At 35.7% G+C, this 57,671-nt stretch carries 53 protein-coding genes and 1 pseudogene (2 of these 54 cut by a window edge); 15 read left to right on the plus strand and 39 right to left on the minus strand.

From position 1 onward, the window contains the following. The 8 genes from rbsB to ACFVQC_RS23840 all read right to left on the minus strand — a co-directional run. On the minus strand, window positions 1-880 hold the 5' portion of the coding sequence (gene rbsB / locus ACFVQC_RS23805) for a ribose ABC transporter substrate-binding protein RbsB (protein WP_377890065.1). Its footprint begins 44 nt before the window's first position; the window shows 880 of its 924 coding nt (coding positions 1-880); it begins with the start codon at window positions 878-880; the stop codon falls past the left edge of the window. Between the two features lie 14 nt (window positions 881-894). Then, entirely contained in the window at window positions 895-1,830 is a 936-nt protein-coding gene (locus tag ACFVQC_RS23810; protein WP_377890067.1) for an ABC transporter permease subunit, read from the minus strand. Between the two features lie 3 nt (window positions 1,831-1,833). Next, on the minus strand, window positions 1,834-3,318 hold the full coding sequence (rbsA, locus tag ACFVQC_RS23815; RefSeq protein WP_377890070.1) for a ribose ABC transporter ATP-binding protein RbsA: 1,485 nt from the start codon (window positions 3,316-3,318) through the stop codon (window positions 1,834-1,836). 18 nt (window positions 3,319-3,336) lie between these two features. Beyond that, on the minus strand, window positions 3,337-3,732 hold the full coding sequence (gene rbsD, locus ACFVQC_RS23820) for a D-ribose pyranase (RefSeq protein ID WP_002204437.1): 396 nt from the start codon (window positions 3,730-3,732) through the stop codon (window positions 3,337-3,339). Further along, the gene (gene rbsK, locus ACFVQC_RS23825) at window positions 3,729-4,625 is read right to left on the minus strand and encodes a ribokinase (protein WP_377890073.1); all 897 of its coding nucleotides are present in this window, start codon (window positions 4,623-4,625) and stop codon (window positions 3,729-3,731) included. Before rbsK ends, rbsD begins: the two co-directional genes overlap by 4 nt. A gap of 13 nt (window positions 4,626-4,638) precedes the next feature. Further along, on the minus strand, window positions 4,639-5,610 hold the full coding sequence (gene rbsR / locus ACFVQC_RS23830) for a ribose operon transcriptional repressor RbsR (RefSeq protein WP_113937912.1): 972 nt from the start codon (window positions 5,608-5,610) through the stop codon (window positions 4,639-4,641). Window positions 5,611-5,748: 138 nt separating this feature from the next. Beyond that, complete coding sequence (locus ACFVQC_RS23835) at window positions 5,749-7,362, minus strand: MDR family MFS transporter (protein ID WP_002114116.1); 1,614 nt, start codon at window positions 7,360-7,362, stop codon at window positions 5,749-5,751. Between the two features lie 19 nt (window positions 7,363-7,381). Further along, window positions 7,382-7,840, minus strand: coding sequence for a MarR family winged helix-turn-helix transcriptional regulator (locus tag ACFVQC_RS23840; protein WP_264540095.1), 459 nt, complete (start codon window positions 7,838-7,840; stop codon window positions 7,382-7,384). Between the two features lie 271 nt (window positions 7,841-8,111). Here ACFVQC_RS23840 and glpT point away from each other — a divergent pair, with 271 nt between their 5' ends. After that, window positions 8,112-9,461 carry a glycerol-3-phosphate transporter gene (glpT, locus tag ACFVQC_RS23845; protein ID WP_377890076.1) on the plus strand — a complete coding sequence of 450 codons (1,350 nt, stop codon included), beginning with the start codon at window positions 8,112-8,114 and terminating at the stop codon, window positions 9,459-9,461. A 130-nt stretch (window positions 9,462-9,591) separates the two neighbouring features. Here glpT and ACFVQC_RS23850 read toward each other — a convergent pair whose 3' ends face one another. From ACFVQC_RS23850 to ACFVQC_RS23865, 4 genes are all read right to left on the minus strand, one after another. Continuing rightward, the gene (locus tag ACFVQC_RS23850) at window positions 9,592-9,708 is read right to left on the minus strand and encodes a DUF4027 family protein (RefSeq protein ID WP_002125236.1); all 117 of its coding nucleotides are present in this window, start codon (window positions 9,706-9,708) and stop codon (window positions 9,592-9,594) included. A 320-nt stretch (window positions 9,709-10,028) separates the two neighbouring features. Then, window positions 10,029-10,451 (minus strand): universal stress protein, encoded by a 423-nt coding sequence (locus ACFVQC_RS23855; RefSeq protein WP_002010593.1) that lies wholly within the window; start codon window positions 10,449-10,451, stop codon window positions 10,029-10,031. A 260-nt stretch (window positions 10,452-10,711) separates the two neighbouring features. Then, on the minus strand, window positions 10,712-12,163 hold the full coding sequence (locus tag ACFVQC_RS23860; RefSeq protein WP_377890080.1) for a SulP family inorganic anion transporter: 1,452 nt from the start codon (window positions 12,161-12,163) through the stop codon (window positions 10,712-10,714). A 155-nt stretch (window positions 12,164-12,318) separates the two neighbouring features. After that, complete coding sequence (locus tag ACFVQC_RS23865) at window positions 12,319-13,566, minus strand: cell wall-binding repeat-containing protein (protein WP_377890082.1); 1,248 nt, start codon at window positions 13,564-13,566, stop codon at window positions 12,319-12,321. A gap of 174 nt (window positions 13,567-13,740) precedes the next feature. On the opposite strand from ACFVQC_RS23865, the gene ACFVQC_RS23870 reads away from it, so the two are divergent. Beyond that, window positions 13,741-14,418, plus strand: a complete 678-nt coding sequence (locus tag ACFVQC_RS23870; RefSeq protein WP_377899431.1) for a response regulator transcription factor — start codon at window positions 13,741-13,743, stop codon at window positions 14,416-14,418. Window positions 14,419-14,429: 11 nt separating this feature from the next. Then, window positions 14,430-15,821 carry a sensor histidine kinase gene (locus ACFVQC_RS23875; protein ID WP_377890086.1) on the plus strand — a complete coding sequence of 464 codons (1,392 nt, stop codon included), beginning with the start codon at window positions 14,430-14,432 and terminating at the stop codon, window positions 15,819-15,821. Between the two features lie 13 nt (window positions 15,822-15,834). Here the strand turns inward: ACFVQC_RS23875 and ACFVQC_RS23880 are convergent, their stop codons facing one another. Further along, on the minus strand, window positions 15,835-16,356 hold the full coding sequence (locus ACFVQC_RS23880) for a dihydrofolate reductase family protein (RefSeq protein WP_377890088.1): 522 nt from the start codon (window positions 16,354-16,356) through the stop codon (window positions 15,835-15,837). Between the two features lie 65 nt (window positions 16,357-16,421). Here ACFVQC_RS23880 and ACFVQC_RS23885 point away from each other — a divergent pair, with 65 nt between their 5' ends. Next, entirely contained in the window at window positions 16,422-17,405 is a 984-nt protein-coding gene (locus ACFVQC_RS23885) for a helix-turn-helix transcriptional regulator (protein ID WP_377890090.1), read from the plus strand. Between the two features lie 52 nt (window positions 17,406-17,457). Here the strand turns inward: ACFVQC_RS23885 and ACFVQC_RS23890 are convergent, their stop codons facing one another. The 12 genes from ACFVQC_RS23890 to ACFVQC_RS23945 all read right to left on the minus strand — a co-directional run bounded on the left by ACFVQC_RS23890 (window position 17,458) and on the right by ACFVQC_RS23945 (window position 28,462). Continuing rightward, window positions 17,458-18,882, minus strand: coding sequence for a DUF4367 domain-containing protein (locus tag ACFVQC_RS23890; RefSeq protein WP_377899432.1), 1,425 nt, complete (start codon window positions 18,880-18,882; stop codon window positions 17,458-17,460). Continuing rightward, a complete protein-coding gene (locus ACFVQC_RS23895; RefSeq protein WP_377899433.1) occupies window positions 18,848-19,405 on the minus strand; it encodes an RNA polymerase sigma factor in 558 nt (185 codons plus the stop codon). The genes ACFVQC_RS23890 and ACFVQC_RS23895 overlap by 35 nt, the downstream gene beginning before the upstream one ends. A gap of 179 nt (window positions 19,406-19,584) precedes the next feature. After that, entirely contained in the window at window positions 19,585-20,019 is a 435-nt protein-coding gene (locus ACFVQC_RS23900) for an HIT family protein (RefSeq protein WP_377890096.1), read from the minus strand. A gap of 62 nt (window positions 20,020-20,081) precedes the next feature. Further along, window positions 20,082-20,459 carry an OsmC family protein gene (locus ACFVQC_RS23905; RefSeq protein WP_128282810.1) on the minus strand — a complete coding sequence of 126 codons (378 nt, stop codon included), beginning with the start codon at window positions 20,457-20,459 and terminating at the stop codon, window positions 20,082-20,084. Continuing rightward, window positions 20,434-21,861, minus strand: a complete 1,428-nt coding sequence (locus tag ACFVQC_RS23910) for an amino acid permease (protein WP_002204459.1) — start codon at window positions 21,859-21,861, stop codon at window positions 20,434-20,436. Before ACFVQC_RS23910 ends, ACFVQC_RS23905 begins: the two co-directional genes overlap by 26 nt. A 203-nt stretch (window positions 21,862-22,064) precedes the next feature. Continuing rightward, window positions 22,065-22,709, minus strand: coding sequence for an amino acid ABC transporter permease (locus ACFVQC_RS23915; protein WP_377890100.1), 645 nt, complete (start codon window positions 22,707-22,709; stop codon window positions 22,065-22,067). After that, entirely contained in the window at window positions 22,710-23,366 is a 657-nt protein-coding gene (locus tag ACFVQC_RS23920) for an amino acid ABC transporter permease (RefSeq protein WP_002204461.1), read from the minus strand. Window positions 23,367-23,453: 87 nt separating this feature from the next. Then, entirely contained in the window at window positions 23,454-24,284 is an 831-nt protein-coding gene (locus ACFVQC_RS23925) for a transporter substrate-binding domain-containing protein (RefSeq protein ID WP_377890103.1), read from the minus strand. A gap of 12 nt (window positions 24,285-24,296) precedes the next feature. Further along, a complete protein-coding gene (locus ACFVQC_RS23930) occupies window positions 24,297-25,115 on the minus strand; it encodes an amino acid ABC transporter ATP-binding protein (RefSeq protein ID WP_377890105.1) in 819 nt (272 codons plus the stop codon). Between the two features lie 45 nt (window positions 25,116-25,160). After that, window positions 25,161-26,621, minus strand: coding sequence for an alanine/glycine:cation symporter family protein (locus tag ACFVQC_RS23935; RefSeq protein WP_377890107.1), 1,461 nt, complete (start codon window positions 26,619-26,621; stop codon window positions 25,161-25,163). Window positions 26,622-26,780: 159 nt separating this feature from the next. Then, window positions 26,781-27,752, minus strand: a complete 972-nt coding sequence (locus ACFVQC_RS23940; RefSeq protein ID WP_377890109.1) for a phosphotransferase enzyme family protein — start codon at window positions 27,750-27,752, stop codon at window positions 26,781-26,783. 23 nt (window positions 27,753-27,775) lie between these two features. Next, window positions 27,776-28,462: a CPBP family intramembrane glutamic endopeptidase gene (locus ACFVQC_RS23945; protein WP_377890111.1), complete on the minus strand. Its 687-nt coding sequence runs from the start codon at window positions 28,460-28,462 to the stop codon at window positions 27,776-27,778. 149 nt (window positions 28,463-28,611) lie between these two features. Here ACFVQC_RS23945 and gerKA point away from each other — a divergent pair, with 149 nt between their 5' ends. Genes gerKA through ACFVQC_RS23960 form a run of 3 tightly spaced genes read left to right on the plus strand, consistent with a single transcriptional unit; the run spans window position 28,612 to window position 32,306 of the window. Further along, complete coding sequence (gerKA, locus tag ACFVQC_RS23950; protein WP_377899434.1) at window positions 28,612-30,114, plus strand: spore germination protein GerKA; 1,503 nt, start codon at window positions 28,612-28,614, stop codon at window positions 30,112-30,114. Continuing rightward, a complete protein-coding gene (locus tag ACFVQC_RS23955; protein ID WP_377890115.1) occupies window positions 30,095-31,201 on the plus strand; it encodes a GerAB/ArcD/ProY family transporter in 1,107 nt (368 codons plus the stop codon). The genes gerKA and ACFVQC_RS23955 overlap by 20 nt, the downstream gene beginning before the upstream one ends. Next, entirely contained in the window at window positions 31,182-32,306 is a 1,125-nt protein-coding gene (locus ACFVQC_RS23960; protein ID WP_377890117.1) for a Ger(x)C family spore germination protein, read from the plus strand. Before ACFVQC_RS23955 ends, ACFVQC_RS23960 begins: the two co-directional genes overlap by 20 nt. A 31-nt stretch (window positions 32,307-32,337) precedes the next feature. On the opposite strand, the gene treC is transcribed toward ACFVQC_RS23960, so the two are convergent. The 3 genes from treC to treR form a co-directional block, all read right to left on the minus strand. After that, complete coding sequence (gene treC, locus ACFVQC_RS23965) at window positions 32,338-33,999, minus strand: alpha,alpha-phosphotrehalase (protein WP_377890119.1); 1,662 nt, start codon at window positions 33,997-33,999, stop codon at window positions 32,338-32,340. A gap of 13 nt (window positions 34,000-34,012) precedes the next feature. Then, window positions 34,013-35,440: a PTS system trehalose-specific EIIBC component gene (gene treP / locus ACFVQC_RS23970; protein ID WP_219917117.1), complete on the minus strand. Its 1,428-nt coding sequence runs from the start codon at window positions 35,438-35,440 to the stop codon at window positions 34,013-34,015. A gap of 139 nt (window positions 35,441-35,579) precedes the next feature. Further along, window positions 35,580-36,290, minus strand: a complete 711-nt coding sequence (treR, locus tag ACFVQC_RS23975) for a trehalose operon repressor (RefSeq protein WP_377890121.1) — start codon at window positions 36,288-36,290, stop codon at window positions 35,580-35,582. A gap of 449 nt (window positions 36,291-36,739) precedes the next feature. Here treR and ACFVQC_RS23980 point away from each other — a divergent pair, with 449 nt between their 5' ends. After that, a complete protein-coding gene (locus tag ACFVQC_RS23980) occupies window positions 36,740-38,137 on the plus strand; it encodes an amino acid permease (protein ID WP_377899435.1) in 1,398 nt (465 codons plus the stop codon). Window positions 38,138-38,168: 31 nt separating this feature from the next. Here ACFVQC_RS23980 and ACFVQC_RS23985 read toward each other — a convergent pair whose 3' ends face one another. The 3 genes from ACFVQC_RS23985 to ACFVQC_RS23995 form a co-directional block, all read right to left on the minus strand. Continuing rightward, window positions 38,169-39,872, minus strand: coding sequence for a putative bifunctional diguanylate cyclase/phosphodiesterase (locus tag ACFVQC_RS23985; RefSeq protein ID WP_377890125.1), 1,704 nt, complete (start codon window positions 39,870-39,872; stop codon window positions 38,169-38,171). Window positions 39,873-40,525: 653 nt separating this feature from the next. After that, window positions 40,526-40,861 (minus strand): hypothetical protein, encoded by a 336-nt coding sequence (locus tag ACFVQC_RS23990; RefSeq protein WP_377890127.1) that lies wholly within the window; start codon window positions 40,859-40,861, stop codon window positions 40,526-40,528. Window positions 40,862-40,900: 39 nt separating this feature from the next. After that, the gene (locus ACFVQC_RS23995; protein WP_377890129.1) at window positions 40,901-41,131 is read right to left on the minus strand and encodes a hypothetical protein; all 231 of its coding nucleotides are present in this window, start codon (window positions 41,129-41,131) and stop codon (window positions 40,901-40,903) included. 183 nt (window positions 41,132-41,314) lie between these two features. Here ACFVQC_RS23995 and ACFVQC_RS24000 point away from each other — a divergent pair, with 183 nt between their 5' ends. From ACFVQC_RS24000 to ACFVQC_RS24010, 3 genes are all read left to right on the plus strand, one after another. Beyond that, window positions 41,315-42,844, plus strand: a complete 1,530-nt coding sequence (locus tag ACFVQC_RS24000) for a cardiolipin synthase (RefSeq protein WP_377890131.1) — start codon at window positions 41,315-41,317, stop codon at window positions 42,842-42,844. A gap of 127 nt (window positions 42,845-42,971) precedes the next feature. Beyond that, complete coding sequence (locus ACFVQC_RS24005; RefSeq protein WP_002159316.1) at window positions 42,972-43,865, plus strand: ATP-binding protein; 894 nt, start codon at window positions 42,972-42,974, stop codon at window positions 43,863-43,865. A 3-nt stretch (window positions 43,866-43,868) separates the two neighbouring features. Continuing rightward, window positions 43,869-45,752 (plus strand): vWA domain-containing protein, encoded by a 1,884-nt coding sequence (locus ACFVQC_RS24010; protein ID WP_377890133.1) that lies wholly within the window; start codon window positions 43,869-43,871, stop codon window positions 45,750-45,752. Between the two features lie 40 nt (window positions 45,753-45,792). Here ACFVQC_RS24010 and ACFVQC_RS24015 read toward each other — a convergent pair whose 3' ends face one another. The 3 genes from ACFVQC_RS24015 to ACFVQC_RS24025 are packed head-to-tail and all read right to left on the minus strand — an operon-like array spanning window position 45,793 to window position 48,476. Next, window positions 45,793-46,215 (minus strand): NUDIX hydrolase, encoded by a 423-nt coding sequence (locus ACFVQC_RS24015; protein WP_002010481.1) that lies wholly within the window; start codon window positions 46,213-46,215, stop codon window positions 45,793-45,795. Between the two features lie 60 nt (window positions 46,216-46,275). Then, window positions 46,276-47,241, minus strand: coding sequence for an L-threonine 3-dehydrogenase (locus ACFVQC_RS24020; RefSeq protein ID WP_377890136.1), 966 nt, complete (start codon window positions 47,239-47,241; stop codon window positions 46,276-46,278). Between the two features lie 44 nt (window positions 47,242-47,285). Continuing rightward, the gene (locus ACFVQC_RS24025; protein ID WP_377890138.1) at window positions 47,286-48,476 is read right to left on the minus strand and encodes a glycine C-acetyltransferase; all 1,191 of its coding nucleotides are present in this window, start codon (window positions 48,474-48,476) and stop codon (window positions 47,286-47,288) included. Between the two features lie 213 nt (window positions 48,477-48,689). Between ACFVQC_RS24025 and ACFVQC_RS24030 the strand changes: the two genes are divergently transcribed. Further along, a complete protein-coding gene (locus ACFVQC_RS24030) occupies window positions 48,690-49,421 on the plus strand; it encodes a class I SAM-dependent methyltransferase (RefSeq protein WP_377890140.1) in 732 nt (243 codons plus the stop codon). A 32-nt stretch (window positions 49,422-49,453) separates the two neighbouring features. Here ACFVQC_RS24030 and ACFVQC_RS24035 read toward each other — a convergent pair whose 3' ends face one another. Next, a complete protein-coding gene (locus ACFVQC_RS24035) occupies window positions 49,454-50,275 on the minus strand; it encodes an ABC transporter ATP-binding protein (RefSeq protein ID WP_377890142.1) in 822 nt (273 codons plus the stop codon). 134 nt (window positions 50,276-50,409) lie between these two features. Further along, window positions 50,410-50,597, minus strand: a pseudogene (locus tag ACFVQC_RS24040) (iron ABC transporter); the annotation flags it as partial. A gap of 825 nt (window positions 50,598-51,422) precedes the next feature. On the opposite strand from ACFVQC_RS24040, the gene ACFVQC_RS24045 reads away from it, so the two are divergent. Continuing rightward, window positions 51,423-52,808: a peptide MFS transporter gene (locus ACFVQC_RS24045; protein WP_003187347.1), complete on the plus strand. Its 1,386-nt coding sequence runs from the start codon at window positions 51,423-51,425 to the stop codon at window positions 52,806-52,808. A gap of 41 nt (window positions 52,809-52,849) precedes the next feature. Here the strand turns inward: ACFVQC_RS24045 and ACFVQC_RS24050 are convergent, their stop codons facing one another. Continuing rightward, the gene (locus tag ACFVQC_RS24050; RefSeq protein WP_377899436.1) at window positions 52,850-53,029 is read right to left on the minus strand and encodes an acid-soluble spore protein H; all 180 of its coding nucleotides are present in this window, start codon (window positions 53,027-53,029) and stop codon (window positions 52,850-52,852) included. Between the two features lie 207 nt (window positions 53,030-53,236). After that, the gene (locus tag ACFVQC_RS24055; protein WP_001075217.1) at window positions 53,237-53,524 is read right to left on the minus strand and encodes an ArsR/SmtB family transcription factor; all 288 of its coding nucleotides are present in this window, start codon (window positions 53,522-53,524) and stop codon (window positions 53,237-53,239) included. A 519-nt stretch (window positions 53,525-54,043) separates the two neighbouring features. On the opposite strand from ACFVQC_RS24055, the gene ACFVQC_RS24060 reads away from it, so the two are divergent. Next, the gene (locus tag ACFVQC_RS24060) at window positions 54,044-54,451 is read left to right on the plus strand and encodes a TlpA disulfide reductase family protein (RefSeq protein WP_377899467.1); all 408 of its coding nucleotides are present in this window, start codon (window positions 54,044-54,046) and stop codon (window positions 54,449-54,451) included. A gap of 205 nt (window positions 54,452-54,656) precedes the next feature. Beyond that, window positions 54,657-56,276, plus strand: coding sequence for an L-lactate permease (locus ACFVQC_RS24065; protein WP_377899437.1), 1,620 nt, complete (start codon window positions 54,657-54,659; stop codon window positions 56,274-56,276). Window positions 56,277-56,319: 43 nt separating this feature from the next. Here ACFVQC_RS24065 and aspA read toward each other — a convergent pair whose 3' ends face one another. Next, window positions 56,320-57,671, minus strand: partial view of an aspartate ammonia-lyase gene (gene aspA, locus ACFVQC_RS24070; RefSeq protein WP_377899438.1) — the 3' portion only. The gene runs 82 nt beyond the window's last position; the window shows 1,352 of its 1,434 coding nt (coding positions 83-1,434); its start codon lies beyond the right edge, outside the window; the stop codon is at window positions 56,320-56,322.

Raw genomic sequence — 57,671 nt, forward strand, 5'->3', positions numbered from 1 at the left:
CCACTTTTTTACCTTGTGTTATTTCTTTTGCTGTTTCCATCGCCTTCTCTCCGATTAATTCCGGTTTTTGAGCGACTGTTGCTGCCATGCGCCCATCTTTAACCGCTTTTACAGCATCGTCCGTTGCATCAAACCCAACAACGACTACATCCGTTTTACCAGCAGATTTCAATGCCTCAAGTGCACCTAATGCCATTTCATCGTTATGAGCAAACACTGCTTTTATATCGCTATTCGCTTGCAAAATATTTTCCATAACGGATAATCCTTTTGCACGATCGAAATCAGCTGCTTGTTTTGCTACTACTTTTAAAGACTTATCAGCTACGTTATGGAATCCTTTCCCACGCTCACGAGCAGCAGACGATCCAGGGATTCCTTCTAACTCAGCGACATTTGTTCCTTCACCAACTAATTCCCGAATGTAATCACTAGCCATTTGACCACCTTCTACATTGTTGGAAGCTATGTGAGAAACCACTTTACCTGAATTTGCAACTCGGTCTACTGTAATAACAGGAACATTGGCTGCATTGGCTGCACTTACCGCTGAAGCAACAGCATCTGAGTCGGTTGGATTAATAACAACTACATCGACACCTTTTTGAATTAAATCTTCAACATCGTTTGTTTGCTTCGCTGCATCATTTTGTGCATCAACAGCAATTAATTCAATGCCACTATCTTTTGCTTTCTTTTCTGCACCTTTTTTCAACGTGACGAAAAATGGATTATTTAAAGTTGAAACAGAAAATCCAACTTTAATAGTTTTATTTCGACCTTTATCGCCAGAATCCTTTGCCCAATCTGGTGGTTCCATTGAACAACCAGCAGTAACTACCATGATGCATGCAACGAGTATCAGTAACCCTTTTTTCATGAATTGCCCCTCCATTACGCTTCTTTTCGACGATCAATTAGTACAGCTAGTAAGATTACAAGTCCTTTTACAACTTGTTGGAAGAAAGAAGATACACCTAATAAATTTAAACCGTTATTTAGTACACCAATAATAAGCACACCGATGAATGTACCAACAATCCATCCTCTTCCACCTGAAAGACTCGTTCCTCCTAACACAACTGCAGCAATTGCATCTAATTCGTAAGAAGTACCAGCAGTCGGCTGTGCAGAATCTAATCTTGATGTTAAGACAATACCTGCAAGCGCTGCTAAAGTTCCGGAAAGACCGTAAATCATTACTTTAATTCTCGTAACATTAATACCTGATAAAGCTGCCGCTTCTTCATTTCCACCAATCGCAAACGTACGGCGACCAAACGTTGTTTTCTTTAAAATAAAGTACAGTACTGCAAAAGCGATCATCATTGTAACGGCTGGCACAGGAATACCAAGGAAATAACCACGGCCAAACATTTGGAACATTAAATGATCACCAAGACCAGTGATCGGACGTCCGTCCATATAAACAAGCGTCAACCCGCGAAAAATAGTCATTGTTGCTAAAGTTGCAATAAAAGGAGCTACTTTTCCCTTCGCAATAATGATACCGTTTACAATTCCCATTACAAGACCTGCTAATAATCCAACTGCCATTGCAAGGAACGGATCCATGCCACTTGCCATTATTCCGGCAACAAGTGCACTTGATAATGCTAAAATAGAACCTACCGATAAGTCAATACCCCCTGTTAAAATAACGAAGGTCATTCCAAATGCAATGAGTGCATTAATCGATACTTGGCGCAGTATATTAAATAAATTTGGAATTTCAATAAATGCTGGATTTAGAGCTGTAATCACTACGATAATTAATACTAACCCGATTAAAGAACCGAGTTGTTGTAATACATTCCCCTTCTTAGCCATATCTTACTCTCCCCCTGTTGCTAGTGCCATAATAGACTCTTGTGATGCCTGATCTTTCTCTAAAATACCACCGATTTTCCCTTCATGAATGACGAGAATACGATCACTCATTCCTAAAACTTCTGGAAGCTCCGACGATACCATAATAACGGCATCTCCTTGCTCGGTAAGCTTATTCATTATAGAGTAAATTTCTTTTTTAGCCCCAACATCTACACCTCTCGTTGGTTCATCTAAAATGAGTAACTGCGGATGAATACCTAGCCATTTTGCAATTACAATCTTTTGCTGATTTCCACCAGAAAGAGATTTTACCGCTTGCTCTCCGCTTGCTGCTTTCACATTAAGAAGCTTCATCATATCCTCTGTAAATTGACGTTCTAAACCTTTATTAACAACGCTTCCCTTTGAAAGACTTTCTAAATTTGGTAAAGCTAAATTTTCACGAATCGAAAAATCTAACACAAGCCCTTCAGATTTTCTATCCTCTGTAATAAAGGCAATTCGTTGTCTAATCGCATCAATTGGACTATCAATTTTCACTTCTTGTCCATTCATAAAAATTTGTCCTGAATCAAGCGGTTCATATCCAAATATCGCTTTCATAATATCCGTGCGACCAGCTCCCATCAAGCCGGCAACACCAAGGATTTCGCCTTTTCTAACTTGAAACGAAACATTTTCAAATTTCCCCTTTTTCGTTCCGTTACGCATTTCAAAAATCACTTCGCCAATTTGAATATTTCGTTCTGGATAACGTTCACCAATACTGCGGCCCACCATCATGCTAACTACTTCATCAAATGAAGTTTCTGGAATTAATTTTTTCCCTACGTATTCTCCATCACGCAAAATCGTAATGGCATCACATATTGAAAAAATCTCTTCCATCCGGTGTGAAATATAAACGAACGAAACGCCCTCTTTACGCAATTTATTAATAACAATAAACAGTGTTTCAATTTCGCGATCTGTTAATGCTGCTGTAGGTTCATCCATAATAATAACGCTCGCATTTGTCATTAATGCTTTAGCAATTTCAATAATTTGCTGTTGTCCAACTGATAATTCACCTGCTAGCATAGCACCTCTCACATGTAGACCAAGATCTGCCAATTGTTGCTGGGCAATCGCATTCATTTGACGCGTACGTAAAATGCCCGTTTTCCCATACATTAACTCTTTTCCAAGAAACATATTTTCAGCTACCGTTAAATTCGGTAATATGTTCAACTCTTGATGGATAAATGCAATACCGTACTCTTCCGCTTCTTTCGCATTTTTAAAAGTTCGTTCTTGTCCATCAATTGTGACTGTTCCACTGTCTTTTTTATATACACCTGTTAGAATCTTCATGAGCGTCGATTTCCCCGCTCCATTTTCCCCCATCAATGCATGGACTTCTCCTGTTTCAATCATAAACTGTGCGTTTTTTAGAACAGGATTACCACTGAACGCTTTTGAAATGTTCTTCATTTCAATATGCATTCTCATCACATCCCTTTATTAAAAAATCACGCCGGCATGTAAAATAACATTCGCATAAGGCGTTGCTTCTCCTGTACGAATAATCGCCTTCGCTCTCTTTGTATACTCTTTAAATTCCTTATGAGACACATATTCAAATGCTGGCTCTATTAAACGCATCTCAACTTCTTTATTTACCACCGCATTATTCATAATGACTTCTTCTGCTAACGTCACTTTCTCAATTGCCATATCATCAGCAACTACTTGTAATACGTCTAAAAAGCTAGGCTTTCCAATTTCAACTGCTAAATCAATTCGTTTTACTCCATCAGGAATAGGTAACCCGCAATCAGCAATTACAATCGTATCTGTATGTCCAAGTGAAGCAAGGACTGCCGCAATTTCACTATTTAATACACCGTGCTTTTTCATCCAACAATCACCTGCACTTCACGTACTCTATCTCTCGTTGGCATACCGCCCTGTGCCCCAAGTTTCGTTACAGAAAGACCACCAGCAATATTTGCGAAACGAATAGCCTTTTGAAGTGTTTCTCCTTCAGAAAGCGCAACTGCTAACGCGCCATTAAATGTATCACCAGCTCCAGTCGTATCTACTACATCTACGGCAATACTTGAAACTTGAACAACTTCCGTTCCGTTATGGAAACGAACACCATTAGAACCTTCTGTCATCAGTAGTTTGTTTGGATATTTAGCCAGTAAATCTTCAATTGGTGATGTGAAATCATTTAATACAATGCGACATTCATGCTCATTCGGCGTAATATAAGTCGCTTTTTCTAAAATATCTTCTGATAAGATTTGTGCTGGAGCTGGATTCAACATAACTGGAATTTTGTGCTCCTCACAAATAGCCAGAACGTATTTTACTGTTTCAAGTGGAATCTCTAGTTGAAGAACAACCATATCTGCTTTTACAAGAAGGTCTTTTGAACGATCTACAATCGACTCATTTACAAAAGCATTTGCTCCTTGTACGACAACAATGCTGTTATCTTCTTCTGCTAAAACGATATGAGCGATTCCTGTCGTTCTATCTGTAACCGGTACCACATAGTCGATAAAAACGCGTTCGTTCTCTAAATTTTTTCTAACTACTGTTCCGTAATCATCATTTCCTACTGCACCAACCATCGCTACATTTGCTCCTAATCTAGCTGCAGCTACTGCTTGGTTGGCCCCTTTCCCTCCTGGGATCGTATGAAATGCTTCACCAATTACCGTTTCGCCTGCTTTCGGCCGTATTTTTGAAACAGCCACTAAGTCCATTGAAATACTACCTACTACTGCAATATTTGGCATCTGTCTCATCTCCTTACTTCGTCGTATTTCGTTCTATAATTTCAATCGGTAAACGATAGTGTTTCTCTTCTAATGGATTTCCTTCCATCTGCTCTAAAAGCAACTCTGTTGCAATTTTCCCCATTTCATAAATTGGCTGTGCAACAGTTGTAATAGATGGATACATCATTTCTGTTAAAGAAATTCCATCGAATCCGATAATTTGTAAATCGTCTGGAATAGAAATTCCTTTTTGAAGTGCAGCCTTTACAACACCGATTGCAATTAAATCATTCCCAGCAACAATTCCATCAATATGCGGATATTCTTCTAATAATTCCACCGCGACCTGTTCACTATTAGCTGGATCGAATGTACTCTCTGCAATCATATAAGAAAGATTATTTTGCGTAATAACGTCTACAAAACCTTCAAAACGTTCATTAGCTGTGCTCACATCACGCGGTCCACGAATATGTGCAATATGTTTACACCCTTTGTCTATTAATAACTTTGTCGCCGCCTGGCTCCCTGCATAGTTATCTGCATATACAGTAGGAATGCGCTCATTAAACATACGGTCAATCGCAACAACTGGAATAGATAAATTCATGTAATTAACACTATTTTGTGGATTCGTTGCCACAATAAACCCGTCCACATTATTTTGTCTAAGCACATCAATGTATTGTTTCTCTTTTTCTAAATTTTCATCAGAGTTACAAAGGACAACTGTGTAACCTTGCTTATGTGCTACATCTTCTACGGCACGTGCAACTTCTGGAAAGAATGGATTCACGATATTTGGAACAACTAAGCCAATTAAACGAGATTTTTTATTGTATAAAGATCGTGCTACTGTACTAGGCTTATAATCTAGCATTTCAATTGCTCGCTCTACTTTTTTTAATGTATCCTCATGAACATATCCATTTTTATTTAACACTCTGGAAACGGTCGCAACAGATACCCCTGCTAATTTTGCAACGTCTTTAATCGTACTCATTCTCTTTTCTCCTCATTTCATGTAACCGTTTACAGAAAATAATATAACGCATTTATAAAAATACGTCAATCATTTCTCACTAAAAAGCTTTTAAGGTTATACTCAAAAAAAGCACCGCCATAAGGCGATGCTTTTTCATTATGAATATGATACAGTTTGTTCTTTCTCTTCTACAGCAGGCTCTTCTGCAGCTTTTTTACGATCAGATAGTTTAATCTTCTGTAAGAAAATCGTAAAGATTGCACCTACTACGATAAATACTAATCCTGTTAAAAATACAGTATGAAGCGAATCCACCAAAGAACTTTTCAAAACCGGTACGATACTGTTAGAAAATGCTTCTGGCATTTGTTTTAATGCCTCTGGACTAAAGAGCATAGAATATAAACTCTGTGGATCTGTATGAATCATATCTTTCAATTTTGTTACCATTTGTCCCGCTTCTTTTGGGAATGTATCTAATACAGGTACTAATTTATTTGTTAACGTTGTACCTGAAGTGTTATTCATAATTGATCCTAAAATTGTAATCCCAAACGTTCCACCGATTTGACGGAAGAATTGACTTGATGATGTTACAACACCAAGATCTTTTTTCGGGAAGCTTTCTTGTAATGCTAATGTTAATATCGGCATAACAAGACCCATTCCTAAACCGATAATCATCATATAAGAAGTAGCGGTAAGCTTAGTTGTGTGCATATCCATCGTTGTTAATAACCAGAAACCACTAGCCATAATAAGCATCCCTGTAATAATTTGTGGTTTCACACCAACTTTTAATACAAGTTGACCACCGATAATACTCATAACGATCATTGTGATCATCATCGGTGTCATAATCGTTCCTGATTCAGCAGCACTTACGCCTACAATTCCTTGCATAAAGAACGGTACGAACATAATTGCTCCAAACATTCCGATACTCATAAAGAAACCGATCGCATTCAGTAGTGTAAATGTGCGGTTTTTAAAGAAGTGCATCGGTAAAATTGGTTCTTCAGCCTTCGTTTCAACAATAACAAAGCTAACAATACCAATGGCAGCTAGTGCAAATAACCCGATAATTTGCCAAGAACCCCATGCATAATCTTTCCCGCCAAACGTTAACGCAAGTAATAAACTTACAACACCGAGAATCATCGTGAAGATTCCAGCGATATCAATTTTAATTGGTCCTGTTTGTTTATGTGCTTTTAATCCCATTGCAATAAAGATTGTCGCTAAAATACCAACTGGTAAGTTAATATAGAATACCCATCTCCAGTCCACTGCGTCTACAATCCAACCACCAACTTGTGGTCCAATTACAGAGGCAAGACCATATAGAGCTCCAAAAATACCTTGCCATTTAGCACGTTCTTTTCCCGTGAACATATCTCCGATAATAATCATAGCCATTGGCATCATAATACCGCCACCAAGACCTTGAATACCACGGAAAATAATTAATTCTGTCATACCGTTTGCCATACCACATAACGCTGAACCAGCCATAAAGATAATTAATCCTGCTATATATACGTTACGACGCCCAAGTAAATCCGCTAATTTACCTGCAATCGGTACAACCGTTGTTGATGTTAACATGTAAGCTGTTGTTAACCATGTCATTAAACTTAATCCGCCTAGCTCACCGACGATACGCGGCATTGCTGTACCAACGATTGTTCCGTCCAATGCAGCAAATAGCATTGCGATTACTAAACCGATTAACAACAACTTTCTATTCTGATTTTCTTGTTGCTCCATGTAATCTCCTCAATTCCTCTTAGTTTTTCTCTTTTTTCTCTTGTGTCCCGCAAATAATTGTTTCTAGCTTTTCAAAGAGGCGTAACAAATCTTCCCTCTCTTGTAATTCTAAGTGTGAGAAGTATTTTGCAATATGCTCATTACGAGCCGCCATCGCTTCTTCTACTGCAGCTTTCCCCTTTTTCGTTAGCTCAATGATAACAACGCGGCGATCATTATCGTCGTGATAGCGCTCTACTAACCCATGATCAATTAAACGATCAATCATTACTGTAATCGCGCTCGGTTTCACGTACATTTTCTCCGCCAATTGTGTCGCTCTTGAAGCTCCGTAATGATCTAAAATCTTTAAAATATAAAACTGCGGTGGTGTAAGTCCTGATGCTTGCATTTGTTCTAATAGCTCTGTTTGCATTTTCTTTCCTATAGCGAATGTAAGAGCTTGAATCTTATCAATATGAGTCATATCATTTGGCATGTTATCCACCTCTTATTTAAGCAATAAAATATTTAACGTATTTAAATATTAATCCCACAAACAAAATACGTCAACAACTTTCTTTATAAAAACGTTTACATTTTTGTCGCAAAGTTGTATAATTTTCGTCGAAGTTAATATTGACAGTCACGGAGAATCGGAGTATACGGCTATGAATCATAAAAAAGGGAACTTTTTTATATTTCATAGCCTTTTTGTGTTCTCTCTGTCTTAAAACGCTTCGAATTAATTAGGGGAGGATTTTCATTTTATGTTTTTCACACAATTATTTAAACCTGCGCCCCACGCAGAACGCTTACCTACTGATCGCACTGATAGCGAATACCGTAAATTGCGTTTACAAGTATTCTTAGGTATCTTCATCGGTTATGCGGGTTACTACTTTGTTCGAAAAAACTTTTCACTCGCAATGCCATACTTAATCGAACAAGGCTTTAGTAAAGGGGAACTTGGAGTTATCCTTTCAGCAGTATCTATCGCTTACGGATTAAGTAAATTTCTTATGGGTATCGTATCCGATCGTTGTAATCCTCGCTACTTTTTAGCAGCTGGGCTATTTTTATCCGGTATCATTAATATTATTTTCGGCTCATTTTCTTTCATTACAACGAGCATTATACTTATGTTTGTACTTCAGTTTTTAAATGGATGGGTACAAGGTATGGGATGGCCTCCTTGTGGCCGTACGATGGTTCACTGGTTCTCCGTTAGTGAACGTGGTACAAAAATGTCTATTTGGAACGTCGCTCATAATGTCGGCGGCGCGCTTATGCCTTCTCTCGTTACATTAGGCTTATATTTCTTTGCAAATGACTGGAAAAGTATATTTTACTTCCCAGGTATTCTTTCAATTTTAGTGGGTATTTATGTATTAATTACGATGAGAGATACACCTCAATCTTGCGGATTACCTTCTATTGAAGAACACACTGGGGAATATCCATCAGATGAAAAAGTAGCGGACCGTGAACGCGAGCTTTCGGTAAAGGAAATTTTATTTACATACATATTAAACAATAAGTTTTTATGGTACATCGCTATCGCTAACGTTTTTGTTTATTTCGTTCGTTACGGCGTTGTAGACTGGGCTCCTACTTATTTAGTAGAAGAAAAAAGCTTTACTCATAGTAGCTCACGTACAGCTTATGCTCTATACGAATGGGCTGGTATTCCAGGTACACTTCTTTGCGGATGGATGAGTGATAAACTATTTAAAGGGCGCCGCGCACCTGCTGGTATTTTATTTATGGTCGGTGTATTCATTGCCGTTCTTGTTTACTGGCTAAATCCTCCTGGTAATCCAATGGTTGATAGTATCGCACTTGTCTCAATTGGATTTTTAATTTACGGACCTGTTATGTTAATTGGTCTACACGCTCTTGACTTAGCACCAAAGAAAGCTGCTGGAACTGCAGCAGGCCTAACTGGCTTCTTCGGTTACTTAGGTGGAGCAACTTTCGCTAGTGCCGCTATGGGCTTTATCGTAGATGCATTCGGATGGGACGGCGGATTCATTTTGCTCCTTGCTTCTTGTGTGCTTGCAATGTTCTTCCTTGCTCTTACTTTAAATACAGGATCTGCTAAATCAAAAGAAGTTTAAACAAAATATAATGTGTAGAAAAATAAACATAAAAATAGCTCTCAGCATTTACTTACATGCTAAGAGCTATTTTTTATTTATCGTTCTTCTCTTGCTATTTATATTAATCATTTCCCTTCTATTCATACGATTAAAACATTTGCTGAAACATCTTTATTAAAACAGCTAACATAACAGATCCAGCAAATCCACCTAAACAAATTAAACTTACCCCTTGGCTATAAGACAAATTTTGAAATGATTTCATACCTTCCATCCTCCCTATATCCCCTTTGATATTTTTATTGTATCAATGGGAAAAATTTCATAACATCGATTTCGCTGACAACTAACTTACAAATTTGTAAGTTAACATTTTTTAAAACTTATATATATTCTGTCCACATTCTCCCTCTTAATACATCAAAAAAGACCTCGAATTATATCAAGGTCTTGCTTACATCACAGAATATCTCACTCAATTTATTTTATCCCGCTATTCGCCGGGCAGTAAGACCCCCACCTCAAAATTCAGTGAAAGCAAAGAAGTTAGGTCGGGGATGAACAACCCCCCCACTGATTAAAGCTTCACTTTATAATCATCACCGGGCATTTCACACGTTTTGCTATTTTATGACTTACACTACCAAGCACCATTTCTTGCAGTGTATTTAGCCCTCTACTCCCAGCAATAATAAGATCTATATCTCCTGTATTTACATATTGAACAATCGTATCTCCTGGATCGCCATGTAGAATCGTAATTTTGTAGGAAATGTTCTCTTTCTTTAATAAACCCTCAATCTCTTTTAATTTATCTTTTCGACTAGCTGATATTGTTTCTAAATCCGTTTGTCCTTGTATAATATCTGACTTTGCCGTTCTATTATCTACTACGTACACAACTTCAACATGTGTTTCTTCGTTAAATTTCGCAATATATGTTGCATGCTCGGCTGCTCGAAGTGCATGTTCAGAACCATCGCATGCTAATAAAATTTGTTTGTACATATGCTGAATCCCCTTTTCGTTATCCTACTCGTATTATAATACAAAAGCCCCCTTTTTTGTCTTTCAAAAAGGAGGCATAGTTAACTACGTAAATCCCAATTCACCTTTCAGCATATACATTACTGCTTTATAAAATAAAATTAACCCGTACTCATTTCTTCTCTCTGTTTTAACTCGGCACGAGGCAAAACAAGGGGCTGACCGTTTCTACGCATGGCTAGAGGCTCTCTTCCAACAAAAAAAGATTGCATTCCTTTTCTTTAACTAGCAATTCTCTTATTATAGGTGGCTAAATTTGAAACAATCTTCGAGCTTCGTTCATTTAACCCTGTAATCCTTACTTTCACACCGTTCTGTTCATACTTCATTATAACTTTATCAATTGCCGCTACTGCTGAATCATCCCATACGTGTGCGTTAGTAAAGCTCATCTCAATTTCTTTCACATCTTCATTGTATGAAAAAGCATTTATATACTCTGCCGTAGATGCGAAGAATAGTTGGCCGTGAATTTCGTATATTTTCTTATTTTCAATATACAAATGTTTCACGTGAATCTTTGCCATATTGAATGCAAATAAAACTGCACTAATTATCGTTCCGATAATTACACCTAATCCTAAATTATGTGTAATTAGGACAATCACAACTGTTACGATCATAACAAAAGCATTCCCTTTTGGGACTTTATGAATCGTCGCTACAGAGTTCCAATCAAACGTCCCAATCGAAACCATAATCATAACTGCAACTAAAGCTGCCATCGGAATATGAACAACGTAATCACCTAAAACAAATAGCAATACGATTAAAAAACCGCCGGCTACAAGCGTCGATAATCTCCCTCGACCACCTGATTTAATATTAATAACAGATTGTCCAATCATTGCACATCCTGCCATTCCTCCGAAAAACCCAGCAACAACATTCGCAATCCCTTGCCCACGTGCTTCCTTATGTTTATTACTTTCGGTATGTGTCATATCGTCTAAAACCGATGCCGTTAATAATGACTCTAGTAAGCCGATAATTGCAAGCATAACTGCGTATGGAAAAATAATACCTAATGTCTCAAGTGTAAACGGCACATCAGGAATGCTAAAGAACGGTAATTCTTTCGGTAAGCTTCCCATATCCCCTACTGTTTTTAACTGTAATCCGCTCATAAGTGCAATGCTTGTCACAATAATAATTGAAATAAGTGTAGACGGAACAGCCGTCGTAATACGTGGAAATAAATATATAATTGCAAGTCCTAATGCGACAAGTGCATACATTTGCCAAGTTACATTTTTAAAATGTGGCAGTTGTGCTGTAAAAACTAAAATTCCAAGTGCGTTTAAAAAACCACTCATAACAGATTTAGGAACAAACTTCATAAATGAGCTCAGCTTGAACACTCCAAAAATAATTTGAACAATACCTGTTACTATTGTCACAGCAAATAAATATTGCAAACCGTGATCTTTAACGAGCGTCACCATTAATAATGCCATTGCACCTGTTGCAGCTGAAATCATCCCAGGTCTTCCACCAACAAATGAAATTGTAACTGCAATACAAAAAGCGGCGTATAATCCAACGGTCGGATCCACACCCGCAATAACAGAGAAAGCTATCGCTTCAGGAATTAATGCTAAAGCAACGACAATTCCTGATAGTACGTCCCCTTTCACATTAGAAAACCATTCATTTTTTATCTTTTGAAACAAGCTACCACCCTCTACTCTTTTATCATTTGATTCTCTCCGTAAGAAAATCTAGGCCGACTGCACGAAGGCTATTATATAACGAGCAAAGGATGTTGTGCTATGTAAAAGCTTCCTAAAGAAAAGGCGCTACCTTAGCAGCGTCTTTTCTCATTTCATTAATGTCCACCGTGACCTTGACCACTTTCCTGAACAATCTCTAACCTCTCATCCAATATACCTTGCGTTTCAAATGAAATATCACTAGTACTTCCTAATAGGAAACCATGGTTATACGGTCCAAGTGTTGGGTCATCCTTAAACTTCGGTTGAATCGTAGCAAGGAAGTCATAAACTTGTTGTGAAGCTTTTCCTTCCTCAAGCAAAACAACAGGGGCATGTTTACCCATATGTGAAAACGGTGCTCCCGCAATTGCTAAGTCTGGTGTTTTACTCGAAACAAACGACAAACCGTGACCTGGTTTTGTGAACCCCCAGCCAAATTTCGTTTTTTTATCTTTAAATTTCACAAATGCAACCGAATTTTCTGTTGGATTCTCTCCACTAATACGTGTTACTTTTCCGTATTTACTTAACTCTTTTTCTACTTCTTTTGAAATGATTTTTTCTGGTCCTAATACATATATATTTGCTTTATCTTTTCTCATTTTTAATGCCTCTATTGTCGCTTCTGGCACCTTATCTTTTTCTGTATATAAAAGTGGCTCTGGCATATGAGAAATCCAATTTACAACTGGTGTTGTATATAAACGCCCTTCATCTTCAGACGAACCGATAATAACGCTATTTGGATAATTCCCTGTTATATCGGCATATTCTTTATCAACATCTTTGGCAAATTTAGCTGGATCCGTTTCTTTTATTTGCTTTACTTTATATTCTTTTAATTGCTCTAGGCTAGATGCCCCTACATCCCCCATCACCATAATTTGCGTTCCATCTTTCGTTCCGAGCGGATTTAATCGTTTTATTTCTTTTAACGTCATTTCGGGTACCTTTTCTTTTTCTATAAATAAAATCGGTCCGTTATTCGGATGATGAATAAGATCCGCACTTGCAATACCTAATTGCCACTCGTTCACTGGCACTAAAATAATAGCGCCTGGCTGATTCTCTTTATGCGTTGCTGGCCATATCGTTTGCGAAGTTAATACTGCCATTTGCAGAGGATCATTTGTATTTAATCTCGTTACATTTTTTAAACTTGTCGTTAATAAATCATTCGATGCACCTTGATTCATTTCTTTCGGCGCAGTTACCTCCTGATTCATTTTCATTTCCTTTTGCTCTGTTTTCTTCTCTTCTGTGGGTTCATGATTTTTATGATTTGTGTTCGTTTGCCCACATGCCGCAAGACCGACTGTCGCAATTATTGTTATCCCAAAAATCCGGGTCATCTTTTTCACTATATCGCCTCCGTATTAATCGTTTTCGAGCCAATATTATTACCTAAAATGGAATTTCAACTTTACAATAACAAGCAATTCTGAAGAAATTATGCAGATGCATTATAATCTGCACCATTTCTTCATGATTTTGACTTACAATTTAAGTAATAACTACAAATGCGGAGGTACTCTATGATCGATATACTACTCGTAGATGATGAACCGAGAATGCTTGAATTATTAACACTTTATCTTACTCCAATCGGATACAACTGCGTATGTGCAGTGTCCGGAGAAGAAGCTATTTCACATATAGAAAATCGAAACTTCAAATTTATTTTACTCGATATTATGATGCCGAAGATGGATGGATGGGAAACGTGCAAAAGAATTCGATCATTTAGTAACGTTCCTATCATTATGGTAACTGCTCGTGATCAAACGGTAGATATCATCCAAGGGTTAAAACTTGGAGCAGATGATTACGTGACGAAACCATTCCACGAAGAAGAGCTCTTTGCAAGAATAGAAGCTGTTTTACGCCGAACGAATCAGCGTACGCAAATCCAATATCAAGGCATTTTATGGGATGAGGCCAAGCATTTCGTTTCTGTCTATAATGAAGAAATTCTTCTCACACCAATCGAATTCTCTTTACTCGGATTATTTTTACGTCATGTGAACTACGTATTAAGCCGTGATCAGCTCATTGAACGAATTTGGGGTTTAAATACAAATACAGAAGATAGAACAGTCGATTCACATATTCGTAATTTGCGTGATAAATTACGAAAAGTAAATTTCCCTATTGATCACCATTTAAAAACTGTATATGGAGTAGGCTATAGATGGATTGATACACTATATTAAGGAGAAAAGCGATGAAGCGAATTTCTATTCAACTCGGATTTTATTTTCTAATTGTTACACTTTTAATCGAAAGTGTTCTATTTGTCTTGCTCTATTATAGCCTTGTAAACAATAGAGTAAATGAAGAAATGACTGCTTTATTAAAGCGTGGAAATAGTCACCGAGATGTCCTTGAAAAATATTTTGACAGGCAAACAATCTCCCATGTTGCTTTAATGGAATCCGAAGCTGAAACAACTGTTATTATTACAAATGCAAATAAGGAAATACTAGCTAAATCCAATGAAATAAATACTACTATAAAAAAACATATTGAAGGAATGCAAACACGAACAGATCATGATGGAGCAATTATAGAGAATCATTGGAAAACATCTAATTATATATGTACAGTTAGCCCAATTGTAGTGGCAGGAAAAACGGAAGGCTATGTATATATGTTTCTCGGGACGGAATCAATCGAAGAAATGGTTAACGGGCTCACACGGCAATTCATTATCGCTGGAGTCATTACTTTCCTATTAACAGCCATCACCATTTTTCTATTATCACGTTTGTTAACAAAACCATTGTTACACATGAAACAAGCGACTGAAAAAATGAGTAAGGGCGATTTATCCGTTTCATTAACAACTACTCGAAATGACGAAATTGGTGAACTAGCACAATCTATCCAAACTCTCGCAAATGATTTACATTATATGAAAACAGAGCGAAGTGAATTTCTAGCAAGTGTTGCTCACGAATTACGAACACCATTAACGTACGTAAGAGGTTATGCTGACATTGCATTAAAAGAAAACACACCCCCAGAGCAACGTTTACGATACTTATCCATTATAAAAGACGAGTCTGATTATATTACAAACTTAGTCCAAGATTTATTTTCACTCGCTCAAATGGAAAAGCATAACTTTTTCATTCAAGTACAGGAAGTGCATTTACACCCCTTCCTTACTCGCATAGCCGAAAAAATAAACGCGATGTATAAGGAAAGACACATTAAAGTTTCTTTCACTTGTCCTCCTTCACTGTTAGTAAACTTGGATGAACAGCGATTCGAACAAGTTGTAGTGAACATTTTAAATAACGCTTATAGACATTCCAAGGAAGATTCTCATATCAATATTTCTGTTACAGAAGAACATAAACGTATTTCCATCAACATTGAGGACGAAGGTGAAGGCATTCCGCCCGAAGACCTCCCTCACATTTTTGATCGCTTTTATCGTGTTGATAAAGCAAGAACACGAGCTACAGGTGGGACCGGTTTAGGGCTATCTATCGTAAAGGAAATTGTAGAGCTACACGGTGGGAATATTACAGTCACAAGTGAGGTTGATCATGGGTCTTGTTTTATAATTTCATTACCATCTATAAAGAAACACGACTATCATCAATAGTCGTGTTTCTTTATCATTTTACTTTATAATATAAATTTACAAATTGCCCAAAACGTTTCGTATCCGTTAAAGTTAAATTAATTTCCGGATTCTTTTCTTTAAATAGCGGAATACCAGAACCTAATATGTGAGGTGTAATCGTAACAACATATTCATCAATTAGATTATTCTTAAAGAACTCTCTCAGTAGACTCCCTCCACCGACCATCCATATTTTAGATCCTTCCTGCCCTTTCAACCTTTTGGTAAACTCCGCAACATCTTCATTTACAAACTCTACATGTCCGTTTGAACCTTTTTCTGAATTAGAAAACACGTAACATTTTTTATCTAAGTACGGGGATGTTTCTGTATGCTCTACTACATAATCGTACGTTCTCTTTCCCATAATTATCGTATCAATTGTTTCGTACATTTCTGTATAACCGTTGTCTCCCTCACCTTCTGTTGCCATTAACCACTCTAAATCATCATCTTCTTTCGCGATAAATCCATCTAAGCTCGCTGCAATAAATAAAACAATTTCACGTGACATATCTTTTCCTCCTTACAGCTTCTATTGATAAAATCGTCTTATAAGCACTATACTAACCATAAAACATGACAACTTATGTCATGTTAAAAAAGAAAAAGGTGATATCCTTGTCAAAAGCAAAACGTTTACTAGACATTCTTATATTTGCTTCTGCGAAAAGAAAATTTACAGCTCAAGAAATAGCTGATGAATTTAATATTTCCGTTCGTACGGTCCATAGATATATTTTAGATTTAAGTGATATGGGATTACCCATTTACGCTGAACAAGGTCGTAATGGGGGATATAAAGTATTAACAAGCAGCATGCTTCCCCCCATTTTATTTACCGAAGAAGAAGCGGTCTCCATCTTTTTTGCTTTCCAATCTTTAAGCTACTATCGTAACTTGCCTTTTAATACAGAAATCAATTCTGTTACTCATAAACTGTATAGCTCTCTACAAAATGATGCGAAAGCTAAAGTTGATAAAATACGTTCTTATATCGCTTTTTGGAATCCGAAGAGAACAATTGAGACAACTTTTTTAAACGAAGTATTAACAGCGGCTATTGAAAATAAAAACTTACACTTTCAATACGAGTCTAAATCGGGGATTAAAACAAAACATGTTCATCCTATCGGTGTATATGCTCACGACGGTTTATGGTATTTGCCATCCTATGACTTTAGTAGAAAAAAGGTATTACTGTATCGCGTTGATCGTATTCTTTCTATATTATCAACAGAAGAAAATAAAGATACGTTCATGAATTTAGAAGAATGGTTCGAATCTAACTCTAACGTAGTACACACTCCTATCCAATTACATGTTTTATTAACGACAGAAGGCGTGCGCCAATGTAAAAGCGTTCCTTACCTTGAAGAATTCGTGGTAGTAAACGAAGATGGGACAGGATATATAGATTCAACAATTGATAAAGGTGAAATTAATTTTATTACGCCTCTATTTTATCGGCTTGGAAAAGATGCACAAGTTTTAGAACCGAGAGAATTAATAGATGGTTTACGTATACGTGCGAAAGAAATTTTAAATATGTATGAAAATTAAAAAGCTGCTAAATATAAGCAGCTTTTTAGTCTAGTTGTTCCTATTATGTTTACTATTGACGAATATCGAACCACCAACGATATTCCGCATTCATATTTTCAGTGCCCCCATTCCCCCTGTAATGGAAAGCATCAAGAAAGATTGAATCTAGTTTATCCTCATCTACAAAATAACCTAAGTTAACTTTTACTGTTTCCCCTGGTGTGATACTGCCAATATTGTAAAAGCTTTTCCCATCTCCGTGAGGTTCTAAATAATCAACTTCGCCTGTCATAATATTTTTTTCTGCAATTCCATCTTTCCCAGCATAATTCCATACATTTCCTTTACCTTTAAGCACTTTTATGGATGGATGCATATAAATTTCTTCTGTCTCCTGTTTACCTATATTTTTCACTGTTGTTGTCAGGTAGACAAATTTAGGATGAATTAATTTTGACTCTACTAATTTATCAATTGAATCTTTACCATTTCCAACTTTATATTCATCCCGTCTATATGGTATCAATTGTCCCGCTTGATCCAAAGCTTTATTCTTGCTTAGTTTATCTAGTCCAAGTTCATTAAAGTTCTCTTGTTTAAAATCTTTGATTGAATCAAAAACTTCAACTTTTTCTATAACATATTCAATTTGGCTCTGATCCATAGATATCGTTACTGGAACCTTTTGCCCTATATGAAATAGTCGTTTGCTATCTTTTTTCAAAGGAATAACCTTAGTTTTTTTAGGTTCATCTGCTTGGCTAAAATACTTTTTATCATAATCTGCTATATGTGATGCCTTTTCTTTTGATGTGGGCTCAAGTGAAATGTTCCCTAACACATCCATCATTTGTTGTTCGTTTATATCTGATCCAATAAAACTTTCTAACATAATCCCTTCTTTCTCAAAAAAGAGAAAGACCTTCCTATCAAACATTACATTGTTGTTTCCAGTTTCTTTATGAACAATTACTGCTTTCCTGCCATTTATCTCTTTTTCTTCATAGCTTTTTGAATATAAAGTTTGAAAGTCCGCATTTTCCCCCACTCTCCAAAGAGCAAATGAAAATCCACCCATTGCGTCGTTATCTTTAAATGAATATTTCATAGCAGAGTCATCAATTGCTTCCATATTTTCTGGTAATTTACCAACTTTCAACTTATACCACTTATCAATATTTTTCGATTCCTTATTCGTTACTGAAACATTTACTTCGTAATTTTGTTTTTGAACAATCATATTATAGACTTTTACTGCACCAAAAACGGTTGTCGGCATACCAATCAATAAACAGGCCGCAGCGATTAACATACGATGTCTTTTACGCTTTGTCTGTGGTCGCTCGCCTTTCAGCTTCATTTCCTCCATAAACAATTTCTTTTTGTGCGTATATGTATGTGAAAATTCATGTTGTTCTTCGAGTGTATCAAAATCATCTACAGCAATCTTTTCAGCAAGGTCATACATTTCTTTGGAGTTCTTTGAATTCGTCATTTTGTATACCTCCTATAATATTTTGTACTCGTTTTCGAGCGCGCTCAAATTGCTTGCGGACATTAGCCTCGGTTATCCCCATTACACTTGAAATCTCTTGATACGTTAAGTTATAGAAGACTTTATACTTAAACACCTGTCTGTTAGACTCATTTAACTCTTTTAGCAATGTATCAATTTGAACCTCAGACATTAGACGTTTTTCCCACTCTTCAATATTTTCATCTGCTACGTCTGTTGATTCTCTTTGATATTCTTCTAAAAATGTTTCATGTCGTTTATTTTTCCGGTAGCTATCAATCGCTTTGTTTTTTGCAACCCTCAAAATGTATCGTTTAAGCTCTTGAGTGTTCAAACTATGGAGCTTTTCCAAATTCTTATAAAGTGTAATAAACGTCTCTTGAACTGCATCTTCAGCCTGCTGAATATTATTTAAAATAGAATAAGCTACATAATAAATTTTTTGTTCATACAACTCGTATAGCTCTTCCATCTTTTCGTAATCTTTGTTTGTAACTTTCATATAATTCCTCCTCTCATTCTATATAACGAATGAGCGATATACTTTGTGACACTGCAGAATTCTTTAATAGATAAAATCGAATAACAGAATAAAGAAAAGCCCAATTTCTCTATTTTAACTGAGAAATTGGGCTATTTAATATTAGTATTTTCCTAACTTTCCCCCTAAGAAAACTCCTCTTACACCTTTTCGCTATGTATTATTTTCTCTATTGCTTCTTTTAATAAATTCTTTGTCTCTTCAAAGTTATGATTCTGCTTTTCTCCCGGTTGTACGGTATAAAATTCAGCAAACGAACGCTCTTTAAATCTCGGTACAACATGCATGTGATAATGCGTTAACTCGTTAAAGATTCCACCATTTTGACAAATTGTAACTCCGTCTGGTTTATACAGTAATTTAATAGCCTTTGAAATAAGCTTAGAAGCATCCATAATCGCTTTTGCTACACAATCATCTAATTCATCCACTTCTACAACGTGCTGCTTTGGAACAATTAAAGTATGTCCCGCATAGAAAGGTGCATGATCTAAAAAACAAGTTACATAATCGTCTTCATATATTTTATATATAAGCTCTTCTTCATTTGCTAATTTACAACCTAAACATTTCATAATACTTCCCCCTCTGTAAAAAACATAAAAACGTGAGCGCCCTATTCTCACGTTTTTACATTTCACTTCATTAATTCAATTGTTTCTGTAACTTTTATACTATCCTTTACAGATTGAACAATTGTGCAATTTTTCACCGCAAGTTGCAGTGCCTTGTCTAATTGCTCTTCTGTAATGTTTTGCGCTTTAATTTTATAGTGCAAATGAACACTTTCAACTGGTTTTGATAGAGCTTCACTTCTACCAATTTCAGTTTCAATTGTAAACGTATCGTATGTAATACGTTTCTTTTCTAAAATCGTTCGAAAGACAATTGCACTACATCCTGCGATAGAAGAGATTAGTAATTGTAACGGTGAATATCCGTTTTCTTTTCCAATCGCTAATTGACCATACGATAAATCTGCTTCTATATCATCGTGTTTGATTGTTAGTTTCATTTGTTTTTTCCATCTCCACTTTCATCGGTTTCTTCCGTTTCTTACTCATATAATAATATATGTAGCAGAAAATGATAAATGGAATACCACAATATAACGCCATTCTTTGTTCTGGAATAAACGCTAAACTAATAACAACGATACTATTTGTAATTAAAGCTAAAATTGGAACAAGCGGGTATAGTGGTGTTCTATACTTTAAGTCCTCTAATTTTCCTCCACCTTTTAAATACTGACTTCTAAAGCGAAGTTGTGATAAAGCAATAATGATCCAACTTGAAACAGCAGATAAACCAGCTATAGATAATAAGTACATATATACTGTATCTTCTGCAAGGAAGCTTGTTAATAAGGATAACGCCGCAACAGCAATCGTTACGACTAGCGCTGTAATTGGAATACCACGTTTATTTACCTTCTTGAAAGAAGTTGGTGCCATTCCTTCATTTGCCAGTGACCATAGTATACGCGTTGCTGCATATAATCCTGAGTTCGCTACAGATAATAAAGCGGTAATAATAACAAAGTTCATAATATCAGCTGCATATGGAATACCGATTTTATCAAATACAACTACGAATGGACTTTCAATTATCCCTGCTTCTTTCCAAGAAATTAACCCTACTAAAATTGTCATTGTTAAAATGAAGAATAACATAATGCGCCATACTGTATTACGAATTGCGCGTGGAATTGTTTTTTCAGGATTCTGACTCTCTCCTGCTGCAATCCCGATTAACTCTGTTCCTTGGAAGGAAAAGTTAACTGTAATCATCGTAAGAAGCACTGCAGCTAGTCCATTTGGGAATAGCCCACCATCACTTACAAAGTTAGAGAAAAGAGGCGCTGCTTCTTTTCCATCGTATGGTAAAAATCCTAGTAATGCGCTACCACCAAGTAGAATGAATGCAATAATTGTAATTACTTTAATACTAGAGAACCAAAACTCTAATTCAGCATAACTCTTCGCTGATATTGCATTTGAAGCATATAAAATAACCCCGAATACGAGACACCATACCCAAACATCCACATTCGGAAACCATCTTTTCATCATTAAACCGATCGATGTTAATTCTAATCCTACTGTTACTGCCCATCCAATCCAGTATAGCCAGCCGATCATAAATCCAGTTCCTGGTCCGATAAACTTCGTCGCATACTTTTGGAAAGATCCTGAAACTGGCATTGCTACCGTTAGCTCTCCAAGACAAAGCATTGTTAAATACATAATAAATCCGCCCACTAAATATGAAAGGATGGCTCCCCCTGGTCCAGCCTGATTAATGGTATAACCTGAACCTAGAAAAAAACCAGTTCCGATTACACCACCTAGTGCGATCATAAATAAATGTCTACTCTTCATCGTACGATGTAATTGCTCATTCGTTGTTTGCTGCATCTTAATCCTCCCCTACAAGTACCCCTATATCTTGTTAAAATTTTCTGATAATAAAAATATACACGAAAGCGGTTACAATTTCTATATAAAATTAAAACTTTTCTGATAAAATAATATAAAAATCCAATTATTAATAGTTTACGATGCTAATTTGAGGTAAAAAAGGATTTATAAGGAAAAACTCTTACATTTTTTTGTAAGAGTTAACGTAATTCTAATCTTCTAGATAAAATTGATAAACCATAGTTTACAACGAAATACATACAAGCTACTAGTATAAATGTCGGAATCATATAATTTACATTCTGCCCGCTAATAATTTGAGCATTATGCATAAGCTCTGGCAATGATATAACAACTGCGAGCGATGTATCTTTTAGCAATGAAATAAACTGACTAACAAGCGGGGGGACCATTCTTCTTAATGCTTGCGGCAAAATAATATGCCAAAGCGCTTGCGCATACGTTAATCCAGAAGACCTTGCAGCCTCAATCTGCCCTTTTTCGATAGATAATAGACCGCTTCGAACAATTTCAGATATCATTGCCGCTTCAAATATTGTTAAAGCAACAATTGCAGCTGTTATAATTTCTAACTTCAATCCCGCTTCCGGAAGTGCAAAATACGTAAAAAATATAATTAAAAGTAACGGTAAATTTCGAATCACTTCCACGATAAAGCCTAATATTTGTGAGACGACAGGTATTTTCGTATAGCGCAATATTCCTATTACACTACCAATAATAAAGCTAAGTACAATTGCTACGAGCGCTACCTCTAACGTTATGAGTAATCCTTTTAATAAAAAGAGGACATGATCACCTGTTATCGCTCCTTTAAAATCCATTTATACCGCCTCCTTTGCCAAGCGTTTTTCTAAATAACGCACTAGCATACTGAGCGGAATTGTTAATATTAAATAAAACATCCCGACAAATATATAAACATCGAACGTAACAAATGTCTTCGTTGAAATTAAGTCTCCTTGATACATTAAATCAGTACCAGCAATAATTCCGAGTATTGATGAGTTTTTAACTAAATTGAGAAATTGGTTTCCTAAAGGGGGGATTACAATTTTCATAGCTTGGGGTAAGACGATATAATACATTCCCTGCACATACGTTAATCCTGAAGAACGCGCAGCCTCCATTTGCCCTTTTGCAACTGATAAAATGCCAGCGCGAATTACTTCCGCAATAAACGCTGCTGTATAAACTGTTAGTGCAACTGTCCCTGCTACAAAACCGTTGAAAGTAATTCCTATTACAGGCAAAGCAAAATAGAAAATGAATGCAATTAATACGAGTGGAATATTTCTTACAAACTCCACAAAAGCGGATCCCACCCAATTTAAAATACGAATCGGTGCAATACGCATTACCGCCAAAATTACCCCTAAAATAAAACTACCTATTAACGCAATTACACTAGACATAACCGTATATTTAAACCCTTCTAAGTACATATCAATGTTATTCGTTAATATAGAAAAATCAGGCACATATTCTCCCCTCTTTCTTTACAAGAAGAGGATGAGTACTCTCATCCTCTCACTCTTACTATTTATCACGAGAAATAAAGTTTCACTTTACTTCTCTTGTTTTTGACCGATCCATTTTTCATATAATTTGTCGTACTCTCCACTCGTCTTCATATCTTTTAGTAAGTTATTAATCTCTTTCGTTAAATCATCTGCACCTTTTTGCACTGCAATTCCATACGGTTCATCCGTAAAAATTTTCCCTACAACTTCATAATTAGCATCTTGTTTTGCCATTCCATAAAGAATCGCATTATCTGTCGTTAAAACATCGCCTTTACCTGCTTTTAACGCTGTAAATGCCTCACTATAATTCTCAAACTCTAATACTGTTGCTTCTGGTGATTTTTGACGGATGTTATTTGTAGACGTTGAGCCTTTTACAGCCAATGCTTTAACGCCTTGTTTCACATCATCAATATTTTTAATATTGCTTCCTTTTTTCACAAGTAACGATTGACCCGCTTTGAAATATACATCTGAAAAATCCACTTCTTTTTTACGCTCTTCCGTAATTGTCATTGTCGCAATAATGGCATCAATATCACCATTTTTCAGCATTGGAATACGTGTTTTAGACGTTACTTCTTTCAGCTCTAGTTTCTTTTCATCACCAAGAATTTTTTTCGCAAGCGCCTTCGCGATATCAATATCGAATCCTTCTACCTGCCCTGTTGAAGGATTTTTCAATCCAAATAAATTCGTATCATTCTTCACCCCGACTACTAATTTCCCGCGCTTCTTAATTTGTTCAACAACTCCGCCTTGTTTCGTATTTGTTTCTTTCGCCTCGTCTTTTTTACCCCCGCATCCAGCAACAATAAGTACGAATAAACATGAGAATACGATTAGTGTAAACAGCTTTTTCATTTTAATCATGAAATTCCTCCTTTAATGATTTAACACTCGGCTTAAAAATAGACGAGCTCTTTCTTGTTCAGGATTTGCAAAAAATTGTACTGGTGTTGTATCTTCGATAATTTGACCGTCATCCATAAATAAAATCCTATCTGCTACCTCACGTGCAAATCCCATCTCGTGTGTAACGACAACCATCGTCATGCCTTCTTTAGCCAGCGCTTTCATAACATCAAGCACTTCCCCAATCATCTCTGGATCAAGAGCAGACGTAGGCTCATCAAATAGCATAATTTCCGGTTGCATCGCGAGCCCTCTAGCAATCGCCACCCTTTGCTGTTGTCCACCAGATAGTTGATGTGGATATACACCTGCCTTCTCCGGGATTCCCACTTTCTCTAAATAAAACATCGCTGTTTGCTCCGCTTTTTCTTTGGAAACTTTATTTACTTTAATAGGTGCTAGTGTAATATTTTGAAGCACTGTTTTATGCGGGTATAAATAAAAGTGTTGAAAGACCATCCCAATATTTCGGCGCAATTCATTCATATTTGTTTTTGCATTGTGTACTTCCGTATTTTGTACAATTAATTCACCATCGGTAATTGCCTCCAATTGATTTATACACCGCAGCAACGTGCTTTTTCCTGATCCCGAAGGGCCAACAACTACTACCACTTCACCTTTTTTCACTTGTACATTAATATTTTTCAAAACTTGAAAGTTACCGTAATATTTATTAACTTTACGAAACTCAATCAACATACTCCCCCCTTCCCCTAACAAAGCATGTACATTCTTTTTATATTCAAAAATAGGCAAAAAAATAACTTTTAGCTTCATTTTGTCCATAAAAAAAGCAAAGGGATTTCCCTTTGCTCTCTCATTCCTATTCTATTAAGATACTTCTTCTTTTTTATCTTTCCCGTATTCATGCTCCCAGAAATCAGCATTTTTAATTCCTAATGACTGCGGATCGAATACTGGATCTTTTCCTTCTTTTTTCTGCTTTTCATAATCCTTTAATGCGATCAATGCCGGTTTTTGTAATAATAGAATCGCAATAATGTTAACCCATGCCATAATTCCTACACCAATATCTCCTAACGCCCATGCTGTTGCTGCTGTTTTTACACAACCGTAGAATACAACTCCTAAGAATACAAACTTTAGTACGATAGACATCCAAGGGCGGTCTTTATCACGGTTTAAGTAAGCTATATTCGTTTCTGCAATGTAGTAATAAGCCATAATTGTTGTAAATGCGAAGAATAGTAGAGAGATTGCGACGAAACCGTTTCCAAATCCAGGGAAAACAGATTCTACCGCTGCCTGTGTATAACCAGGACCTGGCTGTGCACCATTTAATTTATTGACGATAAAGTTTTTTCCGCTTGCATCAAATACGTTATACATGCCTGTAATAATCATCATAAATGCTGTTGCTGAACAAACAAATAATGTATCAATGTAAACGGAAAATGCTTGTACTAACCCTTGTTTAGCTGGATGCGATACTTCAGCAGCTGCCGCTGCATGAGCCCCAGTTCCTTGCCCTGCTTCATTTGAATAAATACCACGTTTTACACCCCAAGAAATTGCTAAACCAATAATCCCGCCAAAAGCTGCTTCTAATGCAAATGCACTTTTTAAAATTAACATGAAAGCGTCTGGTAATTTTTCAATATTCATAGCTACAATTACACAAGCTACTAAAATATAACCAAGCGCCATAAACGGCACTACAACTTGCGCTACGTTAACAATTCGCTTAACTCCACCAAATATAATAAGTGCTAATGCCGCTACTAATACCGCTCCTGATACGGAAGTATTAATACCAAAAGCTGTTTCTAAACTTACAGCAATACTATTCGCTTGAACACCTGGAAGCAGCATCCCCGTCGCAAGAATTGTCGCTGCAACGAACACTAATGCGTACCATTTAACACCTAGTCCTTTTTCAATGTAATAAGCAGGTCCACCGCGGAATTGCCCTTGATGCTTCGTCTTATATATTTGTGCAAGCGTCGATTCTACATATGCAGAACCAGCTCCTAGAAAGGCTACCGCCCACATCCAAAATACAGCCCCTGGACCACCAAAGGCAACAGCCGTTGCAACACCGGCAATATTTCCCGTTCCAACGCGCCCTGATAACGAAAGTGCTAACGCTTGGAATGAAGAAACACCCGCATCAGACTTTTCCCCTTGAAATGTAAGCTTCACCATTTCTCCTACATGTCTTACTTGTAAAAACCTCGTTCGAATGGAAAAATATAAGCCTACTCCTAAACATAAATAGACAAGTGCGGGACTCCAAACAATATTATTTATCCAACTTACGATAGCTTCCAACTTTCCCCCTCCTTCTTTATAAAGAATATTCAGAATATATATAAAATTATAAGTGTATACCGAATCTATAACAATATTATTTTAATAAAATAAACATATTTTTGTATAAAAAAACAAAGTATACATTTATTTTGTATACTTTGTCTCGATATGGATGTATTATATATTCACAATTACTTCCTTCTTTATAATTCTTTCATAGAGTTGTTCTGCTAATTCTCGAAAATGATCTGGCATATCTTTCCCTTTAAACTTCTTTTGAAGCGTACCGTATAAACCAATATCACGTAGACGTAAAAATAACGGTAACGATTCATACCAACTATCCGCCAGTCTGTGCTCATATTCATAACCTTTTCGTAACACTTGTAACTGTTTACAAGCAAATTCTGTCTTCTCTTCTGTAGTCCACGATGTAAATAGAACAGAGTAATAGAGAACCATTGCTAAATCATGTATAAAGTAATTATAAGCTGCATCATCAAAATCAAAGATTGTTAGCTCTTTGCCGTCATAATGAAAGTTACCTGGATGAATATCACCATGCATAAGACCGAATGTCTCTCTTTCAATTGGAAGAGCCTTTATTTCATCCATTAATACAGTAGCAATCTCTTTCACTTTCTCATCTTCTAATTCATTAACAATTGCACTCTCATCCTCTTCCCACGTATCACGGTAGTCAGTTTTAGGATAATCCATTGTAAGGCGATGCAGTTGTCCAATCGCTTTTCCCCACGCTTCAAAGTAAGTATCTCCCCAATAAGGCGATTCTTCTCCTTTTACTTGCTCACCTTTTGCGTATGTAAATAAGGAAGCGAAAAAGAAAGTCCCATCCTCTGCTACAATTTCTTCTACAAGATTTTGAGATGTTGAGTAAAGTGGTCCCGCTACCTTTGCCCCGTTCTCCGCAACATATCGTAAAAAATCTAGTTCAGCTTCTACCTCTTTTTTAGAACGATGAGAAGAATGCGTTAAACGTAATACGTAATCCCCATCATTTTTATCCTTCGCCTTAAAAATGTAATTTTCAAAATCTCCAAGTGGCTTTTCTCCCACTTTTACATGAAACCCCTTTGCTGCTCTTGTTAAGATCTCTTTTGTAAAAACTCGTTCTACAGCTATTTCCATATGTATCCCTCCTATATATCTTCTTAATTCGACATAAATGTAAGAAGTACTGCTATGAAATTGAATAACGCGTGGGCAACCATAGCTGATAAAATAGAATTTGTTTTCTCATATAGCCATGCGAATACTACGCCGCTTAAAAAATTCACCGGTAATGTGTTATATGTTGGGATATGAACAACAGTAAATATTATTGAACTTATAAGCATACCGCCCCATATACCATATCTATCACGAAAAAACGTATAAAAAACACCTCTATATAAAATCTCTTCATAGATTGGTGATATAACCGCCGCTCCAATTACCGCGATACAGAACGAATATATTGATTTATCCTTTTGGACCGTCTCCGTTTTACTATTTTCAAAAGAAATCCCCAGTTTCTCCATTATCATTAATACTCCAATGCTAACTACAATCAAAGAAATAACCGCTACAAATGTCCACAATAAATCTTTCCATGAAAGCTTCCGAATTCCAATATCTTTCCACGACAATTTATATCTTTTTATGCAAAAAAGATAAACTACAAAGGTAAATATCACTGCCATTATAAGTCCCATTAATACTCCAGCATATAATGAGTTCCCTATTATTTTTAAAGCATAATCATAAAAAAGAGATTCAACCATTATTGGTACAATCAGAAATACAAAAAAAAATAAATATAAAATTTCTTTCCATCCCCACATATATTTTAAAGTCATATATACCATCCCCTACTTCGCATTTTCTTTAGTATAGAAGATGACGTAACGTAACTTTCAAGCTAATTTCTTAAAAAGAATACAAGCATAATTTTTTCATAAAAAGCAAAAATTAACAGTGATAATTTAATTCTAAAAGGGTGGGCCTTATGACAGAGCAAAGCAATAACCAACAAAAAAATAAAACGAAGCATATGTTTCCATCACTTTCGGAAAATGTTAATTACATCGAAAATAAGCTCTACCATTCTGATGATATAAAAAAATTAGATGTCCCATTTCAAAACGGAAAAGGAACAATCTTATATATCGAATCTTTAGCAGACCCAAATTTAATTCACCAATTAGCTCTTGAACCACTATTAACTCGATCTGATTTGTCTTTAGAAAAAGCTTTTTCTACATTGAATATGAAAAAAGAAACAAATTTAAATTATGGTGTGCAACTTTTATTACAAGGTAAATCTTTATATTTCCATGAGTATGTCGAGAGCTTTTGTATTTTTGAAACGGCTTTATCTTTAAAAAGAGATATCACAGAGCCTGATAATGAAGGGGTTGTACGTGGACCACATTCTGGTTTTGTTGAAGATTTAGTTACGAATTTAGCTTCCGTACGGAAACTAATTAAGAGTCCAAATTTAGTCGTTAAATATTTTATCCTTGGTGAAGAGATGCACACAAAAGTAGCAATTGTTTATATGCAAAATATAGCTAATGATGATCTCGTCACAGAAGTAAAAAGAAGATTAGAAACGATTAAGACCGATGCACTAATGCCACCAGGTTACATACAAGAATTTATAGAAGACACTTCTTTCTCACCATTTCCGCAACAATTAAATACAGAGCGTCCCGACCGAACTGCGGCTAATTTAATGGAGGGGCGAGTTGCTATTTTATCTGACGGAGACCCAACAGCTCTTATCGTTCCTGTTACGTTATTCGCTTTTTATCAATCACCTGATGACTATAATAATCGCTGGATTGTCGGTTCTTTCGTGCGAATGATTCGCTTAGTAAGTTTTTTAATTGCCTTTCTCTTACCAGCTATATATATCGCAACTGTCGCTTTTCATCCTGATGTGTTGCCACTCGAACTCGTTTATACGATTAAAGCTTCATTAGAAAAAGTGCCACTTCCTCCTATTTTTGAAGCTCTCTTAATGGAATTGATCTTCGAATTATTGCGCGAAGCTGGTATTCGTCTGCCGAGCCGCGTTGGACAAACAATCGGTATTGTAGGCGGTTTAGTAATTGGGGATGCAATTGTAAAAGCTGGACTCGTTTCTTACACAATGATTATCGTTGTAGCTTTAACTGCAATTGCATCTTTTCTTGTTCCATCAAACGATATGAGTTCAGCAGTTCGGATTCTTCGTTTTCCGTTAATGATCCTTGCTGCTATATTCGGGTACGTAGGAATATCATTCGGTCTAATTATAACTTTCGTTCATTTATGCCAGCTACATTCATTTCATACACCATATCTTTCTCCTCTTGCACCAATGCGGATAAAAGATATGAAAGATTCTTTTGTAAGACTACCAATTTGGTCGTTTTGGGAACGACCACATGATCCAAAACCTAAAAAAATGCAACGACAACATGTAACGAGAGAGGATGAGAACGGTGACAAACACGCAAAGTAAAATTTCACTAGTTCAATTTACCTTTTTCGTTATTCAATGCCAAATCGGTGTTGGTATACTTTCTCTACCAAACCGTCTTCACCCAATAGCGAAAGGTGGTGGATGGATTTCTGTTCTCATCGCTGGTTTTGCAATTCAACTTATTATTTTACTTATGTGGCTTCTCTTAAAACGATTTCCTGATGCAGATATGTATGAAAGTGTTTGTATGCTATTTGGTAATAAACTTGGAAAACTATTAGGTTTTGCTTATGTTTTTTATTTTACCCTTATCGGTATGACGGTTATGTTAAATGCTTGTAATGTCATTAAAGTATGGATATTACAAGCAACTCCTTGGTATGCCATTCTCATACTATTTACAATAGCTTGTTGTTATGTAGCTTATAATACGTTTAAAGTCATCGTACGGTTTTACGTCATGGCTTCTATTCTCATTTTACCAATGGCTTTTTTAATTGCCCTAGGGCTTACACGAGCTGATTTTTCTTATATTTTCCCCATTACAGAGGCTGGATGGTGGAACATTATTCAAGCATCAAAAGAAACAATTACAGCCATGTATGGTTTTGAAATTATTCTTATCGCTTTCCCAAAAGTAAACGGGAGTTCTGTGGCAAAACTGAAGGCAATTTCTATCGCTAATGGATTTGTAACTCTTTTTTATGCCTTTACTGTTTGGATTTGCTTTATCGTATTTAGTCCAAAACAAGTTGAACTAATTCCAGAGCCAGTTGCTTACTTACTACGCTCCTTGCATATCGGGATTATAGACCGGACTGATTTACTATTCATACCAATATGGATGATAACAGTTGTGGCTTCTATTGCTAGTTATTATTGTGCTGCTTCAATCGGAATTGGACATATATTCAATCTTTCTAATCATAAAAAAGCTGTTCCAATCGTTGGTATTATTGCTTTTAGTGTAGCCTTATTTATAGATACACCTGAAGAATTAAAAGTAATTGCAACTTTCACTGATAAGTTCACCTATATTTTCATAGTTGTCCTCCCTCTTTTATTTCTACTTTATTCAGTAATAAGAAATAAGAAAGGAGAACAGTATGTTCAAAAAAAGAATTAAATTACTTTTTGTATTATGTGCTAGTTCATTCCTTTCTGGCTGTTGGGATCAAGAACCATTAAGAGAGGCAAGGTTAGCTTATAGTATTGGATATGATATTACAGAAGAAAATAAACTTCAGCAAACGATTGAGCTCGTAAAAAGTTCAAGTGGAGAACAATCTTCATTCGAGAATGAAGTACATTCAGCAACCGGACATAACATAAGAGATACAAGCGATGCACTGAAAAAAAATGTAACTGGGAATATCCGTTACTTTAAATACGGTGTTCAATTATTAGGAACAAAAATCCAACAAAAAGGTATACTACCCTATTTAGATGTCAGCTTTCGAGACCCAACAAACCCAACTGCTTTAGTGAAGCTTATTTCAGTAGATGGTGACACATCCGAGATACTCGAAAAAAAGAAAGTAGGGAATTTACTGATTGGAGATTTTCTAAAGAAAAAAGTGAAAAGCTTAGAAGATATGAGTGTGTTTCCAAAAGAAACTTTAGAAACAGCTGCTACAAAAATGTTAGATCCGGGTAAAGATTTCACTCTCCCTTCTATAAAAATAAAAGGAAAAGAAGTTATTACAGACGGGTTAGCTTTATTTAATAAAGACAAATTAACTGGACATTTACCCCTGAAACAAGCTGTTTTATTCGTGTTATTAACCGGAAAAATGGGAACAAGTGCCCGTATAACCCAAAAACTTACTAGTGATGAATCAGAGAAGACATCTGATTATTTAACAATGGAAGTGAGCAATCAGAAATTAAAACGAGACTTAAAAATAACAACAGATAAAAAAGGAAATGTTTATGCTCACATTAAGCTCCAACTAAAAATTATAGCGCTTGAAGCTCCAAGGGATAATCTTTATAAAATGGGTGAAAGAGAAAAGCTAAATGGAGAATTATCGAAACAACTTACGAAAGAAGCTAAACAAATAACGAAAAAGCTACAAAAAGCAAATTGTGATGCTTTCGGTATCGGAAGACACCTTATCGCTTATCATCCTGATTTATGGAAGAAAAAAAATTGGAATAAAGATTATGCAAAAGTGAAATTTAAGCCCGAAGTAGAAGTAAGCATTTTATATAGTGGTGTCTTAAAATAAAAGGTTGTATGCCACTTAGGCATACAACCTTTTATTTCGTATATCGATATACAATTGATTCATATGGTCTTAAATTAAGATTTGTAATATCCTTGCTTGAATCTTTATAATTTGACAATAATACTTCTTGTTTCATTCCATCTAATTGAACATTACCTGGTACAGAATATGTTATTTCTTCTCCATAGAAGTTATTTATAACAAGTAGTACTTCATTCTTTACAGTACGAGTATATGCCCAAATCTTAGAATGATTTTCATCTAAAATAGCATATTCCCCTTCTGTAATTGCATCATAAGTTTTTCTAAGTTCAATTAACTTTTTATAATGATAAAATACAGATTCTTTCTCTTCTAACGCTTTTTCTACATTAATTTCTTTATAACTATCAGCCACTGAAATCCAAGGTGTATTTGTTGTAAAACCACTGTTCACCCCTTCATTCCACTGCATTGGAGTACGGGAATTGTCACGAGATTTTTGTTTTAAAATCCCTATAATCTCTTCTTTTGATAATCCTTCTTCTAGCTTTATATCATATATATTTAACGATTCCACATCACGATATTGCTTGATGGACTCGAATTTAGGATTCGTCATACCGATTTCTTCCCCTTGATAAATGTAAGGTGTTCCTTGCAACATATGCATAGCTGTCGCTAACATTTTAGCAGATTCATTTCGGTACTTACCATCATCACCAAAGCGTGACACAATGCGAGGCTGGTCATGATTACACCAAAATAACGCATTCCATCCCTCGCCCTTTTGCATTTCAATTTGCCAATTAGACATAATTTCTTTTAATTTAATAAAATCAAAATCAGCTTTCGTCCACTTATCACCATTGGGATAATCCACTTTTAAATGATGGAAACTAAACGTCATACTTAGTTCATTACGCTCTGGGCTTGAATATTTAATACAATTATCAATTGTCGTAGATGACATTTCTCCAACTGTAATTACATCTTTCCCTTCAAAAACATTTCGGTTCATCTCTTGTAAATATTCATGGACGCGTGGACCATCCGTATAATATTTACGCCCATCACTTGTAGCCGCGGTGTCTTCATCACTTAAAAATCTTTGATCTTTTGAAATTAAATTAATAACATCAAGGCGGAATCCTTTTACACCTTTCTCCAACCAAAAGCGCATCATATCGTACACTTCTTCACGAAGCTTTTCATTTTCCCAGTTTAAATCAGCTTGTGTCTCATCAAATAGATGTAAAAAATATTGCTTAGTTTTTTCATCGTACTTCCAAGCTGATCCACCAAACTTAGACTGCCAATTATTTTTTTCATCACGCCAAATATAGTAATTGCGATACGGACTATTCTTATCTTCTTTTGCTTCTTTAAACCACTTATGCTCGGTCGAACTATGGTTTACAACGATATCGAGCATAATTTCAATGTCACGTTCTTTCGCTTTTTCTAGAAGCTCTTCAAACTCTTCCATCGTTCCGTAAGATGGATCAATACTGTAATAATCACTTACATCGTACCCATTATCATTTTGTGGTGATTGGTATATCGGTGTTAACCAAATATAATCTACTCCGAGTTCTTTTAAATAATCTAGTTTCTCTGTAACCCCTTTTATATCACCGGTTTCTTTATTGTAATAACTATTAAAGCTCTTCGGATAAATTTGATAGACTACACTTTTATGCCAATCCTTCATGTTTAACTTCCTCCTACTTCTGTTTTACTCGTTTTGCAAATAACCATGTTAACGTAAATGGAATTACGACTGCTATCATCATTCCTATAATAAACATTGGAATCGATTTCGGAATGATAGAAATAAATGCTGGTAGTCCGCCAATTCCGATAGCCGGGGCTAATACGCCATTTAATGTAATGAATATCGCCGCAATAGCAGATCCAATAATTGCTGCATAGAACGGGAATTTATTTCGTAAGTTAACACCAAACATCGCCGGCTCTGTAATACCGAAGTACGCGGAAATTGCTGATGTCGATGCCATACTTTTATCATTTTGATTTTTAGAAATCCAGAACATTGCAAGTGCCGCACTACCTTGCGCAATGTTAGAAAGAGCAATCATCGGCCAAATAAATGTACCGCCGTGTTGTGCAATTAATTGTAAATCAATTGCAATAAACATATGATGCATACCTGTAATTACAAGCGGTGCATAAAGTGCCCCAAACAATACTGCTCCAACTACTGGTACTGTTTCATATACTCCTACTAATCCAGCTGTTAATAAATCTCCAATATGACGTGTAACTGGACCGATAATCCCTAATGCTAATACACCTGTTACAACGATTGTTGTAATTGGTACAACTAATAATTGAATTGCATTTGGTACATGTTTCTTTAAGAAGATTTCAACTTTACTTAATACGAATGCTGCTACTAAAACGGGTAAAATTTGTCCTTGATATCCTACCTTTTCAATTTGGAACAATCCTAAAATATTGAAGTACTCAATCTTTTGTCCCTCTAAACCAGTCGCTGCTTTTCCATAATCCCAGGCGTTTAATAAGGCCGGATGCACAAGCATTAAGCCCATAACAATACCTAGTATTGGACTACCACCAAAACGCTTCGTTGCCGACCAACCGACAAGTGCTGGTAAGAATACGAACGCTGTATTGGCCATCATATTAATTAAATCCCAAAGCCCGCCTAAATTCGGATAAACATCTAATAAATTTTTACCATCAAAAAATAAGTCCTTTGCCCCTAATAAATTGTTAATCCCCATTAGTAAACCAGCTGTTACGATCGCTGGTAATATCGGCATAAATACATCTGAAAATACTTTTACAAACTTTTGAGCCGGATTCAACTTTTGGTTTCCAGAATCTTTCACGTCAGCTACTGTCGATTCCTCCATACCTGCAAGCGTTATCAATTCAGCGTATACTCGATCGACATCACCTGGACCAATTACAACTTGAAATACCCCAGCATTATGAAACGCTCCCTTTACTAATGAAACAGACTGCAATTTATCATTATCTATTTTACTTTCATCTTTTAAAGCGATACGGAGCCTCGTTACACAGTGCGCAGCTTGTTCAATATTGTCTTTCCCACCAATATACTGCAACACTTCTTCTGCTGTCTTACGATAGTCTTTCCCCATATTCCCATCCCTCTTTTCTGTTTTTGATACCGTTTACACTTACATATTAACTCGTATATATAAGTTAGTCAACACTCGTATATACGAGTTAATGATTTTTTTATAAAAAAAAGATGAAACGTTATTTCGTTTCACCTCTTTACTTTCTTCGCGCCACATCCGAAAAGTGAAAAATATCTAAACGGTGACGTGATTCCGTATATTCGAACTGACTCCCATCGTATAAATGAGTAAAGTTTTTTACAACGACAACATAGTCTGTGCCATTTAAATCCAAATACTTTCGGTCATCATCTATACATGGTTGTACTTCAATTACCCGCTGTGAATAGCTAATATGTAGCCCTAATTCTTTCTCAATGTATTTATAAATCGATGCAGTTGCAATTTCTCTCGTTAATCCTGGAATATATTCCGATACAAAATGGTTTATATCTAAAATTACTTTTTCTCCATCAATATTTCGTACACGTTTAATATGATCTATTTCCGTTTTTTCTTTCACGTTTAATAACTTTGCTACATCTTTCGTCGCTTTCATTTTCTCTATTTCCACGACTTCTGTAATACAGTAACGTCCTAAACGTTCATTTTCTTCTTGAAAACTTACAATACCACCAAAGTTAAATTCAATGTTTTTACGCTTTAATACAAAAACACCTTTTCCGTGTATTTTTTGAACATATCCACGCTCTTGCAATAAATCTACCGCTTTTCTTACAGTACCTCGGCTTGCCTCATACTGCTTCATTAATTCTGTTTCTGATGGGATTTTGCATCCCTCTTTTAATTGTTTATTATCAATAGACTTACTGATTTCTGTATAAATTTGTTCATACTTACTCATCATCTACAATAGCCCCTTGTCACCTTCTAATTCTATATGTATTATACCACGCTACACTCTTCTGCCAATCTCTCACTTATTTTCCAGTACAAGAAAAATATAGGTAAATATTTAATCTCTACAACTTATTTTCATAAAAATTTTTATATTTTTCTTTTCATTCAAAAAAACATGTAGTATACTAACTTCAAAATCAGAGGAGAAAGGGAGCAAAGAACTATGCTTACTTATACAACAATTGTAGTTACATTTGCACAAAAACATCATCATCATACGTAACCCTTGAAACCTAGCGGAAAAATTACGCGTAGGTACAAGGGTTATTCCCGTTGTACCTACGTTAGGCGAAGAGCCATGTAGGTATTTTTTATCTACATGGCTCTTTTTTTATTGCCAAAAAGCTAGTAAAAAATGATGTTTAAGCAAATCTTACTACAAAGGAGTTAACAAAAATGGAAACGAAAAAATGGGGATTATGGGTTTTAACAGCTTTTGTTATCGGGAATATGGTTGGCGGTGGCGTATTTATGCTCCCAGCAAATTTAGCACACGTATCAGGTCCAATGGGATCTACACTTGCATGGAGTATTACAGGACTTGGTGTATTTATGATTGCACTCGTATTTGGAAATTTAGCAATTCGTAAACCAGAATTAAAAGCAGGACCACAAAGTTACGCCCAAGCAATGTTTACTTCCCAAAAGGCAGGTAAAGTTGCAGGATATAGTATGGCTTGGGGATACTGGGCTGCTAACTGGGCTGCTACAGCATCTGTAATTATTTCCTTTGCAGGATATTTATCAACATTCTTCCCAGTTTTACAAAGTAAGCAAATTCTCTTTTCAACAAACGGATTTTCATTAGAACTTGGAAAAACTTTAACCTTCATAGTATGTAGTATGATGCTATGGGGAATTCAATATATTCTTTCTCAAAATATTGATAGAGCAGGAAATATGAACCTTCTTGCAACAATCGCAAAAATCATCGGATTTACAATATTTATTGTAATCACATTATTCATTTTCAATGCCTCTAATTTCGGGGACGGTCAAACATTTATGAATGAAGCTGGACAACCTATTTCGTTGGGGGGACAAATAAATTCCGCTGCTATTGCAACACTTTGGGCGTTTATCGGTATTGAGTCAGCAGTTATGCTCTCTAACCGCGCAAAATCTCAGCACGACGTTAAGAAAGCTACGATTTTCGGATTAATCATCGCTCTTCTTATCTACATGGCAATTACTCTACTAACAATGGGCGCTCTTCCACAAGACGTTTTAAAAGAGTCTCAAAAGCCATTAGTAGATGCATTAAATTTAGCAATTGGTACTAAGGGTGCTTATATAATGGCCTTACTTGCACTCGTATCTTTATTCGGCTCTACTGTAGGATGGATCGTTGTTAGCTCAGAAGTACCTTACCAAGCAGCAAAAAATGGGGTTTTCCCTAAGTTTTTCGGAAAAACAAATAAAAAAGGAAGTCCTTCAAAATCATTATTTATTACAAATGTGATGACACAAATTTTCTTATTTTCAACGATTTCTGGTACTGTTTCCGAAGCATATAATTTCGCTATTGTTGTAGCGACATTAGCATATTTAATCCCGTACCTTGTTTCTACCTTGTACCAGTTAAAATTAGTTATTACGGGAGAAACGTATGATATAATGCCTGGATCTCGAATAAAAGATGGGATCATTACTGCACTAGCATTTTTATATTCCATTTGGGTTATTAAAACAGGAACTGCTGATTTAAAAACGTTCTTCTTAGGAATTGGATTGTTTGTATTAGGCCTTATTCTTTATCCAATTTTAATGAAAGATTCACAAAAAAAACAATAAAAAAGAGAAGCTTTCCGCTTCTCTTTTTTTATTAAAAGTCAGTTAATAACTTTTCTTTTAGTTCACCTACATCTAACGGTTTCGCATAATAAAAACCTTGTACAAAGTCGCAACCCATTGATTTTAATAAACTTTCTTGTTCTACCGTTTCTACCCCTTCAGCCACCACTAATAAATTTAAACTATGGGCGATTTCAATAACCGATTTTACAATCGTTCGCTCTGGTTGTGCATGATCATAATGAAACTCACGAATAAAATTACGATCAATTTTCACAATATCAAGTGGTAGTTGTTTTAAATAATATAATGAGGAATACCCTGTTCCGAAATCGTCTAAAGCGATTAAAATCCCCATACTTCTTAATTCTTGTAATGTAGCAATAATATAATCAAAATGACGTACAGCTATACTTTCTGTTATTTCTAATATTAAACGATTTGGCGGAAACCCTGTTCGCTTCAATATACTACGAACAGATAAAATAAAGCGCTTTTGCATCAATTGTTGTATTGATAAATTAACAGATAATTTCATTCCCTCTTGATACTCTGGCAAAGTTTTAAACAGTCGACATGACTTTTCTAGTACCCAGTCTCCTAGTTTTATAATAAGTCCACACTCTTCAGCTACAGGTATAAATTCACTTGGTGAAATAGGACCTTCTTCTGTCTTACAGCGTACTAAAGCCTCAATACCAGTACATCTCTTTGTTTTCAAATCAATAATGGGCTGTAATGCCACTTCTAATTCTTCGTCACGAATTGCTTTTTGCAAAGCAAACTCTATTTTCATTCTACGGTTTATTTTCGCACGTAATTCATCTGTAAAGAAGCACGCCGCATTTCTTCCTTGCTCCTTCGCACTATACATGGCTAAATCTGAATTTTTCAATAACGTTTCAACGTCTTTTCCATCTTGCGGATAGGAACAAAGTCCTAGACTGGCTGAAATATATACTTCATGACCTTCCAGCATAAATGGTGCTTGAAAGCATGACAACACAGATGTCGCTAACTGCCTCATCCCATCTTGTGTATGTTTTTTTGTTAATAGTACAAATTCATCTCCACCAAGCCTAGCCAAAACATCTTTATCTCCTAGTACGTAATGCAATCGTGAAGCGACTTCACTTAAAAGTAAATCTCCTATCATATGACCTAACGTATCATTCACTAATTTAAAACGATCTAAATCAAAGTAAATCATGCCAAACTCTATTTTCTCTGCAATCATCTTATTTACAGTCGTAATTAACTGCAAACGATTGGGTAAACTTGTTAACGCATCATGATAAGCAAGTTCCCTATAACGACTTTCACTTAATCGTAATCTTTGTTCTGCTTCTTTCCTACTACTTATATCATTTCGAATTGCAATAAATTGATAGGGTTCTCCCTTTTCATTTAAAAATGGAACAATTGTTGTTTTAACCCAATAATACGTACCATCTTTTGCTTGATTTCGAATTTCCCCCGTCCATACTTTTCCACTCAAAATACGCTTCCATAGGATTTGAAAAAATGCTTTCGGATGATATCTGGAATTTAAAATACGGTGATCTTTTCCTATTAATTCTTCTCTTTTATATTTTGAGATTTTACAAAATTTATCATTCACATATGTAATAAGACCATTTCGGTCTGTAATAGCAACAATTGAAGACTCATCTAATGCTAATTTTAAATCTTGCAATGAAGAGTCATATAATGCATGACCTCTTTGTTCTAGCATGCGCACCTCTCCTTGCTTCCTATCTGGCTAAAACACAACTCATTTCTCTTCATAGAAATAGAGATATCTCATTTTCTAACAATATGCCTTTACATAAAGTGAAACTTTAATCAGTGGGGGGTTTTGTCCATCCCCCACTGATTATTAGCCTTCACCAATCGGGCTTTTACGGGCAGTTATCTCCCACCTAACTTCCTCGCATTCACCGAATTTTGAGGTGGGAGTCTTACTGCCCGTTAATGCGGGATAAATCACAATTTTTTTCTAAATAGGCCGATTAAAATAACATAATATTATTTATAAAAAAAAGCAATATAGTGCCCTTTTAATAATAGTAGCGACTTTTCACTTCTCTGATTATCTGATCTTATTATACCGTATTCTCTTACATTTTTTTAATTTATAAAGCGACAATTTAATCAATACTAGCCTCTGTTCCCTACTAACGCGGCCCCACGCCTAATCTCTTTGCTTTCATGAAATATTAAGGTGTAAATCCAACTGCCAACAAACTAACGGAATAGAGATTAAAATTGGCAGTTAATATTTTGAATTACAATAACAAAATATTAACATATTTTCACCTTTATTTTGGAAGTATTTTATAAATATATACATTATTAAACAAAAAAGAGGGTATCCTCTTTTTTTGTTTAATAATATGGATTCGATATTTGCTGGTAACCTGGATATGGTGTTGGATATGGCGTTGGGTAAGTTACTGGATATGGAGCTGGGTAATATCCCCCACCACTAGCTGCACCTGTTAACGCTCCAGCTGTAAGTCCTCCTACTACTCCTCCTGCAAAACTTCCTGGAAAAAATCCTCCGCCCCATGAGCCGCCACCCCAGCCCCATCCGCCGCCGTGATGGTGGTGGTGATCATAATGATTGTGTCCACCATGATGATTATGCCCGCCGTGATGATGGTGCCCTCCACCCCCGTGATGATTCCGATCATATCCTCCATAATTTCCAGTATAGTTCATTTTTCTCCCTCTCCTTTTAGCATATAGTTCTGCCTCTCTTTAATATGTGGAATAATAAGGATTCTGTTGATAATCTGCATAGTATGGATAATCTGAATAATAAGGATAACCATATCCGCCATAACCAAACGCTGGACTGAGTAAAGCACCTGCTACAACCCCTGGAAAGAAACCTCCACCAAAAGACGGCGAATGTCCAAAACCACCCTGGAAACCTCCATGGTCAAAACCCCCGCCATGACCAAATCCACCAATTGGACGACCGTACATTTTATTCACGCCCTTTTTTATATAAGAACGTAACAATATACTGTATGTAGGACAAATGCGGAAAGCATGGGGAAAATGTCTATATTTTGTAAAAAAAACAAAACACTTTATAATAAGAATGTCGGATTATACCTTTTATATAAGAAGTCTATATTTAAGAAAGATTAGAGGAATTTTATAGAAATGAAGAAGCCTATCGTTCAATTATTATTGGTATTTACAATTGTATCTATCGTTCTCTTCCTATTAAATACGTCGATTATCTCGTTATATACATTCTTCGGTGTATTATGGTCTATTACAATCGTTGGAATTTCATTCGTTATTTTTATCGAAAACAGGTCTCCTCAAAGTACCTTAGCGTGGTTTTTAGTATTAGCACTTCTTCCTGTTGTAGGTGTGCTTTTATACTCGCTCTTCGGTCGTAGCCGTTGGAGAAGAAAAAAACATCTTCATCGTTCAGAAGAACAAAGAAAATTATTCCGTGAAATATTAGAAGGAAGACGACTAGAACTGTCTCTTACAGTTCCATTACATGAGCGTTCTATACATTTAACAGAAGTAGTACAAAAATTTGGAGGCGGTCCTGCCGCAGATAGAACGACGACAAAACTTTTAACAAACGGAGATCAAACCTTTTCAGAAATTCTACAAGCTATCGAGCAGGCAAAACATCACATACATATTCAATACTATATTTATAAATCTGATGAGATCGGTACAAAAGTTCGAGATGCTTTAATAAAAAAAGCAGAATCTGGGGTTATTGTACGATTCCTTTATGATGGACTCGGAAGTAATACGTTAAGAAGACGATTTTTAAAACCGATGAAAGAAGCTGGAATTGAAATTGTAGAATTTGACCCTATTTTTTCAGCTTGGTTACTTGAAACAGTCAATTATCGTAATCACCGTAAAATCGTCATTGTAGATGGAGAAATTGGATTTACTGGAGGACTCAACGTCGGTGATGAATATCTCGGTCGTTCGAAAAAATTCCCTGTTTGGCGTGATAGTCATTTGAAAATAGAAGGAAAAGCATTATATAAATTACAAGCAATCTTTCTAGAAGATTGGCTTTATGCCTCTAGTGGTTTAAGTAACTATTCTTGGGAGCAATTTATGAATATACAATACTTCCCTGGTAAAGAAATTTCGAATGCAGAAGGTGCTGTTCAAATTGTAGCAAGTGGACCAAGCTCAGATGATAAAAGTATTCGTAATACATTACTAGCTGTTATGGGCTCTGCCAAAAAATCTATTTGGATCGCTACGCCATACTTTATTCCAGATCAAGAAACTTTAACATTATTACGCTTAAGTGCAATATCCGGCATAGATGTACGTATTTTATATCCGGGTAAAAGTGATAGTATTATTAGTGATCAAGCATCACAATCCTATTTCACTCCACTTTTAAAAGCTGGTGCTTCCATTTACAGTTATAAAGATGGATTTATGCACGCAAAAATTGTACTCGTTGACGATAAAATCGCAACCATTGGAACGGCAAATATGGATGTACGTAGCTTTGAGTTAAATTATGAAATTATTAGTGTACTTTATGAATCAGACACCGTTCATGATATTAAACATGATTTTGAAGAAGACTTTAAGCATTCCACTGAAATTAAATGGAACTCGTTCCAAAAAAGAAGTATCAAAAAACGAATATTAGAGTCTTTCATGCGACTCATTTCTCCTTTGCTATAAGCAATCAATATAATATTGATTGCTTTTTCTTTTACATTTCCCCTCTCTCCTTTTCTTTGCATACCATATTAAAACAAGTTATCATAAGATGTATTACTTTATGAAAATAATGTTAGGTGGGAAATACATGTTAGAACAATTTCATATACACGCTGATTTAAAACAACAGCTCTCAGCCCTTCACGAAAAAAACAAACAAGAAGCTGGCGAAAATGCACATTTAATTGGAAAGAAAATATATAAAGCATCTGATAACAGCATTATTGAAGATGCCATTACAGCACTTTTACTTGGTAAAAACATTCTATTAAAAGGACCAACTGGTAGTGGTAAAACAGTACTAGCGGAAACTCTTTCTTCTTTATTCCAAAAACCAATGCATAGCATTAACTGTTCTGTCGACTTAGATGTAGAAGGTATTTTAGGATACAACACATTACAAACAAAAGAGGGTGCATCTGAAGTTACATTCGTTAACGGTCCTCTTATGAAGGCAATGAAGAACGGTCATTTCTTATATATTGATGAAATCAATATGGCAAAACCTGAAACATTACCACTTCTTCATGGTGCGTTAGATTATCGTAAAATGATTACAAACCCATTTACACAAGAAGTTGTATACGGTGATGACGAATATCGCGTAATTGCTGCGATTAACGAAGGTTATGTTGGGACAAGTGAACTAAACGAAGCATTAAAAAACCGCTTTGTTATTATTGAAGTTCCTTACATTCAAGGTGATACATTAAAAGAACTATTACTATCTGAATCAAAATTAAATGATGTTGCAACAATTGAAAAGTTCGTTGCATTCGCAAGCGATCTTATGCCTTTAGCTCGTGATGGGCGCGTAAGTGAAGAAGCAGCTAGTATTCGTGGCATTATCGATGCATGTGATTTAGGTGTATATATTCCTGTTATGCGTGCAATTGAACGTAGTATTATCGCAAAATTAAACGATGAAACAGAACAAATGACTGTCCGTGAATTAGCAGAAAGTTATTTCTTTGAGGGATAATTCATGAGACAAATTTTTAGTGACAAAAAAATTGATGCGTCGCTGTTTCTACAAATGGAAAACTTAATGTATGCTCTTCTAAAAGAAGACGATGCCTATCTTGAGTATGGCTATAAAGCATACTACGACGAAATTGAAAAAAAGGTTGTCATTAGTCACTTTTGGGATGATCGAAAAGAAGAGGATACAGTAATCGGATTAAAAAGCGAAGTGTTCTTAAAGGCACTTGGTAATAAACATTACTCGGACATGACTTTAATTCGTTCTTATGCGATTGAGTTACAAGAATCGCCTCTAAAAAAGTTTTTAACACAATTATTTGTTCTATTAGAAGATTTACGTGTTGAGGAAATCGTCAAAAATTTACGTCCTGGCACAAAACATATTTTTAAACGCCGAAAAGAAATGTATCGCAATTACTTTGGCTCACAGAATGAAATAAATCGTGTTCGTAACTATCACGGTGATCGTCTATTTTGTCTATGCTATCTTTCATTAACGAGTGATAAATATGAAATGTTTAATAATGAATATTTCGAGCAAATTGAAGCAATTTTGCATGAAACATTCCAAGCTCGTAATACGGAAGATATTATGTATATCGTTGAGAAAATTCGCTATCGCCTAGAAGGACTTCTTGAAAGTGATATGCTTAATAATTATTTCGGACATGCCCCGCTTTATTTATCTGTTATTGCAGATGAGAAAGACAGTCGCGCTGAAAAATTAGCAAATGATGATACGCAACTCATAGATGACGATGATAACAAAAACAAAATGGATGAAAGCTTCTCGACATGGCACCGTGAAAATAAAAACAATGAAAACGAGAATTTTTTACGCTTTGATTTAGAAAGTGGAACAAAAACAAACATGATGGGTGATACTGCTCGCGAATCAGAAGATGGCGAGCAAGCACTTGGTTCTGTACAAGGTACTTCTCAAAAAAGTACACAATCCAACTTTGATGGTGCTGATACAGAAGAAGCAAGAGCGTCTCACGCTTCTAGTCAAAACGAAGGTGCATACGGTAAGTATAATGTCGGTGCCTCTCATACATTTAAAGAAGCCCGTAAATCAAATCCTGATGAGAAAAAAGATTATCAAGCCATCAAATCAGTCGTTAATAAAGATGTAAAAGAATTAAAGAAAATTATCGAAAAAACAATTGAAAATAAAACGAATGCAAACAGTGATAAATACTACGGAAGACTTCGTAAGAAATTCCTTCGTATTTATACAGAAAAACAACCGCGTATGTTTTATAAAAAAGGACAAGAATCTCAAGAACTTGACGTTGCATTCCAACTATTAGTTGATTGCTCTGGCTCTATGTATAACAAAATGGAAGAAACGAAAAAGAGTGTTGTGCTATTCCATGAAGCTTTAAAATCGTTAAAAATCCCGCACGCTATTAGTGGATTTTGGGAAGATGCTTCTAGTGCTAAACCTGAAGATAAACCAAATGTTATCCATGAAGTTGTTACGTATAAAAACTCAACGTTACCAAACGTCGGTCCAGAAATTATGCAACTTCGCGAAGAAGAGGATAACCGTGACGGATATATTATTCGTATCGTTTCTGAAAAGCTTGCAAAAAGACCTGAGAAACATAAATTCCTACTAGTCTTCACAGACGGTGAACCTTCTGCGCTAGACTATCAACAAGACGGAATTTTAGATACGCACGAAGCTGTGAAACTCGCTCGTAAAAGTGGTATGGAAGTAATCGGTATCTTCATCGAAGAAGGCGAAGCGAAAGAAGCGACTTATCAACTAATGAAAAACATTTATAACCATCACTTCTTAGTTGCAAATCATGCTGAAGATTTACGCCTGAAGATTAAACCATTGTTGAAGAAACTATTACTGAAGACGATTGAATAGAAAAACAGGAGCCACGAGGCTCCTGTTTTTCTTCGTTAACTTACTTTGTTTCTGGTTGAAACTTGTATGGAATGGAAACTTCTAATAATAATTCGAACCCTCCATCGTAGTATGGGAATCGCTCATTCGCGATTTTTCTATCTACCCACTCGATTGCGGAAATTTCTCCTTCATCTTCTGCACCAAGTTCACCTGTTACAACATTTGCTCGGAATGTAAAAAATAATGCATGATGTCCCTTCTCTTCAAAAAACTTCTCATTTATTGCAACAAGTCCACTGAGTGTAGCAGTTAAACCTATCTCTTCTTTCACTTCTCTTACTAGTGCTTGCTCTAACGTTTCACCTTTTTCAACAGCCCCGCCCGGCAGTGACCAAACGTTTTGTTCTACATTATGTACCATTAATATTTTATCTTTTTCGCTATCGTGTATTAGTGCATATACAACATCAACTCTTTGCATGTTGCTTTTCTCCCTTCCTAAAATAATTAAGAGCCAATTCCTAAGAATCGGCTCTTCCTATTAATTCATCACTAACTCAGCTGCAAGCTTTTTTTTTAACTTAGCAAGCATATCAGTTGTCATTTTGTCTAAATCATATTCTGATTTAAAGCCCCACTCTTTCATTGCTGCTGTTGCATCAATAGAGTTCGGCCAGCTGTCAGCGATTGTTTGACGAGCTGGATCTACAGCGTAATCCATTGTAAAGTTCGGAATGTGTTTACGAATTGACGCTGCGATTTGCTCCGGCTCAAAGCTCATTGCTGTAATGTTAAATGCATTTCTATGCACGAGTTTACTTGGATCAGCTTCCATTAATGAAATGATCGCTTGTAAAGCATCTGGCATATACATCATATCCATGTATGTTCCTTCTGCAATGTATGAGGTGTATGTGCCTTTTTTAATCGCCTCATAATAAATTTCAACTGCATAATCAGTTGTTCCGCCTCCTGGAGGAGCTACGTAAGAAATTAAGCCTGGGAAACGTACACCGCGCGTATCAACGCCAAACTTTTGATGATAATAATCACATAGTAATTCTCCTGCTACTTTGTTTACCCCATACATCGTAGTAGGACGCTGGATTGTATCTTGTGGTGTATTATCTTTTGGCGTTGATGGACCAAATGCACCGATAGAACTTGGCGTGAAAAATTTACAGTTTAATTCACGTGCTGCTTCTAATGCATTTACAAGTCCGCCCATATTTAAATTCCAAGCAAATAATGGATTTTTTTCTGCCGTTGCTGAAAGTAAAGCCGCTAAATGAATAATTGTATCTACTTCATTACGCTTTGCAATATCATGTAATTTTTGTCCATCTGTTACATCTAACGTTTCAAATGGACCAGACGTTACTACTTCACTATCTGTTTCACGAATATCTGTTGCAATAACATTTGATGCACCGTATACATCACGAAGTTTCATTACTAGTTCAGAACCAATTTGCCCTAAAGAACCGGTTACTAGAATTTTTTTCATTTTCCCCACTCCTCATTTGCAAGCTATTCAAAAGATGTCGTTACTTAAATGATGCCCATTTCTTTCCCTACTTTTTCATACTTACGAATTGCTTCATCTAACATTTCTTTCGTATGAGCTGCTGTAGGCATATTACGAACGCGCCCCATTCCTTTTGCTACAGTTGGGAATACGATAGATTTTGCGTATACGCCTTCTTCATTTAGACGTTTACTAAATTCTTGTGTTAATACTTCATCACCAATAATACAAGGCGTAATTGGTGTCTCACTTTCTCCAATGTTAAAGCCAAGTTCTTTTAACCCTTGTTTTAAATAGCGACCATTTTCCCATAAACGATCGTGTAACTCTGTGCTTTCCATTAGAATTTCAATTGATCTCATACAAGCAGCTGCATCAGCTGGTGTTAAAGCCGTTGAGAATAAGAATGGACGTGAACGCACTTTTAACCAATCGATTAAGTTTTGTTTCCCAGCTACATATCCACCAATTACCCCAATTGCTTTTGATAATGTACCAATTTGGAAATCAACTTTATCAGAAAGGCCGAAATGTTTTACAGTACCTGCACCTTTGCCAAGTACACCTGAACCGTGTGCATCATCTACATATGTCATTAAATCCAGCTCTTCTGCAATTTCAACAATCTCTGGTAATTTTGCAATATCTCCATCCATTGAGAAAACACCGTCTGTAATAACCATTAATTTATTATAAAGACCTGATTCTTTTGCCTCGATTGCTTTTTTGCGTAAATCTTCCATATCAGAATGCTTATAAACGATGATTTTCGCTCTTGATAGACGACTACCATCAATAATAGATGCATGATTTAATTCGTCTGAAAGAATCGCATCATTTTTATCCATAACAGCTGAAATCGCTGCCATATTACAGTTAAATCCTGATTGATAAGCAATTGCTGCTTCTGTATGTTTAAACTTTGCAATTGTTTCTTCCAATTTAATATGCAAATCTAAAGTACCGTTAATTGTACGAACAGCACCTGCTCCAACGCCGTACTTATGAATTGCACCAATTGCTGCTTCTTGTAAGCGATTATCAGTCGCTAATCCAAGATAGTTGTTTGAAGATAAGTTAATATATTCTTTTCCGCCAATTGTAATGATCGGTCCATTTGAACTCTCAAGCGGATCAATTACGTTATAAAGCCCCTTTGATTTTAAATCCTCTAAATTTTCTTCTAAAAAGTTTGCAAGTGTTTTACTAGACATCGTGAAGCCTCCCATCGTTCATGTAAGCGGATTATTATCTCAATAATTCCAATAATCCCTCTACTAGCTTAACACGTTTTCAGAATTTATTATAGAAAAATAGTTTAAAGAAACCGCTTACAATTTTAGATTATATATGATTCATTACAAGAAATCTATCATTTACATTTCATATTTGATAGAATTAAAAAAATATTTAGGGAGGCTTCAAACATGGCATTTACTGAATCTGATGTATATAATAACGAATCGTTTTTAGAACAATATATGAAGCGAAGATATCGAGAAAATAGCCCAAACGAAGCACTTGAAAAACCAGCATTCTTTCAGCTCATTGGTAATGTACAAGGAAAACAAATTCTCGATTTAGGCTGTGGTGATGCTAAATTTGGCGAGGAATTATTAGAAAATGGCTGCCACTCTTACACTGGCATTGAAGGCTCCGAGCTTATGTATGAACAAGCTAGTAAGCACCTAGAAAATAAAAATGGATCTGTTCATTTTATAAATCTCAAAGACTATACCTACCCTCCTTCTACTTTTGATTTAGTAACATCTAGACTCGCCTTACATTATATTGAACATCTTGATATTATTTTTCAAAATGTATACCAAACTTTAAAAACAAACGGAACTTTTACCTTTAGCGTTCAACATCCCGTTATTACCTCTTCGTTTGAAAGCTTACAAACAAGTGGTAAAAGAACTAGCTGGTTCGTCGATGATTATTTCAAAACGGGAAAACGAGTTGAGCCGTGGATTGATCAAGAGGTTATTAAATATCATCGGACAACGGAAGAATATTTTACATTATTACAACAAGCCGGATTTACAATTACAAACTTAAAAGAAGCCACACCAAATCAAAAATGTTTTCAGGATAAAGAAGAATATGAACGTCGCTTACGTATTCCCCTTTTCCTACTATTTTCTTGCGAAAAATAAAAAAAACGATGAATTACTCATCGTTTTTTTTGTTATCTCATCGCCTGAACAGCTTCTTTACGTACACTTCTTCCTCTTCCGTGCGGGATACAGAGCGGTGTTCCAAATAACGGATCAGCGCTTATTTGACACTCCATACGGAATACATCACGAACTAACTTCTGGTCAATAACTTCTTCTGGTTTACCTTGTGCATATATTCGTTTATCTTGAATGGCTACAATGTTGTCTGCATAACGGCATGCCAAATTCAAATCGTGTAATACCATAACAATCGTTCTTTTCTCTGTTTCATTTAATTCGAATAATAAATCTAACACTTCAATTTGGTGAGTCATATCTAAATATGTAGTTGGCTCATCCAGTAAAATAATATCGGTATCTTGTGCAAGGGTCATTGCAATCCAAGCACGTTGACGTTGTCCACCTGAAAGAGCATGCACATCACGCTCAGCAAATTCTGTCATACCCGTTGCCGCAAGCGCTTTTTGTACCATTTCCTCATCTTTTTCGGACCATTGCTTCAGCCATGTTTGATATGGATAACGTCCTTGCTTAACAAGTTGCAATACTGTAAGTCCTTCCGGTGCTTGTGGCCCTTGTGGTAAAATCGCCATTTGACGAGCAATTTGCTTCGTTTGCATACTTTGAATTGCTTGATTATCTAACAAAATGTCACCGGTTGTTGGCTTTAATAATCTAGCTAGTGAACGTAATAAAGTTGATTTCCCACAACCGTTAGAACCGATGAAGATTGTAATTTCCCCTTTTGGAATTTCTAAATTCAGCTCATCAATAATAATTGTTTCACCATACGACAGCGTCAAGCGTTTCGTCTCCAATGCTTTTTGCATATTCATCTCCCTTTATGAATTCCGACTTTTATAAAATAAGGTGCATCAATTGCTGATGTAAATATCCCTGCTGGAATTTGGAGCGGAGTACAGAATGTATACGGCAAGTACCCAATCTACATCCATAATTAACGTCTTAGCAGACGCACCTTTTGAATAATAATCTGTTCATTAGAATCATTAAAATGAAAAAATACATCTAAAGCTTATTTTCAATTCATATTAATATACACGAAAATAATACTTATAAAAATACAAATAAAAACTGCAATGATTCAAAAAATAAACCAATCCATTTTGCTTCATTTTTTATAACATGCAGCGCTTTTCTTTCAAGATAATGATACGTTTTTAGTGTATTTCAACCTAATTCTCATTGTCAATGATAATGAGAATTACTTTCATTTATTCCTATTAAATTAATCGTTAAAGCTTTACTATCACACTCTCAATTGAACAAATATCCTCAACGTGGGAGGAGTGGCATAATAAAGTAAAAGTTTAAATTGTTCATCCTGCACTGATTATTAGCCCGCGCAAATCGAAATTTATCCCACAAATGGCGGGATAAATTTCATGCAAAAGGAATCGTTTACAGTATTTGTATTCCCCCTCCTTCTAAGTGCCTATGGAAGGTGAAGTAACAATGAATGAAGGAAAGACAAAAGAAGAGATTAAAAAGTTGACGACATTATTTGGAATACAGCTGGTGGTGTAATGGCCGCTAACTTACTACTAGATGATATTGAAAAACGCTTTGTTAAATAATTTTATTCTAACCAGCTCCCTCTTTTATGGAGCTGGTTTTTTCATTTCACTGAAGTGTCACATTATTTCATTTTGTATTTTTATTACCGATATGTTATATTGTAAAAGTAAATATAGTTTATTTTCTCTATATCAGAATAAATATTCTAATCTAAATTTTCTGATTTGTCACTATTTTACTTTCTTTTAGAATTCAATTACTACATTTGAAAACGCTTATTATCTTGTTTTCAGGGAAAAATACAATAACGGTTGAAGAAAAATAGATTTTTTCAGAAATTTCCTTACTATTTCCATATAATTCTATTGACTTCTAAATATTTTGTGAATTAAAATAATTACATAAATATCCGTTATACAGGATTAGGGGGAAACAAAAATGGATACAGCTTTAAAATTAGACAAAGCTGGAGAACAACAATCACCAAAAAAACATCCACCAGGATTATATTTGTTGTTCTTAACAGAAATGTGGGAAAGATTTAGTTATTACGGAATGCGCGGCCTTTTAGTTCTTTATTTAACAACTGCTGCTGTTAGTGGCGGGTTAGGATTTGATAAGGCAGTCGCAGTGCAATTATATGGTACTTTTACAGCGGCAGTATATTTCATGCCAATTATAGGCGGATGGCTAACGGATCATTATATTACAAGACGTCATGCCATTACTCTCGGCGGAATTATTATGGCAATCGGCAACTTTGTACTATTCTCAATGAATACAAAAACAGGACTATTCCTTGGATTAATACTATTAGTTATTGGTAATGGATTCTTCAAACCAAATATTTCTACACTGTTAGGTGAATTGTATGGTGAAAATGATTCACGTCGTGACAGTGCATTTACTATCTTCTATATGGGTATTAACGTAGGTGCTTTCTTCGCTCCACTTATTTGTGGATTTTTAGCAGAAGATTTCTTTAAAACAAGCGCTAATGGCGTTATTGTTATGGGATATAAATACGGATTCTTAGCAGCTTGTATCGGTATGATTATTGGACAAATTGTTTTCAACTTATTAGCTCCTCGTTACCTTGGTAAAGCAGGAACAACAGTTGTCGGTAAAAGATCAAAAAATCAGCCTGTAGTCGAAAAGAAACCTTTAACAAAACAAGAGAAAAATCGTACTTGGGCAATTGTAATTTTAACTTGTTTCGTAGTATTCTTCTGGGCAGGATTTGAACAAGCTGGTAGTTCTCTAACACTTTATACAAATAAATTTGTTGATCGTACAATTTTCGGTTGGGAAGTGCCAACATCTTGGTTCCAATCCGTTAACCCAGCATTCATCGTACTACTTGCACCATTTGTATCTATGCTATGGTTAAAACTTTCTAAAACAAAACGCGGTGATTTAAAAGTGCCAACAAAAATGGCATTTGGTATGATTTTACTAGGTATAGGTTATCTTGTTTTAACATTAGCAGTTCTAAAAACTGGAAGTAGTGAAGCAGATATAACTGTAAAAGCGAATTTATTATTCATCGTTATCACTTATCTCTTCCATACAATTGGTGAGCTATTCTTATCACCAATCGGTCTATCAATGGTAAGTGCAATCGCTCCTGTAAAATTAGCATCATTACTAATGGGGGTATGGTTAGCTGGTACGGGTATGGCTAACTGGTTAGCAGGTAAACTTGCTTCCTTTACACAATCATTAGGATACCTTGAAGTATTTGCAAGTATCGGTATTATCGTTATCATCTTAGGCTTTGTACTTCTTCTCTTCTCTAAAAAAGTTGCAAGTATGATGGAATAACACACAAAAAGACGCTTCTAAAATTAGAAGCGTCTTTTTTATTACTTCTCCTCTAAAGCTGTCACGTCCACATGAACGCTCTCTCCTGGACTGGATACGTCATACACTTGAGCACTCCCCTTCTGCTCATCACAGCTCTCAATCCATACGGGGACTCCCTCATATGTAACATCAATTCTACTTGAAGAAGATAATATCTGTTTCACACGTTTTACATCCATTATATTATTCCTCCTTTGGCTTACAACACTCCTTTCTATCTTTTCATATCCCTTCAGAATATATTCCGTCAATTTAGCACTTCAACCGATAGTTTGTTTCTTTCTAACGCGCTAATATATATGCTCTCAAATCTTCCTATTATTAGACCCTTTCCAAATAAAAAAAGACGTATATTTCACACGTCTTCTTTCCATAATATTCAAAAATTAAGAAAATAATGTTTTTACTACTTCACTTACTTTATCGTTATGAATTTGATAATACACTTCTAACCCGCGTCTCTCAAAGCGTACTACTTTATTTTGCTTTAATTTCGTTAAATGCTGCGAAACAGTTGATTGCGGAATTTCTAATACCTCTTGTAATTGTGTTACATTACATGTTCCACGCTGCATTAGTTCCATTACTAGACGTAGACGAAGTGGATGAGCTAATGCTCTTAACATCTGTACGTCTTCTTCTGAAATACGACAGTCAAATTGGTTTTGGTTCATAAAGTTTCCCTCATTTTCGTTTTTATTTTCTTTATTATTTATTTATATATCTGTTCTTATATTTCCTGTTACGACATAACTTTATCAACCTATAATGCTGAAAAATTTTTCCTCCTTTTATCAGCACACAGTTCAGGAAAAAATCCCTGCTGATTTTGAATATTATACTATATGCTATAAAGAAAAAGCAAAACAAAGGGATAGTAATACTTTGCTTACAAATGTTGATTTATCAGCCTTTTTGTTATATTTTCACCTTACTGAAATGTACAGTAATGATATTGTAAAATACCGTCCATAATTGATAACCTATCGTAAAGTAATTTGACCATATTTAACCACTTTGTTACGATAAAAAGGAAATTTAAATAAAGAGGAGGATGTCATATTAAAAAATGGTTTATTGTTGTTTTCATTAATATTACAATTGGCTGGACTATTATCCATAATTTCCTATTAGACAAAAAAGAAGATATAAATTCAGAATCAAACATTCCAATTGGAACTGAAATTGGTAATATCGCCCCTAATTTCCTTCTAGAAACAATAAAGGGTCAAGAAGTTCACCTTACAGACTATAGAGGAAAAAAAGTAATATTGAACTTTTGGGCAAGCTGGTGTGGTCCATGCAAAACAGAAATGCCTGATATGGAAAAGTTTTATCATGATACAAAGGATAAAGGGATTGAAATTGTCGCTGTAAATGCAACAGCTACTGAAAAAGACCCGAACAATGTAAAACAATTTCTTGAAGAAAACAAATACACCTTCCCCGTCCTATTAGATCAGAAAGGACAAGCAAATTCCGCATATCAAATCATAAGTATTCCAACATCTTTTATCCTTGATACAAACGGTGTCATTCAATATAAACATATAGGACCAATGACATATGAAAAGCTGAAAGAATACATCAATACTTTATAAAAACGTACTCAAATCTATTAGAGTACGTTTTTTTGTCTACTTTATGAACAACATGTTACTTTTAACACTATTATGGAATAATTATACTTTTTTACGTTGACAATAGTGTTGAAGGAGAATATACTAAGCATGTAAGTTGTTTGTGAATAGTTTCACAAATAATGTGAATTTCTTCACATATAAATAGATAGGAGTTGTCATCATTATGAGTACTTGGACACAAATTTATGACCCGTTAAACAACATTTGGTTATCTGCACTAATCGCTGCACTCCCAATTTTTTGCTTCATTATTTGTTTAGTGGGATTCAAAATGAAAGGTTATATCGCTGGTCTCTATAGTGTAATTGTAGCTATTATTCTTGCAATATTTGTTTATAAAATGCCAGCAACTATGGCCGTAGCATCTGCCGGATTTGGTGTTTTATCTGGATTTTATCCAATTTGTACTATTGTTATCGCAGCTATTTTCCTTTATAAATTAACTGTTAAAACAGAACAATTCAATGTCATTCGTGATAGTATTTCAAGCATTACAAATGATCAACGTTTACAAGTATTATTAATTGCTTATTCTTTCGGTGCTTTCTTAGAAGGCGCAGCTGGTTTCGGTGTTCCAGTTGCTATTACAGCAGCATTACTTGTAGGTATGGGCTTTAATCCATTAAAAGCAGCAGGTATTTGCTTAGTAGCTAATATCGCTGGTGGTGCTATGGGTGCTATGGGTATTCCAGTTACAGTACCTGCACAATTAACTCAAATTGATGCATTAACTGTCGGTCGTCAAACTGTTTATATTTTACCATTCATTAGCATTGTTTTACCTTTCTTACTTGTTTCAATGGTCGATGGAATTAAAGGTATTAAAGAAACTTGGCAAGGTATTCTTGTAAGTGGTGTTTCTTTCGCAATTACTCAATTCCTTGTAACTTATTTCTTAGGTGCAGAACTTACTAATATTTTCGCAGCCGTTGTAAGTATGGTCTCTCTTGCATTATTCTTACGTGTGTGGCAACCAAAATCTTCTGCTAAAGAAGAAAAACAAGAAGAAAAAGAATCTCATACATTCAATCAAATTTTATATGCTTGGTCTCCATTCGTATTCTTAACTGTATTTGTAACAATCTTTAATTTAAAACCAATTAAAGCTTTATTTGCTCCGGATGGTCCATTGGCAAACTTAGTATTTAACATTCAATTCCCTGGTCTTCATAATGCGGTTATGAAAACTGCACCAATTACAAAGGCTGATACACCTTTCGCAGCTATTTTCAAACTAGATGTATTCTCTTCTACAACTACTGCGATTGTATTAGCAATTATCGTTTCACTTATCGTCTACCGCGTAAACGGCAAAATGATTAAAGAATTAATGATCGAAACAATAAAAGAATTAAAAGTTCCAGTATATACAATTTGTAGCGTTATCGCTTTAGCTTACGTAGAGAACTACTCTGGTATGTCATCTACACTTGGACTTGCATTCTCTTCTACAGGAAATGCATTCCCAGTTCTTTCTCCAATTTTAGGATGGATTGGCGTATTCATTACAGGTTCAGTCGTATCAAGTGGTTCATTATTCGCACCACTTCAAGCAGTAACTGCCGATCAGTTAAACCTCGTTCCATCTACTCTCGTTTCATTAAACGTAGTTGGTGGTACAATCGCAAAAATGGTTTCACCACAATCTGTAGCAGTTGCTTGTGCAGCAGTTGGACTAGTTGGTCAAGAATCTGCCTTATTTAAAACAGTGATGAAATATAGTTTAATCTTCTTAGCTATTATTAGCTTACTTCAACTTAACTCTGTATTTAATATCTTTTAAAATAAAACACCGATCCCTATATAAGGGGGATCGGTGTTTTATTTTATACTTTTTTATTTTTTAATAAAGATGCACCAGCAATTTCAGGATGCGTCATTTCGTATGGATCCAAAATAATATCAAGCTCTTCTGCTGTCAGTACACCATGTTCTAAACATAGCTCCCTAACAGATTTTCCTGTCGCAATTGCTTCACGTGCAATGCGAGAAGCTGCTTCATAACCAATATGAGGGTTCACCGCTGTAATAACTCCAACACTTTTTTCAACATATTGCTTAAGCAACTCTTCATTCGCTGTAATTCCTTTAATACAATATTCACGGAATACACGGAATCCATTGTTCATAATACTGATGGATTGAATTAAATTAAATACTAATACCGGCTCCATTACATTTAACTCTAATTGTCCAGCTTCTGACGCTAAGCAAATTGTATGGTCATTTCCAATTACTTGGAAAGCAACTTGGTTAATTACTTCTGCCATAACTGGATTTACTTTACCCGGCATAATAGATGAACCTGGTTGACGAGCTGGTAATTGAATTTCCGCCAACCCAACACGTGGACCAGACGCCATAATACGAAGGTCATTTGCAATTTTAGACATATTCATCATACATACTTTTAGTGCTGCAGATACTTCTGTATACGCATCTGTGTTTTGCGTCGCATCAACTAAGTGCTCTGCACCAACAAGAGGGAAACCACTAAAAGTTCGTAAATGCTCCACAACTTGTTCTATATAAGTAGGGTTTGCATTTAATCCCGTACCGACAGCTGTCGCACCCATATTAACTTCGTATAAATGTTGACGAGACTGTTTAATTCTTTTTATATCACGCTCTAGTACTCTGCTATATGCTTCAAATTCTTGTCCAAGGCGAATTGGAACTGCATCTTGCAAATGTGTACGCCCCATTTTAATAACGTGATCAAATTCTTTTGCTTTATCATGAAAAGCAGAGTGAAGTTCTTCCATTGTAACAAGAAGTTCTTCCAGCATCATAAGAGTTGCAATATGAATCCCAGTTGGGAACGCATCATTTGTTGATTGGGCCATGTTCACATGAGTGTTTGGACTAATTTTCGCATATTCACCTTTTTCGTATCCCATACGTTCTAACGCTCTATTAGCAATCACTTCATTAGTATTCATATTAATTGAAGTACCTGCCCCGCCCTGAATTGGGTCTACAATGAATTGATCATGGAACTTTCCATCTACAATCTCTTGTGCAGCTTCTGCAATTTCTTGTCCGATATCTTTAGCTAAGTAACCTGTATCTATATTCGCAAGCGCTGCCGCTTTTTTTACAATTGCCATTGCCGTAATGAGTGACGGATGAATGCGATATCCTGTAATCGGAAAGTTTTCTACGGCACGTAATGTTT

Origin of the sequence: Bacillus sp. NPDC057893 (assembly GCF_042796455.1) — a bacterium.
GTDB lineage: Bacteria > Bacillota > Bacilli > Bacillales > Bacillaceae_G > Bacillus_A.

Coding starts and splice junctions, on each gene's coding strand:
- treP (WP_219917117.1), bottom strand. CDS start 35,440: ATGGGGAAAGACTATCGTAAGACAGCAGAAGAAGTGTTGCAGTATATT.
- ACFVQC_RS23855 (WP_002010593.1), bottom strand. CDS start 10,451: ATGTACAAACAAATTTTATTAGCATGCGATGGTTCTGAACATGCACTT.
- ACFVQC_RS23880 (WP_377890088.1), bottom strand. CDS start 16,356: ATGTCACGTGAAATTGTTTTATTTATTGCAGCGAGCTTAGATGGATTT.
- ACFVQC_RS23930 (WP_377890105.1), bottom strand. CDS start 25,115: ATGGACAAAATGAAGCTAAAAGTTATTTTTTTGCCTATTTTTGAATAT.
- ACFVQC_RS23835 (WP_002114116.1), bottom strand. CDS start 7,362: ATGGAGCAACAAGAAAATCAGAATAGAAAGTTGTTGTTAATCGGTTTA.
- treC (WP_377890119.1), bottom strand. CDS start 33,999: ATGAAGGATTGGCATAAAAGTGTAGTCTATCAAATTTATCCGAAGAGC.
- ACFVQC_RS24065 (WP_377899437.1), top strand. CDS start 54,657: ATGAGTACTTGGACACAAATTTATGACCCGTTAAACAACATTTGGTTA.
- ACFVQC_RS23985 (WP_377890125.1), bottom strand. CDS start 39,872: ATGCTAGAACAAAGAGGTCATGCATTATATGACTCTTCATTGCAAGAT.
- rbsA (WP_377890070.1), bottom strand. CDS start 3,318: ATGCATATTGAAATGAAGAACATTTCAAAAGCGTTCAGTGGTAATCCT.
- ACFVQC_RS23915 (WP_377890100.1), bottom strand. CDS start 22,709: ATGGATTTTAAAGGAGCGATAACAGGTGATCATGTCCTCTTTTTATTA.
- ACFVQC_RS24025 (WP_377890138.1), bottom strand. CDS start 48,476: ATGTCTAGTAAAACACTTGCAAACTTTTTAGAAGAAAATTTAGAGGAT.
- rbsR (WP_113937912.1), bottom strand. CDS start 5,610: ATGAGTACGATTAAAGACGTTGCAAAATTAGCAGGGGTATCTGTTGCG.
- ACFVQC_RS24030 (WP_377890140.1), top strand. CDS start 48,690: ATGGCATTTACTGAATCTGATGTATATAATAACGAATCGTTTTTAGAA.
- ACFVQC_RS24035 (WP_377890142.1), bottom strand. CDS start 50,275: ATGCAAAAAGCATTGGAGACGAAACGCTTGACGCTGTCGTATGGTGAA.
- treR (WP_377890121.1), bottom strand. CDS start 36,290: ATGATGAGTAAGTATGAACAAATTTATACAGAAATCAGTAAGTCTATT.
- ACFVQC_RS24015 (WP_002010481.1), bottom strand. CDS start 46,215: ATGCAAAGAGTTGATGTTGTATATGCACTAATACACGATAGCGAAAAA.
- ACFVQC_RS23995 (WP_377890129.1), bottom strand. CDS start 41,131: ATGTACGGTCGTCCAATTGGTGGATTTGGTCATGGCGGGGGTTTTGAC.
- ACFVQC_RS24050 (WP_377899436.1), bottom strand. CDS start 53,029: ATGGATGTAAAACGTGTGAAACAGATATTATCTTCTTCAAGTAGAATT.
- ACFVQC_RS24020 (WP_377890136.1), bottom strand. CDS start 47,241: ATGAAAAAAATTCTAGTAACCGGTTCTTTAGGGCAAATTGGTTCTGAA.
- rbsD (WP_002204437.1), bottom strand. CDS start 3,732: ATGAAAAAGCACGGTGTATTAAATAGTGAAATTGCGGCAGTCCTTGCT.
- ACFVQC_RS23945 (WP_377890111.1), bottom strand. CDS start 28,462: ATGACTTTAAAATATATGTGGGGATGGAAAGAAATTTTATATTTATTT.
- ACFVQC_RS23925 (WP_377890103.1), bottom strand. CDS start 24,284: ATGATTAAAATGAAAAAGCTGTTTACACTAATCGTATTCTCATGTTTA.
- ACFVQC_RS23940 (WP_377890109.1), bottom strand. CDS start 27,752: ATGGAAATAGCTGTAGAACGAGTTTTTACAAAAGAGATCTTAACAAGA.
- ACFVQC_RS24000 (WP_377890131.1), top strand. CDS start 41,315: ATGAAGAAGCCTATCGTTCAATTATTATTGGTATTTACAATTGTATCT.
- rbsK (WP_377890073.1), bottom strand. CDS start 4,625: ATGCCAAATATTGCAGTAGTAGGTAGTATTTCAATGGACTTAGTGGCT.
- ACFVQC_RS24045 (WP_003187347.1), top strand. CDS start 51,423: ATGGATACAGCTTTAAAATTAGACAAAGCTGGAGAACAACAATCACCA.
- ACFVQC_RS23980 (WP_377899435.1), top strand. CDS start 36,740: ATGGAAACGAAAAAATGGGGATTATGGGTTTTAACAGCTTTTGTTATC.
- ACFVQC_RS23900 (WP_377890096.1), bottom strand. CDS start 20,019: ATGAAATGTTTAGGTTGTAAATTAGCAAATGAAGAAGAGCTTATATAT.
- ACFVQC_RS23895 (WP_377899433.1), bottom strand. CDS start 19,405: ATGAAAGTTACAAACAAAGATTACGAAAAGATGGAAGAGCTATACGAG.
- ACFVQC_RS23960 (WP_377890117.1), top strand. CDS start 31,182: ATGTTCAAAAAAAGAATTAAATTACTTTTTGTATTATGTGCTAGTTCA.
- ACFVQC_RS23885 (WP_377890090.1), top strand. CDS start 16,422: ATGACAACTTATGTCATGTTAAAAAAGAAAAAGGTGATATCCTTGTCA.
- ACFVQC_RS23990 (WP_377890127.1), bottom strand. CDS start 40,861: ATGAACTATACTGGAAATTATGGAGGATATGATCGGAATCATCACGGG.
- ACFVQC_RS24055 (WP_001075217.1), bottom strand. CDS start 53,524: ATGAACCAAAACCAATTTGACTGTCGTATTTCAGAAGAAGACGTACAG.
- ACFVQC_RS24005 (WP_002159316.1), top strand. CDS start 42,972: ATGTTAGAACAATTTCATATACACGCTGATTTAAAACAACAGCTCTCA.
- ACFVQC_RS23910 (WP_002204459.1), bottom strand. CDS start 21,861: ATGCAGCAAACAACGAATGAGCAATTACATCGTACGATGAAGAGTAGA.
- ACFVQC_RS23875 (WP_377890086.1), top strand. CDS start 14,430: ATGAAGCGAATTTCTATTCAACTCGGATTTTATTTTCTAATTGTTACA.
- glpT (WP_377890076.1), top strand. CDS start 8,112: ATGTTTTTCACACAATTATTTAAACCTGCGCCCCACGCAGAACGCTTA.
- ACFVQC_RS23870 (WP_377899431.1), top strand. CDS start 13,741: ATGATCGATATACTACTCGTAGATGATGAACCGAGAATGCTTGAATTA.
- ACFVQC_RS23850 (WP_002125236.1), bottom strand. CDS start 9,708: ATGAAATCATTTCAAAATTTGTCTTATAGCCAAGGGGTAAGTTTAATT.
- ACFVQC_RS23890 (WP_377899432.1), bottom strand. CDS start 18,882: ATGACGAATTCAAAGAACTCCAAAGAAATGTATGACCTTGCTGAAAAG.
- ACFVQC_RS23905 (WP_128282810.1), bottom strand. CDS start 20,459: ATGAAACTAACAATCAAACACGATGATATAGAAGCAGATTTATCGTAT.
- ACFVQC_RS23810 (WP_377890067.1), bottom strand. CDS start 1,830: ATGGCTAAGAAGGGGAATGTATTACAACAACTCGGTTCTTTAATCGGG.
- ACFVQC_RS23840 (WP_264540095.1), bottom strand. CDS start 7,840: ATGCCAAATGATATGACTCATATTGATAAGATTCAAGCTCTTACATTC.
- gerKA (WP_377899434.1), top strand. CDS start 28,612: ATGACAGAGCAAAGCAATAACCAACAAAAAAATAAAACGAAGCATATG.
- ACFVQC_RS24010 (WP_377890133.1), top strand. CDS start 43,869: ATGAGACAAATTTTTAGTGACAAAAAAATTGATGCGTCGCTGTTTCTA.